Source organism: Stenotrophomonas sp. SRS1, from assembly GCF_026130205.1.
Lineage (GTDB): Bacteria > Pseudomonadota > Gammaproteobacteria > Xanthomonadales > Xanthomonadaceae > Stenotrophomonas > Stenotrophomonas rhizophila_B.
The window spans coordinates 1263920-1320982 of the sequence record NZ_JAINFD010000001.1 but is presented as its reverse complement, the minus strand read 5'-3'; the positions used below and the strand labels follow the sequence as shown (position 1 = coordinate 1320982).

The 57063-nt window shown below is 65.9% G+C and carries 45 protein-coding genes (1 of these 45 running past the window's edge); 25 read left to right on the top strand and 20 right to left on the bottom strand.

What is annotated here, in order from left to right:
- Window positions 1-863 (top strand): IS3 family transposase (locus K4043_RS05820; protein WP_265308507.1); only part of this gene is annotated, 863 nt, incomplete at its 5' end.
- A gap of 101 nt (window positions 864-964) precedes the next feature.
- Here K4043_RS05820 and K4043_RS05815 read toward each other — a convergent pair.
- The 3 genes from K4043_RS05815 to K4043_RS05805 all read right to left on the bottom strand — a co-directional run bounded on the left by K4043_RS05815 (window position 965) and on the right by K4043_RS05805 (window position 5578).
- Entirely contained in the window at window positions 965-3793 is a 2829-nt protein-coding gene (locus tag K4043_RS05815; protein WP_123730580.1) for a TonB-dependent receptor, read from the bottom strand.
- A 178-nt stretch (window positions 3794-3971) separates the two neighbouring features.
- Window positions 3972-4628, bottom strand: a complete 657-nt coding sequence (locus K4043_RS05810; protein ID WP_265308506.1) for an energy transducer TonB — start codon at window positions 4626-4628, stop codon at window positions 3972-3974.
- A gap of 212 nt (window positions 4629-4840) precedes the next feature.
- Window positions 4841-5578 (bottom strand): SIMPL domain-containing protein, encoded by a 738-nt coding sequence (locus K4043_RS05805; protein WP_265308505.1) that lies wholly within the window; start codon window positions 5576-5578, stop codon window positions 4841-4843.
- 130 nt (window positions 5579-5708) lie between these two features.
- Here K4043_RS05805 and K4043_RS05800 point away from each other — a divergent pair, with 130 nt between their 5' ends.
- Genes K4043_RS05800 through tldD form a run of 4 tightly spaced genes read left to right on the top strand, consistent with a single transcriptional unit; the run spans window position 5709 to window position 13161 of the window.
- Window positions 5709-6290 carry a Maf-like protein gene (locus K4043_RS05800; RefSeq protein WP_265308504.1) on the top strand — a complete coding sequence of 194 codons (582 nt, stop codon included), beginning with the start codon at window positions 5709-5711 and terminating at the stop codon, window positions 6288-6290.
- Complete coding sequence (gene rng / locus K4043_RS05795) at window positions 6283-7770, top strand: ribonuclease G (RefSeq protein ID WP_123730583.1); 1488 nt, start codon at window positions 6283-6285, stop codon at window positions 7768-7770. The genes K4043_RS05800 and rng overlap by 8 nt, the downstream gene beginning before the upstream one ends.
- A 30-nt stretch (window positions 7771-7800) precedes the next feature.
- Window positions 7801-11661 carry a YhdP family protein gene (locus tag K4043_RS05790; protein WP_265308503.1) on the top strand — a complete coding sequence of 1287 codons (3861 nt, stop codon included), beginning with the start codon at window positions 7801-7803 and terminating at the stop codon, window positions 11659-11661.
- A gap of 54 nt (window positions 11662-11715) precedes the next feature.
- Window positions 11716-13161 (top strand): metalloprotease TldD, encoded by a 1446-nt coding sequence (gene tldD, locus K4043_RS05785; RefSeq protein ID WP_123730585.1) that lies wholly within the window; start codon window positions 11716-11718, stop codon window positions 13159-13161.
- Window positions 13162-13239: 78 nt separating this feature from the next.
- Here the strand turns inward: tldD and yjgA are convergent, their stop codons facing one another.
- Entirely contained in the window at window positions 13240-13854 is a 615-nt protein-coding gene (yjgA, locus tag K4043_RS05780; RefSeq protein ID WP_123730586.1) for a ribosome biogenesis factor YjgA, read from the bottom strand.
- A gap of 68 nt (window positions 13855-13922) precedes the next feature.
- Here yjgA and pmbA point away from each other — a divergent pair, with 68 nt between their 5' ends.
- Both pmbA and K4043_RS05770 read left to right on the top strand, forming a co-directional pair.
- Window positions 13923-15290: a metalloprotease PmbA gene (gene pmbA, locus K4043_RS05775; RefSeq protein WP_123730587.1), complete on the top strand. Its 1368-nt coding sequence runs from the start codon at window positions 13923-13925 to the stop codon at window positions 15288-15290.
- 78 nt (window positions 15291-15368) lie between these two features.
- Window positions 15369-15746, top strand: a complete 378-nt coding sequence (locus K4043_RS05770; protein WP_088434456.1) for a DUF4870 domain-containing protein — start codon at window positions 15369-15371, stop codon at window positions 15744-15746.
- A 103-nt stretch (window positions 15747-15849) separates the two neighbouring features.
- Here the strand turns inward: K4043_RS05770 and K4043_RS05765 are convergent, their stop codons facing one another.
- The 5 genes from K4043_RS05765 to K4043_RS05745 all read right to left on the bottom strand — a co-directional run bounded on the left by K4043_RS05765 (window position 15850) and on the right by K4043_RS05745 (window position 20644).
- On the bottom strand, window positions 15850-16728 hold the full coding sequence (locus K4043_RS05765) for a farnesyl diphosphate synthase (RefSeq protein WP_265308501.1): 879 nt from the start codon (window positions 16726-16728) through the stop codon (window positions 15850-15852).
- Window positions 16725-16979: an exodeoxyribonuclease VII small subunit gene (locus tag K4043_RS05760; protein ID WP_123730589.1), complete on the bottom strand. Its 255-nt coding sequence runs from the start codon at window positions 16977-16979 to the stop codon at window positions 16725-16727. The genes K4043_RS05765 and K4043_RS05760 overlap by 4 nt, the downstream gene beginning before the upstream one ends.
- 36 nt (window positions 16980-17015) lie before the next feature.
- Complete coding sequence (tilS, locus tag K4043_RS05755; protein WP_123730885.1) at window positions 17016-18305, bottom strand: tRNA lysidine(34) synthetase TilS; 1290 nt, start codon at window positions 18303-18305, stop codon at window positions 17016-17018.
- Window positions 18306-18371: 66 nt separating this feature from the next.
- Window positions 18372-18932: a WG repeat-containing protein gene (locus tag K4043_RS05750; RefSeq protein ID WP_265308499.1), complete on the bottom strand. Its 561-nt coding sequence runs from the start codon at window positions 18930-18932 to the stop codon at window positions 18372-18374.
- Complete coding sequence (locus K4043_RS05745) at window positions 18932-20644, bottom strand: alkaline phosphatase (RefSeq protein ID WP_265308497.1); 1713 nt, start codon at window positions 20642-20644, stop codon at window positions 18932-18934. The genes K4043_RS05750 and K4043_RS05745 overlap by 1 nt, the downstream gene beginning before the upstream one ends.
- 149 nt (window positions 20645-20793) lie before the next feature.
- On the opposite strand from K4043_RS05745, the gene K4043_RS05740 reads away from it, so the two are divergent.
- The 7 genes from K4043_RS05740 (at window position 20794) to K4043_RS05710 (ending at window position 28306) form a co-directional block, all read left to right on the top strand.
- Window positions 20794-22122: a dicarboxylate/amino acid:cation symporter gene (locus K4043_RS05740; RefSeq protein ID WP_123730592.1), complete on the top strand. Its 1329-nt coding sequence runs from the start codon at window positions 20794-20796 to the stop codon at window positions 22120-22122.
- Between the two features lie 513 nt (window positions 22123-22635).
- Window positions 22636-23166 (top strand): hypothetical protein, encoded by a 531-nt coding sequence (locus K4043_RS05735; RefSeq protein WP_123730593.1) that lies wholly within the window; start codon window positions 22636-22638, stop codon window positions 23164-23166.
- Window positions 23163-23801: a hypothetical protein gene (locus K4043_RS05730; protein WP_265308496.1), complete on the top strand. Its 639-nt coding sequence runs from the start codon at window positions 23163-23165 to the stop codon at window positions 23799-23801. Before K4043_RS05735 ends, K4043_RS05730 begins: the two co-directional genes overlap by 4 nt.
- A 56-nt stretch (window positions 23802-23857) precedes the next feature.
- Window positions 23858-25324 carry an adhesin gene (locus K4043_RS05725; RefSeq protein ID WP_260232260.1) on the top strand — a complete coding sequence of 489 codons (1467 nt, stop codon included), beginning with the start codon at window positions 23858-23860 and terminating at the stop codon, window positions 25322-25324.
- 156 nt (window positions 25325-25480) lie between these two features.
- Window positions 25481-26167 carry a C39 family peptidase gene (locus K4043_RS05720; protein WP_260232283.1) on the top strand — a complete coding sequence of 229 codons (687 nt, stop codon included), beginning with the start codon at window positions 25481-25483 and terminating at the stop codon, window positions 26165-26167.
- Between the two features lie 9 nt (window positions 26168-26176).
- The gene (locus K4043_RS05715) at window positions 26177-26941 is read left to right on the top strand and encodes a hypothetical protein (protein ID WP_265308495.1); all 765 of its coding nucleotides are present in this window, start codon (window positions 26177-26179) and stop codon (window positions 26939-26941) included.
- A 48-nt stretch (window positions 26942-26989) separates the two neighbouring features.
- Window positions 26990-28306 carry a hypothetical protein gene (locus K4043_RS05710; protein WP_123730598.1) on the top strand — a complete coding sequence of 439 codons (1317 nt, stop codon included), beginning with the start codon at window positions 26990-26992 and terminating at the stop codon, window positions 28304-28306.
- 50 nt (window positions 28307-28356) lie between these two features.
- Here the strand turns inward: K4043_RS05710 and K4043_RS05705 are convergent, their stop codons facing one another.
- The 3 genes from K4043_RS05705 to K4043_RS05695 form a co-directional block, all read right to left on the bottom strand.
- Window positions 28357-29694, bottom strand: a complete 1338-nt coding sequence (locus K4043_RS05705) for a sigma-54 dependent transcriptional regulator (protein ID WP_265308494.1) — start codon at window positions 29692-29694, stop codon at window positions 28357-28359.
- A 248-nt stretch (window positions 29695-29942) separates the two neighbouring features.
- Window positions 29943-30704 (bottom strand): C40 family peptidase, encoded by a 762-nt coding sequence (locus tag K4043_RS05700; protein ID WP_260232284.1) that lies wholly within the window; start codon window positions 30702-30704, stop codon window positions 29943-29945.
- A 146-nt stretch (window positions 30705-30850) separates the two neighbouring features.
- Entirely contained in the window at window positions 30851-31390 is a 540-nt protein-coding gene (locus K4043_RS05695; RefSeq protein WP_265308493.1) for a C40 family peptidase, read from the bottom strand.
- 111 nt (window positions 31391-31501) lie between these two features.
- Here K4043_RS05695 and K4043_RS05690 point away from each other — a divergent pair, with 111 nt between their 5' ends.
- From K4043_RS05690 to K4043_RS05660, 7 genes are all read left to right on the top strand, one after another.
- Complete coding sequence (locus K4043_RS05690; protein WP_088433264.1) at window positions 31502-31981, top strand: peptidylprolyl isomerase; 480 nt, start codon at window positions 31502-31504, stop codon at window positions 31979-31981.
- 83 nt (window positions 31982-32064) lie between these two features.
- Complete coding sequence (locus K4043_RS05685) at window positions 32065-33312, top strand: DUF418 domain-containing protein (protein WP_265308491.1); 1248 nt, start codon at window positions 32065-32067, stop codon at window positions 33310-33312.
- 123 nt (window positions 33313-33435) lie between these two features.
- Window positions 33436-34791, top strand: coding sequence for a glutathione-disulfide reductase (gene gorA, locus K4043_RS05680; protein WP_265308490.1), 1356 nt, complete (start codon window positions 33436-33438; stop codon window positions 34789-34791).
- Between the two features lie 171 nt (window positions 34792-34962).
- Window positions 34963-35883 carry a DMT family transporter gene (locus K4043_RS05675; RefSeq protein WP_123730604.1) on the top strand — a complete coding sequence of 307 codons (921 nt, stop codon included), beginning with the start codon at window positions 34963-34965 and terminating at the stop codon, window positions 35881-35883.
- Window positions 35880-36242, top strand: a complete 363-nt coding sequence (locus K4043_RS05670; RefSeq protein ID WP_265308488.1) for an MGMT family protein — start codon at window positions 35880-35882, stop codon at window positions 36240-36242. The genes K4043_RS05675 and K4043_RS05670 overlap by 4 nt, the downstream gene beginning before the upstream one ends.
- An 89-nt stretch (window positions 36243-36331) precedes the next feature.
- Window positions 36332-37006, top strand: a complete 675-nt coding sequence (locus tag K4043_RS05665; RefSeq protein ID WP_265308487.1) for a rhomboid family intramembrane serine protease — start codon at window positions 36332-36334, stop codon at window positions 37004-37006.
- Window positions 37007-37389: 383 nt separating this feature from the next.
- Entirely contained in the window at window positions 37390-40431 is a 3042-nt protein-coding gene (locus K4043_RS05660; RefSeq protein ID WP_265308486.1) for a TonB-dependent receptor, read from the top strand.
- Between the two features lie 146 nt (window positions 40432-40577).
- Here K4043_RS05660 and K4043_RS05655 read toward each other — a convergent pair whose 3' ends face one another.
- The 4 genes from K4043_RS05655 to K4043_RS05640 form a co-directional block, all read right to left on the bottom strand.
- Entirely contained in the window at window positions 40578-42587 is a 2010-nt protein-coding gene (locus K4043_RS05655; RefSeq protein WP_265308485.1) for a M13 family metallopeptidase, read from the bottom strand.
- A 144-nt stretch (window positions 42588-42731) separates the two neighbouring features.
- Window positions 42732-44840, bottom strand: coding sequence for a M13-type metalloendopeptidase (locus tag K4043_RS05650; protein WP_184997309.1), 2109 nt, complete (start codon window positions 44838-44840; stop codon window positions 42732-42734).
- Window positions 44841-45060: 220 nt separating this feature from the next.
- Window positions 45061-47868 (bottom strand): TonB-dependent receptor, encoded by a 2808-nt coding sequence (locus K4043_RS05645; protein WP_265308483.1) that lies wholly within the window; start codon window positions 47866-47868, stop codon window positions 45061-45063.
- A 400-nt stretch (window positions 47869-48268) separates the two neighbouring features.
- The gene (locus tag K4043_RS05640; protein WP_265308482.1) at window positions 48269-51250 is read right to left on the bottom strand and encodes a TonB-dependent receptor; all 2982 of its coding nucleotides are present in this window, start codon (window positions 51248-51250) and stop codon (window positions 48269-48271) included.
- A gap of 370 nt (window positions 51251-51620) precedes the next feature.
- On the opposite strand from K4043_RS05640, the gene apbC reads away from it, so the two are divergent.
- Entirely contained in the window at window positions 51621-52478 is an 858-nt protein-coding gene (gene apbC, locus K4043_RS05635) for an iron-sulfur cluster carrier protein ApbC (protein WP_265308481.1), read from the top strand.
- 100 nt (window positions 52479-52578) lie between these two features.
- Window positions 52579-53151: a dCTP deaminase gene (dcd, locus tag K4043_RS05630; protein WP_265308480.1), complete on the top strand. Its 573-nt coding sequence runs from the start codon at window positions 52579-52581 to the stop codon at window positions 53149-53151.
- 146 nt (window positions 53152-53297) lie between these two features.
- On the opposite strand, the gene K4043_RS05625 is transcribed toward dcd, so the two are convergent.
- The 3 genes from K4043_RS05625 to K4043_RS05615 are packed head-to-tail and all read right to left on the bottom strand — an operon-like array spanning window position 53298 to window position 54577.
- Entirely contained in the window at window positions 53298-53465 is a 168-nt protein-coding gene (locus tag K4043_RS05625; RefSeq protein ID WP_019182647.1) for a DUF5668 domain-containing protein, read from the bottom strand.
- A gap of 15 nt (window positions 53466-53480) precedes the next feature.
- Window positions 53481-53903: an HIT family protein gene (locus tag K4043_RS05620; RefSeq protein ID WP_121038502.1), complete on the bottom strand. Its 423-nt coding sequence runs from the start codon at window positions 53901-53903 to the stop codon at window positions 53481-53483.
- Entirely contained in the window at window positions 53900-54577 is a 678-nt protein-coding gene (locus K4043_RS05615) for a dienelactone hydrolase family protein (RefSeq protein ID WP_265308479.1), read from the bottom strand. The genes K4043_RS05620 and K4043_RS05615 overlap by 4 nt, the downstream gene beginning before the upstream one ends.
- A gap of 204 nt (window positions 54578-54781) precedes the next feature.
- Between K4043_RS05615 and rimO the strand changes: the two genes are divergently transcribed.
- Together rimO and K4043_RS05605 are read left to right on the top strand one after the other, a co-directional pair.
- Window positions 54782-56146, top strand: coding sequence for a 30S ribosomal protein S12 methylthiotransferase RimO (gene rimO, locus K4043_RS05610; RefSeq protein ID WP_123730612.1), 1365 nt, complete (start codon window positions 54782-54784; stop codon window positions 56144-56146).
- A complete protein-coding gene (locus K4043_RS05605; protein WP_265308478.1) occupies window positions 56143-56976 on the top strand; it encodes a DUF3025 domain-containing protein in 834 nt (277 codons plus the stop codon). The genes rimO and K4043_RS05605 overlap by 4 nt, the downstream gene beginning before the upstream one ends.
- Window positions 56977-57000: 24 nt before the next feature.
- Here K4043_RS05605 and greB read toward each other — a convergent pair whose 3' ends face one another.
- A protein-coding gene (gene greB, locus K4043_RS05600; RefSeq protein WP_121038490.1) for a transcription elongation factor GreB crosses the window boundary here: on the bottom strand, window positions 57001-57063 show its end. It continues 441 nt past the right edge of the window; the window shows 63 of its 504 coding nt (coding positions 442-504); its start codon lies off the right edge, out of view — the gene reads right to left on this strand; the stop codon is at window positions 57001-57003.

The following is a 57063-nucleotide window of genomic DNA, read 5'->3' as shown; positions in this document are numbered from 1 at the left end:
TCCTCACGCAAGGGCGCCTCCAAGGCTTAAGCGTGGCAAGGGCTTGCCGACATTTCGGCATTAGTCGGCAGGCGTACTACAAAGCCGGCCATCGCCAGCAACAGCAGCTGGCCGAGGGCGCACGGGCGATCGCCTTGGTGGGTGGCTATCGGGCCCGTCAGCCACGCATCGGCACTCGCAAGCTCCACGGTCTGATCAGGCCGGCACTGCAGGCATCGGGGACAGCGATGGGACGGGACCGCCTGTTTGGAGTCCTTCGTGAGGCCCGGCTCCTGGTTCCCATGCGGCGGGCATATCACAAGACAACCGACAGCCATCACCGCTTCCGACGGCACCCCAACCTGCTCAAAGCTGGCGAGGGTCGCGTGGTACCTACCGGCTGCGAGCAGGTGTGGGTCGCCGACATCACCTACCTGCCAACGCAAGGGAAATTCGTCTATCTGAGCCTGATTACGGATGCTTGGTCACGCAAGATCGTTGGCTGGAGCGTGCACGACACCTTGCAGACAGAGCAGGTCGCCCAAGCCTTGCAAATGGCGTTGAAGGGGCGAAAAACGCGCCAACGTCTGGTCCATCACTCCGACCGTGGCATCCAATATTGCTCGGACTACTACCAAAAGATCCACGCCAAGCACGGCGTGACCTGCTCGATGACTGACGGCTACGACTGCTACCAGAATGCGCTGGCCGAACGGGTGAATGGGATCTTGAAAGGTGAGTTCCTGCTGTATCGGCCTCGAGACCTGGCGCAGGCGCGCCAGATGGTGGCCGAGGCGGTGGCGATCTATAACGCCGAACGCCCGCACCTGTCCCTTAAAATGCAGACGCCCGATGCAGTGCATCGGGCGTCCTTGGCCGCCTGACGGCGGCCGGTTCATCCACCACAGGTGTCAACCTATGGCAGGACGGGTCAACAAAAAGCCCGGGCACTGCCCGGGCTCCTTGTTCCCCAGGTGCGGCTACCTCATTCGAAGGTGTACTTGGCCCCCACGGTGAAGTAACGGCCGATCGCGCCGCTGAAGTGCAGCGGGTTGTAGTTCACGCCACCGTAGGTGGTCGGATCCAGCGGGGCGATGCGGTCGAACAGGTTCTGCACCGACGCGTTCAACTCGAAGGCCTCGGTGATGTTCCAGCGACCGGACAGGTCGAAGGTGGTGAACGAGGAGATCTTCTCGACGTCTGTACCGTCGGCGTAGGAGAACTGGTACGAGCCGTCCGGACCGCGGAAGTCGGTGTTGTCCATCTTGGAGATGTAGTTGGCCACGCCGCTGACGCTCCACGGGCCCTGCTTCCAGGTGGTGCCGAAGTTGATGCGGTCCTTCGGCGTGCCGATGCAGTTGGTGACGTCGCAGTTGCCGTGCGTGCCGGCGTAATCGACGGTCACATCCGAATCCGTGCGCTCGAACTTGAGCACGTGGCTCCACTGCAGGTCCATCTCCAGCTGGCCCGGGCCGATGTCGAAGGTCTGGCGGATGTCGGTATCGATACCGCGCACGCGGGTCGATGCGGCATTGATGTAATCCGTGTTGACCGCCAGGATCGTACCGGTGCCTGCGACGCCATTGATCAGATCGGTGTCACGCAGCACGTTGCCCGCCGCGATCGCATCGGCAGTGGCACCCTGTGCGATTTCGTTGGTGCGCTTGATCTGCCACGCATCGATCGTCATCGAGGTGCTGGAGGTCGGCTGCAGCACCAGACCCACCGAGTAGCTCTTGGACTCTTCCGGCTTCAGGTCCGGATTCGGTCGGGTGATGATGGCCACCGGGCGTGCACTGCAGTTGGTGCCCACATCCGCAATCGGGCTGGCTGCGCAGCGGACCGGATCGCGGGCGTTGGAGAAGGCGGCCAGGCCGCCGTCGCCGTTCTCGGCCGGGTTCGGCGCGCGGAAGCCTTCGGCATAGCTGCCGCGGACCGCGATCCAGTCGGACGGGGTCCACTTGATGCCAACCTTCGGGGTCGCCTTGCCTTCGCCGCTTTCATACTTGTCGTAGCGCACCGCACCGGACAGTTCCAGCTGCTCCAGCACTGGCGCGGACAGTTCGACGTAGCCGGCATATACGTTCTGGGTGCCGTCGTAGGCCGAGTAACCCAGGCCGATGATGTCGCCCTGGTCGGTGTAGGTCTGCGGGGTCAGGCTGTTGCTGGTCTTGCGCCATTCGGTACCCAGCGCCAGGCCCAGCGGCCCGCCCTTCAGGTCAGCCAGGCTGCGCGAGACGGTGAAATCGAACATGTCCAGGCTGGACTTGGCGCGGGCGCTGATGTCCGGCGAGATGTAGTCGTACAGGGCCTGCGAGTTCTGACCGGCGTTGTCGCCGATGCGCCACACGCCGCCCGGGCAGGCCGGGTTGCCGAGCGCGCATTGCACCGCGCTGTAACGCAGGAAGCCGGTGCGCTTGTTGGTCAGGTCCGTACCCGAATGCAGGTAGGCGGTATCGTAGCTCCACTCACCCCAGTTGCCCTTGACGCCCACCAGGAAGCGATTGAACTCATTGGTGTTGTTGGTGACACGCGGGCCCACATCCCATGCCGAATAGCGCAGGCGCGACGCCTGTCCCTGGATCGGATTGTCCGGATGGGTCGGGCTGAGCACGACGGCTCCGGGACCACTGCTGGCGTTGCGCGGGCCGTCCGGGAAGCCCCAGCTGCCCGACACGCCCGACGGGGTGTTGCTGAAGGTCGTCTCCTTCTTGGAGTAGCCGATCTCGGTGTAGATCTCGCCGCCTTCGCCGAAGGCAAAGCTGGCACGACCGAACACGTTGACGTACTTCTCCTCCGGGGTCAGATCACGGTACAGCTGTGCCGGGTCCCACAGGCACCCGTTCTGCGCGATCGACGCATCGGTCTGGTCCGGAATCGTCGTAAGACCCTGGCAGCCCGGCAGCGGAACGAGGAAGGCGGGGGTAGTGGCGGTCACGGCACGGTCGTCGAACACCGAGCCGTTGGGGCTGTTGCCGCCGCTGGTGCGGCCGTTGAGGAAGGCGCCGCCCAGGAACTGCGCATTGTTGCCATAGCCATACCGGCGGATGTCACCGGTGCCGATCCACTTGCGATCCTTGCGGTCGCTGATCTTGATCGCGTCGGTCTTGCCCACGTCCAGGCTGAAGAACGCATTCCAGCCATCGGTGGCCAGATCGCCGGTGCCGGCGGTCAGGGTGGCCTTCTTGGCATCGCCGTCGCTGTCGCCGGACAGGCCGTAGGAGGCGCGCAGGATGGCGCCGTTGAAGTCGCTGCGCAGGATGATGTTGACCACGCCGGCGATCGCGTCCGAACCGTAGATCGCAGAAGCGCCGTCCTTGAGGACTTCGATGCGCTCGACCGCATCCAGCGGAATGGTGCTCAGATCGGTGAACACCTTCTGGCCGTCATCGGCCAGGCCGTAGGTCGCCATGCGGCGGCCGTTCAACAGCACCAGCGTGGAGCCGGCGCCCAGGCCGCGCAGCGAGATGCCAGCGCCACCGCCGGCAAAGCCGTTGCCGAAGGTCTTGGGAATGGAGCCGGAGCCGTCCGCGGTCAGGGTCTGCAGGTACTCGGCGACGGTGGTCTTGCCGGTACGGTCGATCTCCTGGCGGGTGACCACCTGGACGGGGGAGGGGGTTTCGGTGTTGGTGCGGGGGATGTTCGACCCGGTGACGGTGATCCGGTCAAGGTTGGTCGCCTGCTCCTGCGCGAACGCGGAGGACGACGCCATGGCACCCACCAGCAGCAGCGCGCCGCCGGTAAGGATCGTGGAAATGGAGGTGGCCAGGCTGGTGCGGCGGCTGTCGTCGCGGCGTTGGATCGGGTGTTTCACAGCATCTCTCCTGACTGGGAAAACCTAGATGTCAATAAGTCGACACCAGGACGGTGGCAACGGCGCCAATCTAGGTTTACGTCCTGTGACGCAAGAGTGAAAAATTGCTTAATTGGGGAAAGATGCACTCCGTCCCATTTTGTGAATCGGGAGCCCCGTCGTGGGGCTCCCGGATCACTCAGCGTGGCAACGTAAAATCGATGGGCACCAGGCCATCGGCCGCAATGGCCTGTCCATCGACAATGGCCGGCACGAAGCGCCAGTGGCGCAGGACCTGCTGGCGGGCCGCCTGGTCAAGCACGCGCGAGCCGCTGCTCTTCTCGATGCTTACCGCCACCGGGTTGCCCTCGGCATCGACCCGGATGCGCAGCAGGACCGTGCCCTGCTGCCCGAGGCGGATCGCTGCGATCGGATACGGCGGTGGGGGGGCGCTGCGGTACTGGAGCTGGGCACCCCCGCCAGGTGCAGCCTCGGCGGGGGCCGGGTCCAGTGACGGTGCGGTCGCGTCGCTGGCCGGAAGCGGGGCCATCGCCCGCGCGTCATCAAGGGTGGCTGTGGGGGTGGGGAACGGGGCTGGCGCGCGTTGCGTGTTCACTGGCACGGCGCGGGGTGGAACCCGGTCCGGAGGATGGCGAGGGGAGAAATCCGGGAGTGGCGGCGGGGTAGGGACCCAGCCCGCCCGTACGCGCTCAAGCGGGGCCTTGATCAGGGGCTGGGTAGCGGGGATCAACAACAGCATCAAGGCCAGCGCGTGGACCGCGATGGCGGTGCTCCACCCGAGCACGCGGGAGACGTCGATCTGCAGCGGGACAACCGGGGACGGGGTACGGACCATGCTCCACTCTCCTTGCCAGACGTGCGGGAACATCAACGTGCCTGCGCGGCGCATGGGGTCAGGCGGGGGCCGCGCAATGACAGCAATACCCGAGCCCGGCGCGGGCCGGAAGTCAGGGGCAGGGTGGAGGTTTTGCTGGCAGTCAGAATCAGGCCGTGCACAGCATGACGGCGCCTTTCGGCGCCGTCATGGAGGGCTGACCGGGGCGCGGATCAGCGGCCCAGATCGAACACCACGTCCAGGTTGACCGAGACGGTCGATTCGCCCGGCGATACCGGGGTGGATTCGTCGGCGGACATCGGCGCGGCGGCCGCGCGCATCATCATCATCGGGCGGACGTTGCCGCCACCGCTCTCGGAAATACTGACGATGCGGCGCACGCGCAGACCCAGCGCCTTGGCGTAGGTCTCGGCGCGGGCCTGGGCCTTCTTCAACGCGGCCAGGCGCGCTTCGTCATAGACCGGCTCGGGCTGGTCGATCTCGAACTGCGGGCCGTTGATCTGGTTGGCGCCCTGCGCGGCCAGCACGTCGAGCACCTTGCCCAGCTTGGCGATGTCGCGCACCTTCAGGCTGACCGTGTTGCTGGCCTGGTAGCCGGTGATCTTCGGCGCTTCGTTGTCGGCGTAGCGGTACTGCGGGCTCAGGTTGACGCCGCTGGTCTGCACATCGCGCTCGGCGATACCGGCAGCCTTGATCGCGGCGAGCACCTTGGTCATCTGCGTGGCGTTCTCACGCATGGCGCTGTTGCCGTCCACGGCCTGGGTAACCACGCCGGCCGAAAGCGTGGCCACCTCCGGCACGCGCTTGGCGTCGGCATTGGCCGAGATGTTGAGCAGCGTGCCATCGGCCGGTGCGGCGATGGCGGGCAGCGACTGGGCGTGGGCGGTCATCGAAGCTCCCAGGGCAAGGGACAGGGCGAGCAGCAACGGGGACAGGGACGGGCGGCGCATGTACATCTCCTTGTGAAGACGTTGAGGTTGGTGTCGGGGCGATGAACGCGTCGTGAGGTTTGACGGGGTTGATCACGATTCGGCGGTGTTGCTCGCGATTCAGACAGTAGGCTCAGGTTATGCTTCCTCGATGCTTTATCTCGCCTCTCGATCCCCCCGACGAAATGAACTGCTGGCGCGCCTGGACCGACCGTTCCGGGCGCTCGACCTTCACGTGCCCGAAGTCCGTGCACCCCACGAGTCCGCCGCCGATTACGTGCAGCGGGTGGCCGCCGACAAAGCGCGCGCCGGCCTGGCCCTGGTCGCGGAGGATCCGGAGGCGGTCGTACTGGGTTCGGACACCGAAGTGGTGCTCGATGGCCGCGTGTTCGGCAAGCCGGTGGATGCCGCCGACGCCTGCGCGATGCTGCGCACTCTGGCCGGGCGCACCCACCAGGTGATGACCGCCGTGGCGCTGGTCGCTGCGGGCCGGGAGCAGGGCGTGCTGGTGGTCTCGGAGGTGACGTTCGCGGCGATTGATGAGGATCGGATCGCGGCCTACGTGGCCAGCGGCGAGCCGATGGACAAAGCCGGTGCCTATGCGATCCAAGGGGGCGCTGAACGATATATCCGCCATCTGGCGGGAAGCTATTCGGGTGTGATGGGTTTGCCCCTGCAACAGACCGAGCAGTTGCTGCAGACGTTTGAACTGAAGGGAGTCGCCCATGTCTGAAGAAATCCTGGTCAATGTCACCCCGCGGGAAACCCGCGTCGCCGTCATCGAAAACGGCATGCTGCAGGAACTGCACATCGAACGTGGCTGGCGCCGCGGCGTGGTCGGCAACATCTACAAGGGCAAGGTGCAGCGGGTCATGCCGGGCATGCAGGCGGCCTTTGTCGAGGTCGGGCTGGAGCGCGCGGCGTTCCTGCACGCCAACGATGTGATCCGCCCGGCGCCGGTGGCCAGCCCGGATACCGAAGGCACCACGTTGCCGCCGCCGTCGTCGGTGCCGATCGTCGAGCTGCTGCGCGACGGCCAGGACATCGTGGTGCAGGTGGTCAAGGACCCGATCGGGACCAAGGGCGCCCGCCTGACCACCCAGATCAGCATTCCCTCGCGCTACATGGTGCTGCTGCCGCAGTCCAAGGTGGTCGGCGTGTCGGCCCGGATCGAGGACGAGGCCGAGCGCGCCCGCCTGAAGACCCTGGTGACCGAACTGTCGGCCCAGCACGGGGGCTACGGCTACATCGTGCGCACCAATGCCGAAGGCCAGCCGGCCGAGGCGATCGCCGAAGACGTGGCCTACCTGTCGCGGGTCTGGAACGTGGTGGAGCGCCGTGGCCGCGATGCCGCCCCGCTCAGCGTGATCTATGAAGACCTCAGCCTGCCGCTGCGCTCGGTGCGCGATCTGATCCGCAAGGACGTGGACAAGGTCAAGGTCGATTCCAAGGAGACCTTCAACCAGTTGCAGGCGTTCGTGGCCAAGTACATGCCGGTGCTGGCCGAGAAGCTGGAGCTGTACAGCGGTGATCGCCCGATCTTCGACATGTTCGGGGTCGAGGACGAGATCGGCCGCGCGCTGGACAAGCAGGTCCCGCTGAAGTCCGGTGGCTATCTGGTGATCGACCAGACCGAGGCGATGACCACGATCGATGTGAACACCGGTTCGTTCCTGGGCCAGCGCAACCTCGAAGAGACCGTGTTCCGCACCAATCTGGAGGCCGCGCAGGCGGTGGCGCGCCAGCTGCGGCTGCGCAACCTGGGCGGCATCATCATCATCGACTTCATCGACATGGACGATGCCGAGCACCGCCGCCAGGTACTGCGCACGCTGGAGAAGGCGCTGGCCCGCGACCACGCCAAGACCACCGTCTACGACTTCTCGCCGCTGGGCCTGGTCGAGATGACCCGCAAGCGCACCGTGGAAAGCCTGGAGCGCCAGCTCTCCGAACCGTGCCCGGAGTGCAGCGGCCGCGGCTCGATCAAGACCGCCGAAACCGTCACCTACGAGATCTTCCGCGAGATCACCCGCGCGGTGCGCCAGTTCGATGCGGCGCGTCTGCTGGTGATCGCCTCGTCCAAGGTCGTGGCCCGCATCACCGACGAGGAATCCTCGGCGGTAGCCGAACTGGAGGAATTCCTCGGCAAGAGCATCCGCTTCCAGGCGGATGAGCAGTACCTGCAGGAGCAGTTCGATGTCGTACTGCTCTGATCGCGGCCGGTCCGGCATTCCCACGTTCCGATGAGCACACCGCTGCGCCTGCGCCTGCGCCGGATCCGCCGCCATGCTGTGTATGCGGTGGCGATCCTGCTCGTGGGCGTGGCCCTGCTGGTCGGCACTGCCAGTCAGCTGCTGCCGCTGGCTGAGCGTCACCCGGACAAAGTGGCAGCGTGGTTGAGCGCGCGCGCGGGCCAGCCGGTGCGTTTCGATGCGCTGGATACCGCCTGGACCCGGCGCGGCCCGTTGCTGCAGCTCAAAGGGCTGCGCATTGGTGAAGGTCAGGGCCTGCGCATCGGCGAGGCCGAAGTGCTGGTGTCCATGTATGCCGGCCTGCTGCCGGGCCACTCGCTGACCGAGCTGCGGTTGCGGGGTCTGGCATTGGTGCTGCAGCGGGCAGACGATGGCCGCTGGTCTGTCCAGGGCCTGCCGCAGCCCAGTGCGGGTGACCCGCTGGAAACACTGCGCCGCTTGGGCGAACTGCAGGTGATCGGTGGGCGCTTGAGCGTCGATGCCCCCTCGCTGGGCGTGAAGGCCGATCTGCCGCGGATCGACCTGCGCCTGCGCGTCAATGGCCAGCGCCTGCGCGTCGGTGCGCTGGCCTGGGCCGACCCGGCCGCACACCCCCTGACGGCGGTGCTGGAGTTCGAGCGCAAACGCGGTGATGGGCAGGCGTGGCTGTCGGCCGACCCGGCGGATTTCCGTGCGTGGTCCTCGCTGCTGCAGTTCGGCGGCATCGGGCTGCAAAAGGGCACCGGTGAGTTCAATGCCTGGGTGGACCTGCGCGATCACCGGGTGGTGATGGTCACCACCGATGCGGATCTCCAGGACGTCCAGGTGCGCGGCGTGAAACTCGCTGACGGCACCCACCCGCAGCTGGCGCTGGACACGCTGGAGCTGCGCGCGCGCTGGCGCTGGGTGCAGGGTGGCTGGCGCGCCGATGCGCCACGCCTGCGGATCGGCATGGAAGGCAGCACCCAGCAACTGGATGGGCTGCTGCTGGCCGGCGGGCAGCACTTCGCGCTGGCCGGCGACAACATCGATGCCACCGCGCTGCTGCGCGGCCTGGCGCTGACCGACCGGATCGATCCCGGCCTGCGCGAGTGGCTGCACGAGGCCGCACCGCAGGTGCGCATGACCCGCGTGCGCGTGGCCGGCGAGCAGGGCGGGCCGCTCTCGGTGGAAGGGGATCTGGAAGACATCCGCTTCGCCGCCGTCGGCCGTTCACCCGGGCTCAGCGGTGTGGGCGGGCGCTTCAACGGCGATGCCGATGGCTTCACCCTGGATATGCAGCCGCAGAAGGTGATGCATTTTGATTGGCCGAGCGGCTTTGGCGAGCGCCACGACGTGCGTCTGGCCGGCCAGCTGGTGGGCTGGCGCGACGAGGCCGGTGGCTGGCGGATCGGCACCCCGGCGCTGCGCGTGCAGGGCACCGATTACGCGGCCGATGTGCGCGGCGGCATCTGGTTCCAGAACAACGGCACGCGCCCGTGGCTGGAGCTGGCGGCCAAGATCGACGATGTGCCGATGACCGCCGCCAAGCGGTTCTGGATTCATTCCAGGATGAGCAAGGGGGCCACCGATTGGCTGGATGCTGCCCTGGTCTCCGGGCAGGTGCGCGGTGGCGTGGGCCTGGTGACCGGTGATCTGGAAGACTGGCCGTTTGACAAGAACAACGGTCGCTTCGAAGCGACCGGGCACATCGACAGCGGCAGCATCCGCTTCCAGCACGACTGGCCGGCGATGGACAAGGTCGATGCCGATATCGCCTTCATCGGCCCGGGCTTCGAACTGCATGGCAAGGGTGATCTGGCGGGCGTCGCGGTGGACCACTTCGACGCCGGCATTCCGGATTTCGGTGTGACCGCGCTGTACGTCAAGGCGACCAGCCGCAGCGATGCCGGTGCGCTGCTGGCCATGCTCAAGCAGAGCCCGCTGCAGGGCACCTACGGCGAGACGTTGGACAACCTCACCGCGAAAGGACCCGCAGCCGTCAGCTTCGATCTGCTGCAGCCGCTGCATCGCGACGAAGGCGGCGGTCACCTGCAGGGCACGGTCGACCTCAATGGCGCGACCCTCACCGAGAAGCGCTTCGACCTGGTCTTCGAGAACATGCGCGGCAAGGCCCGTTATGGCCATGGCGGCTTCGATGCGGAGAACCTGGCGGTCCGTCACCAGGGCCAGGACGGGCTGCTCAGCCTGCGCGCCGGTGAGTTCGTGCGCGATCCGCGGCAGGCCTTCGAATCCGAACTGACCGCCTCGCTGGAGGCGGGGGCCCTGCTGGACCGCGCCCCGGAATTGAACTGGCTCAAGCCTTACATCCAGGGCACCTCGCGCTGGACCATCGGGGTGACCCTGCCCAAGGTCGCCGCCGGCAGCAAGGTCGAACCGCCGACGGTGCTCAAGCTGCATTCGGATCTGGTCGGCACCACGTTGGAACTGCCGGCGCCGCTGGACAAGCCTGCCGCTACGCCGTTGGCGACGGACGTCACCGCACAGCTGCCGATGGGCAGCGGCCGTGTGGATGTCGCCTTCGGCCAGCGTCTGGCCTTGGCCGCGCGCACGCATGACAACCAGACCGGCGTACAGGTCACCCTCGGCAGCGACCGCGTGGATCGCGATCCGCCGCCCAGCGGGCTGGTGGTGAACGGTCGCAGCGGCTCGCTGGATGCGCTGGAGTGGATCGCGCTGGCCCGCTCGCCGGACGGCGGCGACGGCAAGGACCCGATGCCGCTGCGGCAGGTGGACGTGCAGGTCGGCCAGCTGCTGCTCGCCGGCGGTGTATTCCCGCAGACCCGGCTGCAGCTGCGACCGACCGGCAACAGTGTGGACGTACGCATGGACGGCCCCTCGCTGGCGGGCAGCCTGAGCGTGCCCAACGCCGACGGCGGCACCATCGTCGGCAAGCTCAGCCGCGTGCACTGGCAATCGCTGCCGACGCCGGTGAAGCCGCCCAGCGATGGCGCCCCGATCCTGCTGCCGCCGGACGTGGCCCTGCCGGCGCGGGTCCAGGCCAGTGCCAATGACACCAATCCAGCCAAGATCCCGCCGCTGGCGCTGGATATCGACGACCTGCAGTTCGGCAAGGCCAAGCTCGGCCAGGCGGTATTGCGCACGCGGCCGATGGCCAACGGCCTGAGCGTGGATCAGCTGCAGTTCCGCGCGCCCAAGCAGGCGATCGACGTCAATGGCCGCTGGATGGGCATGGGCGAGGCCGCGCGCAGCCAGTTCAACGTGCAGGTCAAGAGCGAGGACCTGGGCGGGCTGATGCAGAATCTGGACTATGGCGGCCAGCTGCGTGGCGGCCAGGGCCAGCTGACCATGACAGCCGGCTGGCAGGGCGGCCCATCCGACTTCCAGCTCGGTGCGCTGCAGGGCCAGCTCGACGTGCAGGCCCGCAATGGCCAGTTGCTGGAACTCGAACCCGGTGCCGGGCGCGTGCTCGGCCTGCTCAGCGTGACCCAGCTGCCGCGCCGGTTGATGTTCGATTTCCGCGACTTCTTCTCCAAAGGCTTTGCCTTCAACCAGGTCGAGGGCAGCGTGGCGTTCGGCGACGGCTTGGCCACCACCGACAAGGTGCTGATCGAAGGCCCGGCGGCGAACATCACCATCCGAGGCAAGACCGACCTGCGCCAGCAGCGTTTCGACCAGACCATCGACGTCAATCCGCGCGCGGGCAACCTGCTGACGGTGGTCGGCGCGGTGGCGGGCGGCCCGGTGGGGGCGGCGGTCGGCGCGGCCGCCAATGCGGTGCTGTCCAAGCCGCTGGGTGAGATCGGCGCCAAAACCTACCGCGTGACCGGCCCCTGGGCCGAACCCAAGGTCGATGTGATCGACCGCGACGCAGCGCCCAAGCCGGCCCCGGCCGCACCGCCGGCGCGCTGATCCCTTTCCCGCGCCCGGGTTGCGATTGCGCCCGGCGCCCACAGATCAAAGAGCATGAACAACAACGCACTTTCGCTGGCCACCGACCGTCTGCTGCTGCCCGCCGGGCTGGATGCGAACGGTCTGGAACGCACGTTCGGCACCCTGTTGGGCCCGGGCATCGATTTCGGGGATCTCTATTTCCAGCACGCGCGCCGCGAGAGCTGGAGCGTGGAGGACGGCATCGTCAAGGACGGGGCGCATTCGATCGAGCAGGGCGTGGGCGTACGCGCCATCGCCGGTGAGAAGACCGGCTTCGCCTACTCCGACGACATCCACAGCGACGCGCTGCTGGCCGCGGCCAACTCGGCCCGCGCCATTTCCCGCGAGGGTGGGGCGCAGTCGGCCCGCTCGCTGGTGCGTGGCAGTGGCCGCGCGCTGTACCCGGCACTGGACCCCATCGATGGCATGGGCAACGAGGCCAAGGTCGAGATGCTCAAGCGGCTGGACCGCTACCTGCGCGCCGCCGATCCGCGCGTGCAGCAGGTCATGGTCAGCCTGTCCGGGGGCGTGGACACGGTATTGATCGCGCGCAGCGATGGCGTGCTTGCGGCTGACATCCGCCCGCTGGTGCGCTTGAATGTGCAGGTGATCGTCGAGCAGCAGGGCCGGCGCGAGTCGGGTTACTCCGGCGGCGGCGGTCGCTACAGCTATGAAGACCTGTTCGCTGATGGACGCCCGGAAGGTTTCGCACGCGAGGCCCTGCGCCAGGCGCTGGTGAACCTGGAGGCGATTCCGGCCCCGGCCGGGGTGATGACCGTGGTGCTGGGCCCCGGCTGGCCCGGCGTGCTGCTGCACGAAGCAGTCGGCCATGGCCTGGAAGGTGACTTCAACCGCAAGGGCACCAGCGTTTACGCCGGCCGGATCGGCGAGCGCGTGGCCGCACCGGGCGTGACCATCGTCGACGACGGCACCCTGGACGGACGCCGCGGCTCGCTGAACATCGATGACGAAGGTCACCCCACCCAGTGCACCACCCTGATCGAGGACGGCATCCTGGTCGGCTACATGCAGGATTCGCTCAATGCGCGCCTGATGGGCGTTGCCCCGACCGGCAACGGCCGCCGTGAATCGTTCGCGCACATGACCATGCCGCGCATGACCAACACCTACATGCGCGCCGGCCAGCACGATCCGGAAGAGATGATCCGCTCGGTCAAGCGTGGCCTGTACGCCGTCAACTTCGGTGGCGGCCAGGTCGACATCACCAGCGGCAAGTACGTGTTCTCGGCCACCGAGGCCTACCTGATCGAAGACGGAAAAATCACCGCGCCGGTGAAGGGCGCCACCCTGATCGGCAACGGGCCGGAAACCATGCAGAAAGTGCGCATGATCGGCAACGATCTGGCCCTGGACGAGGGCGTGGGCATCTGCGGCAAGGATGGCCAGAGCGTGCCGGTGGGCGTGGGCCAGCCGTCCCTGCTGATCGATGGCATCACCGTGGGCGGCACCCAGGCCTGAGCCGGGATGCATTCGCCTGCGCTGCCTGATCACGCGGCCGCCAGCGGGGCGCTGGCGCCGCCGCGTGAGCGCCGGGACTCAGTCCTCGGCGTTCTCGTCGCTGTCGCTGTCCGTGTCGACCGCGTCGTCCAGCGCCTCTTCGGAGGCGGCGTTCACGCCTTCCAGGCCGAGCGCGGCCGGCAGCAGCAGCGCACGCAGCAGCTGGAAAATCTCGCGGTAGGCGCGCGGTGGCTTGTTCTTGGCCTTTTCGGCCTGGGCGTTGCGGACCAGCGTACGCAGCTGCTGGCGGTCGGCATGCGGGTACTCGTCCAGCAGCGCGCCCAGCGCCTTGTCACCGTCCTTGAGCAGGCGTTCGCGCCAGTCTTCCACGCGGTGCATGGTCGCCACTTCACGGCGCGAGGTCTCGCTGTTGGCATCCAGCGCATCGCGGATCGCATCCAGCACGGCGTCGTCTTCGCGGCGCATGTGCTTGGCCAGGAACGCCAGCTGGCGCTTGTGGGCGATATGCGCGGTGATGCGCTTGGCCTCGGCGATGTGCGGCAGCAGATCTTCGGGCACCGGCAGGCGCGCCAGCTGGGCCGGCGTCAGCGAGACCAGCTTCTCGCCCAGGGCCAGCACGTCCAGCGCAGCCCGGCGGTTCTGGCTGCGGCTGATATCAAGGAATTCACCGGTTTCTTCGTCGCGTCCGCGCATCGTCTTATTTCCACATCCGTAAACTGTGCCGGCGTCGCGCCGGGCACTCACCTGTACAGGATAAAGCATTGAACGTGATCTCCCCTGAAGTCTCCCCGGCCGACGACAGCCTGCAGCGCCTGGAGCAGCTGGCCGACATCTCCCAGCGCCTGCTGGAGCGGGCCAAGGCCCTGGGCGCCACCCAGGCCGAAGTCAGCTGCAGCGATGAGCGCGGCCTGGATGTGAACGTGCGCCTGGGCGAGGTCGAAACGGTCGAGTCCACCCGTGATCGCGGCATCGCCGTGACCGTCTACTTCGGCCAGCGCAAGGGCAGCGCCAGCACCGCCGACCTGCGCGAGAGCAGCCTGGAGTCGACCGTGGCCCAGGCCTGCGCGATCGCCCGCCACACCGAGGACGACGAAGCGGCCGGCCTGGCCGAGGCGGCGCTGATGGCCCATGAGTTCCCGGATCTGGACGGCTGGCACCCCTGGGAACTCAGTGCCGACGCGGCGCTGGATCTGGCGCTGGCCTGCGAAGCGGCCGGTCGTGAGGCCGATACCCGCATCAGCAATTCCGACGGGGCCTCGGCGGCGACCGCGCAGAGCCTGTCGGTGTATGCCAACTCGCATGGCTTCATCGGCCGCGAGCGCAGCAGCCACCACTCGATCGGCTGTGCGCTGATCGCCGGGCAGGGCGATGGCATGCAGCGCGACGGCTGGTACAGCAGCGCGCTGGCCCGCGAAGATCTGGACGATGCCGCGTCGATCGGCCGCCGTGCCGCCGAGCGCACCGTCGCCCGGCTGGACCCGCGCTCGATGACCACGGCGCAGATGCCGGTGCTGTATTCGCCGGAGGTGGCCCGCTCGCTGATCGGCCATCTGCTCGGTGCGGTGTCCGGCGGCGCGCTGTACCGTCGCGCCAGCTTCCTGCTCGACAGCGTCGGCACGCGTCTGTTCCCGGACTGGTTCGGCATCGAAGAGCTGCCGCTGCTGCGCCGCGGACTGCGCTCGGCCGCCTTCGATGGCGATGGCGTGGCCACCCGCAATTCAGCGCTGATCCGCGATGGCGTGCTGGAGCGCTACATCCTGGGCAGCTACTCGGCACGCAAGCTCGGCCTGCCGACCACCGCCAACGCCGGTGGCGTGCACAACCTCAAGGTCACCGCCAACGCAGGTGATCTGGTCTCCATTGCCCGGCAGATGGGCAATGGACTGCTGGTCACCGAACTGATGGGGCAGGGCGTCAACAGTGTCACCGGTGACTACTCGCGCGGCGCCGGCGGCTTCCGCGTGGAGAACGGCGAGATCAGTTACCCGGTCGATGGCATCACCATCGCCGGCAATCTCAAGGACATGTTCGCCAGCATCGAAGCGGTGGGCACCGACATCGACACGCGCTCGCACGTGCATACCGGTTCGATCCTTGTAGGACGAATGACCGTTGCCGGTAACGATTGACGTATTCTATGGGGGCTGCCCTGGCAGGCGGGGAGCCTGCCGCGTGCAATACCCATTACCTCGAACAAGGAGTTTCACGTGAGCGATTTCGATAACGTCACCACCCCGCCGCCGCCGGTGAGCGCACCGGCCCCGGCCGAACAGCGCACCATGGCCCTGGTGGCCCACCTGCTGGGTATCTTCACCTGGTTCCTCGGCCCGCTGATCATCTGGCTGATCAACAAGGACGACAGCAGCAAGAGCTTTGTCACCGATCAGGCCAAGGAAGCGCTGAACTTCCAGATCACGATCACCATCGCGATGCTGATCTGCATCGTGCTGACCATCGTCATCATCGGTGGCCTGCTGGCACCGATCGTCGGCCTGCTCAACGTGATCTTCTGCATCATTGCAGCGGTCAAGGCCAACAACGGCGAAGCCTACCGCTACCCGTTCGCACTGCGCCTGATCAAGTAATCGATCCGCAGCGCTGGAACGAAAAAACGCCCGGGATTCCCGGGCGTTTTTTTGTGTCCTGGCATTGTAGGGCCACGCCATGCGTGGCGGCCTGCGCGATCGCTCAGTGATCCCGCTCAACCGCCAGTCTGGCCAGCGCACGCAGTGCATCGGCCGCCTCGCCATAGCCGGCCAGACCGTCGAACATCTGCTCGCTCAGCGTGCGCAGATGTGCCTTGGCGCCGTCCATGCCCAGCAGCGCCGGGAAGGTCGACTTGGCCTGCGCCTCGTCCTTGCCCGCGGTCTTGCCGAGCTGTTCGGAACTGGCCTCGACATCGAGGATGTCATCACGCACCTGGAAGGCCAGGCCCAACGCCGAGGCAACCGTATCCAGCGTCGCCAGATCAGCCGCGGGCGCCTGCCCACACAGCGCGCCCATGCGCACCGCAGCGCGGATCAGCGCGCCGGTCTTGAGCGCATGCATGCGTTCCAGGTCCTGCAACGGCTGCTGATGGCCAGTGGCGTCGATATCCAATGCCTGGCCGCCGCACATGCCGGCCGCGCCGGAGGCGTGCGCCAGGGTCTGCAGGCAATCCACGCGCAGCTGCGCCGGCAGCGCCGCATCGGCCAGCAGGCTGAACGCACGCGTCTGCAGGGCATCACCGGCGAGAATCGCGGTGGCTTCATCGAAAGCGATATGGGTGGTCGGGCGGCCGCGACGCAGGGCGTCATCGTCCATCGCCGGCAGATCGTCGTGCACCAGCGAATACGCATGGATCAGTTCCACCGCCATCGCAGGCGCATCCAGCGCGCGCTCGTCAGCGGTGAAGATCCGGCCGCTGGCATACACCAGCAGCGGGCGCATCCGCTTGCCGCCCCCGAGCACCGCATATCGCATCGCCTGATGCAGACCACGCGGGGCGTCGGATGGAGAGGGCAGGCTGGTGTCGAGCTGGTGTTCGATCCGGTCGCGCCACCGCGCGAACATGGCCTCAACCGTCATGGCTGGGGCGGGTCGAAGGGTTCGGCGGTCTCGGGCTGGGCCGGATCGCTGAGCAGGCGCACGCGCAGTTCGGCCTGTTCCAGCGCCTGCTGGCACTGGCGGTACAGACCGACGCCACGTTCGTAGGCGCTGAGCGATTGTTCCAGGCTCATTTCGCCGGTTTCCATCTTCTCCACCAGTTGCTCCAGTTCTTCCAGCGACTGCTCGAAGTGGGCGACCGGGGAGGTTTCATTTGGGGACTTTTTTGCCATGCGACAAGTGTGGGCCGCTGGCCCGGCGGGGTCAATTCACGCCGCGCCCGGGGTCCACTGCAATTGCGCATGATGGGCCAGCAGCCACGGCTGCAGGGCCGCACCGATCACCCGGTCGCCCGCGGCCAGTAGCGTGTCTTCGTCGAACAGCAGCGGCAGCTGGCGGCGCTGCCACGGTGGCAGGCCCTGCTGCTGCAACAGATCCTTGAGTGCGTGGGAATGCGTGCGCCCCGGCAGCTGGATGCGCTCGCCGCCGCGACGCGCGCGGATCTGCACGGGCGTATCGAAACCGTCGGTGGTGCCGAGCAGCCGCAGCTCGCCGCCATCGGGCAGCGCCAGCGGCGCACGGCCATCCCAGTGCACGCTCCAGTCCGCCGGCAGCGCCAGGCTGGCCGAGAGCAGGTGCAGTTGCCCGCGCCAGCGGCGGATGCGGGCACCCTGCCAGGCAAACTGCGCGTCGGCATGGTGCGCGGCCGGGAGCAGTTCGCGTTCGACCGCCTCGACCCCGGCGGCAGGCAGTGGCGGCAGTCCACTGCCACGCACCCAATGACGCAGCAACCGCGCGCGCCGCTCGACCGGTTGGCGCATCAGGCGCGCGCAGTCGATCACGCCGGGGCCGACACTGCAGCGTTCCAGCGCGTCGCGATCGGCACTGTCGAGCAGATGCTGGGACTGCGCGGACAACGCTGCACTGCGTGCGAATGCAGCGTCGGCCTGGGGCCAGCGCTGGCGCAGTTGTGGCAGCACGTGCAGCCGCAGGAAATTACGGTCGGCGTCATCGCTCGCGTTGCTGGGGTCTTCGATCCACTCCAGACCTTCGGCCTGCGCGTGTGCACGCAGGGTGCTGCGCGGAACCTCCAGCAACGGCCGCCACACGGTGCCGGCGCCGAATGCGCTGGTGACCTGCATCGATGCCAGGCCATCCACGCCGGAGCCACGCAACGCCCGCAGCAGGAAGGTCTCGGCCTGGTCATCGCGGTGATGGGCCAGTGCCAGCCGCTCGCCAGGCAACAGCTGTGAAGCGAATGCGTCGCGCCGGGCATGCCGCGCGGCAGCTTCCAGCCCCTGGCCCTGGTGACGGGGCACCTGCACGCGGATCACCCGCAGCGGAATGTTCCAGCGTGCGCAGACCTGCGTGCAGTGGACGGTCCAGGCATCGGCCTGCTCCTGCAGGCCGTGATGGATGTGCACAGCGCGCAGGCCGGCGGTGCGCTGAGCCGCCGAGGTGGCCAGCCAATGCAGCAGGACGGTGGAATCGAGCCCGCCGCTGAAGCCCACCAGCACGGGGTGGACGACAGAGGGCGGTGGCGGCAGCAGGGACGTCATGGGCAGTGCGATCTCAGGCAGACCGGCAGTATCGGTGCTGCGTGGCGACGATGCCACGCGCGGGGATCACGGCGCGTCGGCATCCATCGCCGGACGCCCCTGCCGATCGATGCGATACCAGGTGCCACCGACCATCGCGGTGTGGCCGTCCTCGTCCGGTGTCCCTGGTCGGCAGCCTTGGCAGACGCGGGCCACGCCGTCTTCGAATGCCCAGCCAAAATCGAACGTGGCCGGGAATGCCTGGCGCAGCTGCGTATCGAAGTAGCCGATGCGCGCGCCCACGCGGCCGCGCACCAGCCCTTCCACCACGTAGTCCGGGCCGTTGTCGAAGGTGATCACCGGCAGCTGCCGACCGTCGGCACGGACATAGTGGAATCCGCCGCCGGCATAAACGGCGGCCAACCCGTCCTGGTCGTAGGGCAACGCCGCCAGCGCCGTGGCATCCAGCGCCAGACGCCCATCGCGCCACTGGCAACCGGCCAGCGGTTGCAGGCCATCTTCCTCGGTAAGCACGGTGCACGCGCTGCCGGTGCTCCACGCCATGGCGGAGGCCAGCAGGCCGGCTGCCAGCAGCAGGAGCCGCACGTAGCGGCCCCTGTTCGTCGTGTTGCAGGTCGGCAGACGCATTACTTGCTGGCGCCGGCCTGGCGCTCGAACGCGGTCGGCTTGGGCAGCTCGACCGGCACGCCATTGGCGTCGCAGGTGCCGGCGTCGCACAGGCGCTGACGCAGGCGCGGAGTGGCCTGCACGATCATGTGGTAGATCGCGTTCTGCTCCATCGTGCCGCGGACCGCCCTGCTGCCCGGGCCACGTGCCCAGATGCCGACGTCTTCGCCGCCATGCGATTCGCTCTTGGCGGGTACCAGCGCTTCCTGCATGTAATCAGGATGCTCGGTATCCACCGCGGTCAGGTCCGGCCGACCCGTGCTCGGATCGAAGCTGCTCGGGTTGTGCGGGTACCGCTTCGGGCCGACCGGCTGCTGGTTGGTGGCACCGGTGTAGCCCGGGCCGTTGGCGTAGGTCAGCGTGGTGTAGGGCAGGCCCAGGCCATCGCGGGCCAGGTCCAGCTTGCCGGCACCGTCTTCGCCGCCCTTGTCCTTGACCTTGCCCAGGATCGGATTGCCACGTGCCGGGTAACCGACGAAGTTCAGCGTGTGCGAATGATCAGCGGTGACGATGATCAGCGTGTCCTGGTCGGAGGTCGCCTCGACGGCCGCGCGGACCGCATCGGACATCGCCACCGTATCGGTCAGTGCGCGGTAGGCGTTGCCGCTGTGGTTGGCGTGATCGATGCGCGCGCCTTCCACCATCAGCACATACCCTTCCTGGTGGCGCGACAGGTTGGCGATCGCCGCCTGGGTCAGCTCGGCCAGGCTTGGCTCACCGGCCGGATCGTCCTTGCGCTCGGCCTCGTAACGCATGTGGTCCGGTTCGAACAGGCCCAGGATGGCCGGGGCCTTCGACGCGGCCTGCAACTGTTTGGCATTCCACACGTAGGCACCCTGCGGGTGCGCCTGCTGCCACTCGGTCACCAGACTGCGCCCGTCCAGGCGCTGGCCGACCTTGTCGTCATATTCCGGATCGCGTTCTTCGACCGTGGTGAATTCACCACGACCACCGCCGAGGGCGACCAGCGGGCCGCGCCCGAAGCGCGAGGTCGACAACAGCTGCTGGGCGATATCGCGGCAGCCGGCGGCCTTCGCCTCTTCCGGCACGTCAGTATCGTTTTCCCAGTTGCGCTCCGGCGAGTGCGCGTAGGTCGCCGCCGGGGTGGCATGGGTCAGGCGTGCGGTGGAGACCACGCCGGTCGCCATGCCGGCGCTGTCGGCCAACTGCAGCCAGGTCAGCAGCCCCTTGTTCAGGCTGTCGGCGCAGTCGTTGCGGGTGCCCGCGCTGACGCCGATCGCGCCCATGTGGGTCTTCACGCCCGTGGTGATCGCCGTCATCGTGCCGGCCGAATCCGGCGTCTGCGAATCGGTGTTGTAGGTCTTGCTGAACGCCGTGGCCGGGAAGCGCTCCCAGGACAACAGGTTCTCCTCACCCGGATGCCCGTTGCGCTGCCCCTCGAAGATGCGCGCCGCCGCCACCGTGGTCAGGCTCATGCCATCGCCCAGGAACAGGATGACGTTCTTGGCCTTGCCGTCCATCGCTCCCGTGCTGGCCGCGCGCGCCGCACCGCTGCGGTACCACCACTGCGGGGTCTCCCCGGCGGGGTGGGCAATGGCCGGCACATCGACCTGGACCGCGCCGGCAGCGGCGCTGGAGGAGGGAGTGGTACTGGCGCAGGCGCCGAGCAGCAGGGTGGTGACGGCGGCCACCAGAGGCGTGAAACGGGACATGGACGGGCAAATCTCGCGTGTGAAACGGGCGTTCATTATGCAGAACGCCGCAAGGCACGCCGATGACACGCTGATTTTCCGTGTACGCCTCGTTCCAGCGCCCCGCTTGGGCTAAGGTGCCTAGCTGTCAAATTACCTCTGGAACGCGCATGAAGCTGGTCTCTGCCTGGTTGCGGATCCCCTTCTGGCAACGGGTCCTCGGCGGCTTCGTCCTCGGCGCACTGGCCGGCTGGCTGCTCGGGCCGGCGGCGGAAACCTGGTTCGGCCCCCTCGGCGATCTCTACGTCACCCTGATCAAGATGATCGCGGTGCCGCTGGTGTTCTTCGCCGTGATCAACGCCATCTCCTCGCTGCACGGGCAGAAGTCCGTCGCCGCCCTGGGCGGGCGCACCTTCCTGTGGTTCATCATCACCGCCGCCCTGGCGGTCTGCGTGGGCCTTGCCGTCGGCACCGTCATGCAGCCCGGCAGCGGCGCGCTCAGCCTGAGCATGGACCACGGCTACACCCCCCGCGAAGTACCCAGCGTGATCAAGGTGCTGATGGATGTCGTGCCCTCCAACGTGTTCTACGCGTTGACCGGCATCGGCACCCGCATCAACAGCGCCGGTGAAACCGTCCTGGCCGCCGGGCGCGGCTCGATCCTGCCGGTGATCTTCTTCGCCGGCCTGCTCGGTTTTGCCATGGTCAAGCTCGGCGACAAGGTCAGCGAAGCACGCAAGCTGACCGGGCAGATGAGCGAGATCATGATCCAGGTGACCCGCTTCGTGCTGGAGATCACCCCGCTGGGCACCTTCGGCCTGATCGCCGGCCTGGTCGGCAGCTACGGCTTTGAAAAGCTGCTGCCGCTCGGCAACTTCGTGCTCGCCCTGTACATCGCCTGTGCCGTGCACATCGTCGTGGTCTACGGCAGCCTGCTGCTCATGCACGGCCTGAACCCGCTCAAGTTCTTCCGCGGCGCCGCCCCCGGCATGCAGGTCGCTTTCGTCAGCTCCTCCAGCTTCGCCGCCATGCCCGCCGCGATGCGCTCGATCACCCACAATCTCGGCGTCAACAAGGACTACGCCTCCTTCGCCGTCCCGCTCGGCGCCAGCATCAAGATGGACGGCTGCGGCGCGATCTATCCCGCCCTGTGCGCGGTCTTCATCGCCCAGTACACCGGCGTGCCGCTCACCCCCGAGCAGTACATCGTGGTCCTGATCGCCTCGGTCCTCGGCAGCTTCGGCACCGCCGGCGTCCCCGGCACCGCCGTCGTGATGGCCACCGTCGTCCTCAGCGCCGCCAACCTCCCGCTGGAAACCATCGGTTACCTCTACGCCATCGACCGCATCCTCGACATGATGCGCACGATGACCAACGTCACCGGCCAGATGCTGGTCCCGGTCATCGTCGCCAAGGAAACCGGCCTGCTCGACCGTGAGATCTACGACAACCCATCCACCAACCTGGGCGTGGATGAAGGCGAAGAACGAACGTCCTGATGCAGGCACGAACGCAGCACCCAAAGACCGGCGAGAGCCGGTCTTTTTTTTGTTTGGCGGAACTGCTTTCGCATCTTCGCTTCTTCCTGCCGCACAGGCAGATGTCTGGCGGGCTGGCGATGCCAAGCCTCGCCGGGACCGTGAGCGACATGGATGTCGCGACACGAGCCCCCATGGATGGGTTCACGGCGTGTCCCGGCGAGGCTTGGCATCGCCGGCCCTCACGATAAAGCGACTGGCTTAAGCTGTACAAACAAACCCGGAGCTAGCCTGAACCCGCACCGTAACCCCGTGTATCACCCGGTGTAACACCTGTGATACATCCGCACCACGCCTGCCTCTCGGCGCAACCCCATCCACCGGCCAACCTATTCATCCACCCAACCGCTAACGCCGCTGTAACAGCAATGTTGCGTGCGATTAACCCCAACCGCACGAAAGCCCAGCAAACACGGGCATCCGGAACTTGGCACGAATGCTGCTCCAACCCCTCGCATGTAATCGGAGGTCGCCATGGACAGCGTTGCCGCACACCGCACACGACACACCACACTCTGGCTGCTCGCCGTTGCACTCATCGTGCCGGCGGCCGCCAACGCCTCCGGCGCACGCCAGGGCGTCAAACCCCAGCCCGGCGAAATCGTCCTCCTGCGTGACGTCTCCGCCCGGCCGGCTTACCGTCCGGCACCGCCCGGCATGGCACTGATCGCCGACCCCTCACCGCGCCGCGAAATCGGCCAGGCCCTCGGTACCTCCACCGGCATGGACGAACTCAGCGACGATGACTACGCCTCGCTCGGTTCCAACACCGGCGCCGGCATCCCGCGCAGCGCCACCACCATCGAGCGCGTGACGGGCCACACGGTCAGCGGCACCCTCGGCAAGGTCACCGACAGCGGCATGCTCTCCAGCGGCCAGCTCAGCAACACCATTGGTGGCCCCATGGGCGCGGTCGGCAACGCCACCCGCGGCATCGGCGACCAGGTCCGCGGCGCACTCGCCCAGTTCCCGCTCGGCCAGCCCGCAGGCGGACCCGGCAAATGAACACTGCCCTGCGCAACGCATTGCTGACCGGCCTGCTGCTCGGACCACTGGGCGTGCACGCCCAGCAGGCCAACGACTACGCCGCGATGCTCTCCTACCTCAATCAGAGCCGCATCGATGGCCGCACCCTGGCCGGCGCCGACGGCGCCATGACCGTCAACATGGCTGCCGGTGATCTCAACCAACAGGCCAACCTGATGGGCATCGCCAACGGCCGCAACGCTCACATCAATGTGGATGCGCGCCAGCAGCAGTCCAACAACCTCAGCCTCAGCGATACCGCCATGGACGCCAGCGCCACGCTCGGCGGCCAGGCACTCAACGGCGCCCGAGGCGTGGCATCGATCAACCAGGCCAGCGGCAACGGCAACGCGACGCTCAACGTCGTCACCGCCACGCTGGCGCAACAGGGCATACGCGAAACGAACGACGAGGCTTTGGCTGCGTCGGGCGCACTCGCGTCAGCAGGGGGGCAGGGGGCCGTCAACAGCGGTCGGTCGGCCGGAACTCGCAGGGTGGCGGTCGAAGCCTCCGCACTGCAGGGATTCGACGGCGTCCTGCAACTCAATCAGATCGCGGGATCCGGCAACGCCACCGCAAACCAACTGAGCATTTCGGTGCAGTCCACCCCGTGAGTAGTCACATCCACCCGATTGTCTGTGATGAGAGAGAGGGCACCATGAACACCAACATGAAACGGACCGTACTGGCCATCGCCGTCGCCGCTGCATCCGCCTCCGCCGGCGCCAATGGCTGGGGCAATGACCGCGACAACCAGAACCAGAGCGCCAACATCAACCACCTGCACAACGTGGCTGAAACGCGCACCAACACCAATACCGATACCAACACCGAAACCAATACCACCACCAACACCGATACCGATTCGCGCACCTGGAACCGGACCTGGAACAACACCCGCAACAACAACAGCACCACCAACACCACCATCAACGACAACGTGACGAGCAACACCAACGTCACCAGCAACCGCGACGTGACCAGCAACCGCAACGTCACCGAGAACGTCAACAAGACCAGCAACATCCAGGCCGACGAGCGTCAGGAAAAGAACAACCACGGCGTCGACGTGAACATCGAGAAGGACCTGCGCCTGAGCTCGGACATCAGCTTCTCGGGTGATCCGGAAATCACCGGCTCGATCGATATCGACTCGGCCGCCATCGCCATCATCGACAACCGCCAGTCGGTCACCAACAATCTGGCCGGCAACACCCTGGTGACCAACAGCGCCTCGATCGCCGACGACGTCGGTGCCGATGCCTCCGGCAACCTGGGCTTCAACGTCGCCGCCGGTGACAACAACGCGCAGGACAACGCCGCGTCGCTGTCCGCGGCCGATGCGTCCTTCAGCTTCGGCATGGCCGATGCGGAAGTCTTCGTCAACCAGTACGGCGGTGGCAACACCACCCTCAACTCGGGCGTGACCAACGCTGCGGGCCTGGGTGGCAATGCCTTCAGTGGCGCGTCCGGCAACATCGGTGCCAACGTCGCCTCGGGCAACAACAACGAGCAGAAGAACGCGCTCGCCGCCTCGGTCGCCACCAGCGCCTATGCGACCTCGAGCATCAGCTCCAACCAGGTGTCCTCCGGCAACACCGTCAGCAACGCCGGCTACCTGCAGTCGATGACCGACACCGTGGACGTGAACCTGAGCGGTCGCGTTGCCGGTGCCACGTTGGCCGTCGGTGCGGGCCGTTACAGCGGCTCGGGAAGTGCCTACCAGAAAGACAACTACTACCTGGATACCTGGAGTGGCGCGCTGGATCACCCGAGCGGCAGCGAAACCGGTCATATCGACATGGATAGCGATATCCAGAATGCCACCGCCAACCCGAATCGTCCGGGCGTGGGCGGCATTGCGTTCGACACCGAAGAGCGCGGCACCAGCCAGTTCGTTGAACTGGGCGTGGCCGACCTCTACGCGAGCCTGAGCGGCACCGTCTCCACCACCCGTTGGGTGAACGTGGATGCCACCAACACCGCGGCATTGTCCGGCAGTGCGTTCTCCGGCGCCTCCGGCAACATCGGGGTGAACGTGGCCTCCGGTACCGGCAACCTGCAGGCCAACAGTCTGGCCCTGGCGGTTGCGCAGCCCTCCACCGGCGGCGGTGGTGGCGGCGGTCCGGAACAGTAAGTCTGTCCGTTTTCGCAAGCAGTACGCGTTGAGCGCAACAAACCCGGTCATCCGCCAATGACCGGGCTCCCCGGGAGCCCCTGTCCCTTCTCCCCCTTGGGGCAGGGGCTCCTTCCTGAGCTGGAGTACTGCATGTCCAGTCGTATGCGCACGTGGATGCTGGTGTGGACACTGTCGATGCTGATGATGCCGATGGGCAGCGTACGCGCCGGCGATGTCGGCTTCAGTGGCGTACTGCCCAACGGGGCGGTGCTCACCCAGCGTGTGGAAAGCATGCAGGAACGGCGCTTCCGCAATGTCGTACGGCAGCACACCGATTACAGCTGTGGCGCAGCTGCCCTGGCCACGATCCTGCGCTACGCCTACCACCTGGAGGCCGATGAGAGCACGGTGATCGAAGGGATGATGGGGGTCTCGGATCCACAACTGGTCCACCAGCGCGGTTTCTCGCTGCTGGACATCAAGCGTTACGTCGAATCGATGGGCATGCGTGGACGCGGCTACCGCGTCAACGAAGAGCGCCTGCGCTCACTGCGCGTGCCCGGGCTGGTGCTGATGGATGTGCGGGGCTTCCGCCATTTCGTGGTCCTCAAACAGGTCCGTGGCGATGTGGTGGATGTGGCCGACCCGATCCTGGGAAACCGCAGCATTCCCGTCAGCGAATTTCTTCAGGCGTGGCCGTCGCGCGCCGTGTTTGTCGTGATCGGCAGTGACTTCGATCGCAACACGGCACTGCTGCAGCCCGGCGAACGGCCGAGTGCCCGTTCGCTATATGCCAGGCAGGGACCGATCACCGATGCGGAACTGGTCGATTTCGGATTCACCCATGCCGATCTGTTTTAAGGAGGCACCATGAACATTGCAACCTGGACGCCCGGCATCGTGTTGCTCGCCCTGCTGGGCATCGCGCCGGCACACGCCGACGACAGCCGGCCCGGCAAGGGATTGAGTGAAATCCCCGACCCGGAATTGAATCTCATGCGGGGGCGTTACACCGTCGGTGGCAACACCGTGGCGTGGTTCGGCGTCACCATGGTCTCGCAATGGCAGACCGCCGGCGGGCAGTCCGCACAGAGCGCGCTGAAGCTGGGCATGGACTTCAGCCACGGCGGCAGCGCACCGAAGATCAGCTTCGCACCGAGCGTGAGCGTGACCGCCGCCGATGCGCCGCTGCCGGTGACCCCAGGGCGCAGCGTGGACTCCAGCGGGCTGCAGAACGTGGCCGGCCTCAGCCAGAGCATCCAGGTGGCCGGTGACGGCAACCTGGCCAGCAACGCTACCCAGTTGACCGTGCGCGATGGCGTGGCACCCACGCCCACCAGCGAAGGCGTGAACCTGGCGAGCGTGCAGCAGGGCGGCGTCAGTGCGCTGGCCCAGCTGGAAGGCAACACGGCCAAGGTGCAGTTGCAGATCGAGGGTGTCGGTGCGGTCCAGCAATGGATCCGCAACGGCAGCGTCGGCCAGAGCATCGCGCTGGGCAGTGATGGACAGTCGGTCACCAACCGGCTGCAGATCGACCTCGTGAGGCAGTCGCTGGCCAACAACGTTCCGCTCAATCAGAACGTGGCGCAGGCGATGACGCTGGTACGCGGCGTAGGCATGGGGCCGGGCCAGTGATCCATCGGCCCGGCAGGGGGAGCGTCAACACAACAGTGGGCCAAGGCAATGCACACGATGATCCGCGCAACACCGCTGGCGCTGGCGGCGCTGGCACTCATGGCGGCTGCGTCCGCCCAGGCACAGGCGCAACAGCCTGCGCCCAATGACGAGGCCGATGTCAGGGCACTGATGGCGCAGCTGGAAAGCCTCAAGGCCAACTATGCGCAGGAAGTGCGACGCCTGCGCGAGCTGGACATGCAGGTGCAGGCGATGCAGGCAAGGCTGACCGGCAAGACCGCGCCGGTCGCCGGTGCCGCACCTCCACCGCAACAGGCCTTGCCGGCTGGCACGCCTGCAGCACCGGCCAGCGCCGACGGTTACGCCAGCTCGGCGGCCGAAGCGCAGCAGGCCAAACAGGAATCGCGACGCAGCGTGGATGACGTCAAACAGCAGCAGGCCGCGCTGTTCAGCCGCCGCTTCACCATCGAAAACAGCCTGTCCTATGCGCGCTATGACCGCAAGCAGCTGAGCCTCAACGGCTTCCTCGCGCTGGACGCGATCTTCCTGGGCAACATCGCCATCGAGAATGTCGAGTCGGACACGCTCACCTACAACCTGGCCGCGCGCTGGGGCGTCAGCCCACGCCTGACCTTGAACCTGGATGTGCCCTACTTGGCGCGCAAGACGGTGTTCCAGAAGGGCGGTGCCGGCGGTTCTGCGGCCGCCATCGCGCAGGAGGAAACGACCGGCAATGGTATCGGCGATGTTGGCGTGAGCGCCAACTACCGGCTGTTCGCCGAGCGTGGGCGGCTGCCGGAAACCGTGCTGACCGTGGGCGCGACCGCGCCGACCGGGCGTGCGCCGTATGGGCTGGACTGGAAGGTGCTCGAACGAGATGACGATGACTTCATCCGTTTCGCCGTACCCGAACAGCAGCCCACCGGCAATGGCGTCTGGCAGGCCAACGTCGGCCTGTCGGCGGTAAAGACCGCCGACCCCGCGATCCTGTTCGCCAACATCGGTTACATCCATTCCTTCCCGCGCAGCTTCGATGACATCGATGCCAACCCGGACACCACCAACCCGGGGGACGTGAAGCTGGGCGGCTCGTACTACTTCGGTGCCGGCGTGGCGTTCGCCTTCAACGAGCGCACCAGCCTGAGCATCTCCTTCAGCGACAAGCTGAGCGCGCGCGCGTCCACGCGCTACAAGAATGGCCAGTGGCTCAAGGTAATCGGCAGCGATGCCAATGCCGCCACGCTCAACCTGGGCATCACCTATGCGCTGAACCAGAAGACCACGTTGGTGAGCCTGCTGGGTATCGGCCTGACCCCCGATGCACCGGACTTCACCCTGGCCTTCAAGGTGCCGTACAGCCTGTGAGCCAACGGTAGGGTCGCGCAGTCCACGGGTTTGATGCGACGGTTCGCGGCTCAGCGCAGTTCGGGTAGCGCCAGTTGGTGCTTGCGGCAGAGCCGGTAGACGGTCACCCGGGAGACCTGCATCTGGCGGGCGCAGGCGGTGATGTTGAAGTCCGCCTGGCGCAGGGCATGCAGCAGGGTCTCGCGTTCGGCCACCTGCTTTGCGCCTTGCAGGCCGCGCTCGGCGGTGGCCATCAGCGGTTGCGTCAATTCCAGGTCCGCTGCGGTGATCAGCTCGGCATCGCTGACGATCGCCGCACGCTGCACCCGGTTGAGCAGCTCGCGCACATTGCCCGGCCAGCCGAACCGCTCCAGTGCCTGCACCGCATCGGCGGTGAATCCGCGCGCACGGGTGACATGGCGGTGCCGGAAGCTGGCGAGGAAATGGTGGGCCAGCAACGCGATGTCGCTGCCGCGCTCGCGCAGCGGCGGCAGCGGCAGCCGCAGTACATTGAGGCGATAAAAGAGGTCGCGACGGAAGTGACCCTGCTCGACCGCTTTCTCCAGATCCACGTGGGTGGCCGCGAGCACGCGCACATCCACCTCCAGCGGCCGGTTGCTGCCGACGCGCTCCACCGTGCCTTCCTGCAGCACGCGCAGCAGATTGGTCTGTGCATCCAGCGGCAGATCGCCGATCTCGTCCAGGAAGACGGTGCCCCCACTCGCCGATTCGAACAGGCCCAGCCGACGGGTTGCTGCACCGGTGAAGGCGCCCCGCTCGTGGCCGAACAGCTCGGACTGGACCAGCGCCGCGGGGATCGCGCCGCAGTTCACTGCCAGAAACGGACGCGCATGACGTGCGGACAGCGCGTGCAGGGCCTGGGCGGCCAGTTCCTTGCCGGTACCGGTTTCGCCGGTGATCAGCACCGGCAGATCCACCGGCGCGTACTTGCGGATTGCCGCGCGGGTGACCTGCAGCACGGCGCTGTCGCCGATCAGGGACTGCGGACCGTGGGTGGCGGGCAGGGGCTCGGCACCGGCCAAATGCTGCAGGCGTTGGACGACGCGCGGCAGATCGATCGGCGCGGTGTAGGTATCCACGCAGGCGGCGAGCAGTGCATCCAGCACCGGCGAGGGACGCAGTGGGGCGGCCGGCAGCAAGGCCAGCAGGCTCATGTGACGGTGGTCCACCAGTAGCTGCTGCAGATGGGCCAGGTTGGCCGGGACCACGGTGCGCAGGTCCAGCAGGCCCACGACCTGGTCGCTGCCGCGCATGCCGATGCCCGCGCATTGTTCCGGGGCCACGCCCCGCACCTGCCAGCCGGCCGCAGCCAAGGTGGCCCGTTCAAGCGGGAGAGGTTGCCCAAACCAGATCACACACCGGGCAGGAAAATCGGGGACAGCCGCCATGCGTCACCTTGTCGACGAGAAGCTCGGGCGGTGTCTGCTGCCTGATCGGTTGCCGCGCACGTGCCGCCCCACGTCCGGGTCCGTCCCCCGCCGCAGCGCACAGGCGCCCGGCGTGTCGCCGGCCGGGAAATAGACGGTGACAGAGAAGGGAACGCGGATTGGGGGGGGCAGCGGCCATCGCCGGGCGGCCCAAAGAAAAAGGCCGCTGCAGGGCAGCGGCCTTCGATCTGTTGATTCAGCAGGGCGCCTCAGAGGTCGACGCGGCGGGCCTGCATGAACTTGCCGCCCCAGTACCCGCTGACCAGGCTGTCGACGCGGACGTCCTTGCCGGTACTCGGGGCATGCAGGAAGCGACCTTCGCCGACATAGATGCCGACATGGTCGACCCGGCCCTTGCGGCCGAAGAACACCAGGTCGCCAGCTGCCAGGGCGTTGCGGTCATTGATCAGTTCGGCCGCGCCGTCATGGGCCATTTCGCGCGACACGCGCGGCAGCTCCACGCCCAGCGCCGTACGGAACACATAGCCGACCAGGCCGCTGCAGTCGAAACCACTGTCCGGCGAGGTGCCACCCCAGCGGTACGGGGTGCCGAGCAGGGTCATCGCACGGCGCAGCAGGGACTGGACCTTGCCGTTTTCGGCGGCGTCGCCGGCCACGGTAATGGCGCCGGTGCTGGCGTCGTAGTTGGCGAGCAGGCGGCTCAGATCACCGGCGAACATCGCCGAGCGGTCCATGAGCGGGATGGTGTCGTTGGCCGCCAGGTGCGGAAGCAGGGCGGCGAGGGTGGCGCTGGCAGCGGCATCGGCCTTGCTGCGGGCCGGCGCTTCAGCCTTGGACTTGGCCGGCGCGGGGGAATCAGGTGCAACAGTGACGGGGGTTGCAGCGACCTCGGAGCCGATCGTCGGCGCGGACTGGGCCCATGCCGGAAGGCTGGCCAGGCAGAGCGCTGCGGCGATGAAGGCGGGTCGGGCGCGACGCCGAAGGGCGGCTGTCTGGCCTTTGCAACTCAGGTCGTCTGTCGTCACGCGGCGGTCACTGAATAAAAACGATGGGGGATGATGCCGTGTAAGCGCAGTGATTAGGTACAAATTCCGTTAATTTTTCGTTTACAACCATGTGATCTATGTCACAAATTTAGCCCTTACCCCTGTTCAGCTTAGTTAAGGACGCGTTTCGCCCCGGTGTAGTGGTCCTTCCAGTAAGGCCCGCCCAGCGAATCCAGCCGGACCGTGCCACCGGTGCTGGGGGCGTGCACGAAGCGGCCTTCACCCACATAGATGCCGACATGGAAGACGTTGCCCTTGTTGCCGAAAAACACCAGGTCGCCGGGTGCCAGGCGCTTGGGCTCGATCTTCGGTCCCTGCACGGCGGCCAGATCACGCGAGGTGCGGGGCAGGCGCAGATCCAGCATCTCGCGGTACACGTAGGCGACCAAGCCGCTGCAGTCGAAGCCGGATTCCGGGGTGTTGCCGCCGTAACGGTACGGCGTGCCCACCAGTCCGATCGCGCGCATCAGCACCGCGTTGGCCGCCTGCGGGTCGTTCGGGGCCACGCTGGGCCAGACCTGGGTGGAGGCGGGCGGTGGGGCCGGGCGGGTGGTCTTGCCGCCGCCACAGGCACTCAGCAGGGCGATGATCGCCAGCAGGGCCAGGTGGCCGGGCAGGCGGGTCAGGCGCGAAACTGGCGTCATGTGCATGTTGTCCGGATAATGCGCGACCTTAGAAGGCCGTCATGATGGCGGCGTATCCGGCAGGCCACAACCCGCCTCACCCGTCTGCCCTCGGCAGTCTCCAGACCAGAGTTGCGCATGAAGATCGAAAAAGACCGCGTCGTCCGTTTCCATTACACCGTCGCCGAGCAGGGCCAGGAGCCGATCGAGAGCTCCAAGGACCGTGATCCGCTGGCGATCCTGATCGGCCACGGCAACATCATCCCGGGCCTGGAAAACGCCATGATGGACAAGGAAGCCGGCGCCACCTTCGAAGTGGACGTCAAGGCGACCGATGCCTACGGCGAGCGCCGCGAAGGCCTGACCCAGCGCGTGCCCAAGAAGCACTTCGGTACCAGCAAGCTGGTTCCGGGCCAGCAGGTCGTGCTGCAGACCAACTTCGGCCCGCGCGCGGTCACCGTGGAGAAGGTCGGCATGAGCGTGGTCGATGTTGACCTGAACCACCCGATGGCTGGCAAGGACCTGCACTTCAACGTCGAGATCGTCGACGTGCGCGAAGCCAGCAAGGAAGAAATCGAGCACGGCCACGTGCACGGCGACGGCGGCCACCAGCACTGAGTGCTGCACCCCCTCGTTGATCCAACGGCCCGCTTCGGCGGGCCGTTTTCGTTTGTGCGGCAGGCTTCCACGCGCACGGCATAATGGCGGACCTGGTCAGCGGATTGCCTGTGAACGCAGCTTCTTCTCCTTTGCAGCCGGTGGGCGCCAACGAGCGCATCGCCGTCATCGACATCCTGCGCGGGTTCGCGCTGCTGGGCATCCTGCTGATGAACATGGAGGCGTTCAGCGGTCCGCTGGACCTGTCCTTCACCGGCATCGATCCGCATTGGCAGGGCGCGGACTACTGGGCCGATGCAGCCATCTACGTGCTGGTCCAAGGCAAGTTCTTCACCCTGTTCTCGCTGTTGTTCGGCGCGGGGTTCTCGGTCATGGCGCAGCGCGCTGCGGCGGCCGGCCGCGCATTCGCGCCGTTCTATCTGCGCCGCAGTGCTGCGCTGCTGCTGATCGGCCTGTGCCATGCGCTGCTGGTATGGTCCGGCGACATCCTGGTGATCTATGCAGTGATCTCACTGCCGTTGCTCGCCTGTCGCGAGGCGCCGCGCAGTTGGCTGCCTGCGATGGGGGTGATCAGCTATCTGGGCGCAGCCGCCCTGGTGATGCTGCTGGGCGCGTTGATGAGCTGGATGGCCACCATGGACCACGCGCAGGACCCGCTGCGCGAGGCCATCGCGCAGGCCCAGCGGACGATCGAACTGCAGCGCCAGGCATACGCGCATGGCAGCTGGGGGCAGGCGGTCGGACAGCGGCTGCGCGATCTCGGTGCGATGTTGTCGGGCATCTTCGTGATCGGTCCGGAAGTGCTGGGCATGTTCCTGATCGGTAGCTGGTTCGCCCGCAGTGGCGCGCTGGCCGAACCCGAGCGGTTTGCACGGCTGTATGCACGGCTGCGCTGGATCGCCTTGCCGGTGGGCCTGGTGCTGATGCTGGGCAGTGCGATCTGGCATCCCTATCAAGCGCCCGGCACGCTGGATCTGCGCGGCGGCGTGGCGTATGCGACCAGTGCGCTGGCCGGGCTGCTGATGTGTCTGGGCTACCTGGCCTGGATCGTGCACTGGCGCGCACGCCTGCAGGTGTTGGCACCGATGGGGCGGATGGCGCTGACCCATTACATCGGCCAGTCGCTGGTCTGTACCTGGGTGTTCTATGGCTATGGACTGGGCGCGTTCGAAACGCTGCCGCGCCTGTGGCAGATTCCGTTCGCGCTGGCCCTGTTCGCGCTGCAGGTGGCGATCAGCCATGCGTGGCTGCGGTACTTCCGGTTCGGACCGCTGGAGTGGATCTGGCGCGCGATGACCTATCTGCAGTGGCCGCCGCTGCGCCGGGCCTGAACCGGGGGCCGCCGCGGGGCACGCTCACGTCTGGATCGCGGTGGCGCATGGCATGCTGGAAAGGAGCATGCGGGCCGTGCAACGGCGGCCGATCCTGCCCCCTTACCGAGTTGAGCGATACCAATGACGACGCAATACGACTATGACCTGATCGTGCTGGGCGGTGGTTCCGGCGGCCTCGCCGCGGCCTTCCGCGCGGCGCAGCACGGCCAGCGCGTGGCGATGCTGGAGCCGGGCGAACTTGGCGGCACCTGCGTCAATGTCGGCTGCGTGCCGAAGAAAGCGATGTGGCTGGCGGCCGATCTCTCCGGCCGTATTGGTCTGGCCGCCGCAATGGGCTTCGATGTACCCGTGCGCCCTTCGCTGGACTGGAAAGAACTGGTGGTGCATCGGCAGGCCTACATCGCCAACATCCATGCCAGCTATCTCAAGCGACTCAATGAGAACAAGGTGGTGCGTGTACCGCGCCGTGGTCGGCTGGTGGATGCGCACACCGTGGAGTGCAGCGATGGCGTCCGCATCAGTGCCGCTCACGTCCTCATCGCCACCGGTGCGTATCCGCAGCGTCCGGAGATTCCCGGTGCGGAACTGGGTCTGGTATCCGATGATTTCTTCAACCTGTGCGGCGCGCCCGAGCGGGTCGCGATCGTGGGCGGTGGCTACATCGCGGTGGAGCTGGCCGGGCTGCTGCAGGCGCTCGGTAGCCGCGTGACGCTGCTGGTACGTGGCGAGCGGCTGCTGGAGCGCTTCGATGCAGAACTGACCGCACAGCTCGCCGAGAACCTGCGCCACCAAGGCGTGCAGATCCATTTCGGTTACCGCCTGCGCGAGCTGCAGCGTGACGGCGATGCCGTGGTCGCGCTCGGCCACGATGGCCCGGCCGACGGTTATTTCGATGCGGTGTTCTTTGCCACCGGGCGACGCGGCAACAGTGCCGATCTGGGGTTGGAAGCGCTCGGCGTGGTGATCGGTGACAAGGGCGAGGTCGAGGTCGACGCGTGGCAGACCACCGCCGTACCCAGCGTGCACGCAGTGGGCGACATCGCCGGCAAGGTTGGCCTGACCCCGGTGGCGATCGCCGCGGCGCGCAAGCTGATGGACCGCCTGTTCGGTGGCCAGCCCCAGGCGAAGATGGACTATGAAAACGTGGCCAGTGTGGTGTTCTCGCATCCGGCCTTGGGCGCGGTGGGGCTGAGCGAAGAAGAGGCCTGTGCGAGATATGGTGATGTGCGCGTGTATCGCAGCAACTTCCGCCCGATGCTGCAGGCCTTGGCCGATGGCACCCAGCGCAGCCTGTTCAAGCTGGTCTGCGTGGGCGAGGACGAGCGCGTGGTCGGCGTGCACCTGCTGGGCGAGTCTGCCGATGAAATCCTGCAGGGGTTCGCGCTGGCGGTGAAGATGGGCGTGACCAAGGCCCAGTTCGACGACACCGTGGCGATCCATCCGACCTCGGCAGAAGAAGTGGTACTGATGCGCTGAAAGCGCATCAGCGGCGTGCACCTGCCGCAGCCGCAGCAGGGATCCGGTAGTGCCACGCCATGCGTGGCAACCGCGCACCGCGCCTGCCAATCAAAGGCCCCGCCGCACCGCATGCGACAATGGCCGCCCCCCACCTGACCAGCCGCACCCGTGCGGCTGTCCGTCGTCCTGATGACTTCACCCGCCTCCTCGCTGCCCACGTCCTCCAGCCGCATCGCCGCCGGCGGCATCGCACTGGCGGCGATTGGCGCGATCGCGGCCTCGGGCAAGGCGGTCATTGTCAAACTCGCGTATCGGCATGGCGTGGATGCCACCACACTGCTGGCGTTGCGGATGCTGATGGCGTTTCCGCTGTTCGCGGTGCTGGCGGTATGGTCGGCGCGGCGCGCGCCGGCATTGTCATGGGGCGACCGGGGGCGCGTGGTGTGGCTGGGCTTCACCGGCTACTACCTGTCCAGCCTGCTCGACTTCCAGGGCCTGCAGTACATCAGCGTCACCCTGGAACGCCTGATCCTGTACTTGAACCCGACCCTGGTGCTGCTGATCAGCCTGGTCCTGCTGAAGAAGCGCCCTGGTCGCTGGCAGGTGGCGGCATTGGTGCTCAGTTATCTGGGCGTACTGCTGGCCTTCGGCCATGACCTGCAGCTGGAAGGCGGGCGCATCGTGCTGGGCAGTGCACTGGTGTTCGCCAGTGCGCTGAGCTACGCGCTGTATCTGTTCGGCAGTGGCCAGGTGGTGGCGCGGATCGGTGCGATCCGCCTGACCGCCTATGCCAGCTGCGTGGCCTGCGTGCTATGCGTGCTGCACTTCGCGGTGCTCCACCCGATGTCCGCGCTGGGCCAGGCGCCCACGCCGGTGTACTGGCTGTCGCTGATCAATGCGACGGTCTGCACGGTGCTGCCGGTAATGGCGATCATGCTGGCGGTGAAGCGGATCGGTTCGTCGCTGGCCGCCCAGGTGGGTATGCTCGGTCCGGTCTCCACCATCGTGATGAGTCTATGGCTGCTCGACGAACCCATGGGGCCGTGGCAGATCCTCGGCACGGCCCTGGTCCTGCTCGGCGTGCTGCTGGTCAGCCGGGTGCGCGCGTGAATGCGGCCGCCGTGGGCGATGACCCGGCGGCGCTGGCGCGTGCACGGATTCTGGCGGTGATCCATGCGATCCCGCGCGGGCAGGTGATGGGCTACGGTCAGGTCGCCGCCCAGGCGGGGCTGCCGGGCAGGGCGCGGCTGACCGCGCGCGTGCTCGGAATGAATGACGACCCGGACCTGCCGTGGCACCGCGTGCTGCGTTCGGACGGGCGCATTGCAATGCCCGAAGGCTCGGCAGGGTGGAAGGAACAGAGCCAGCGGCTGCGCGCCGAGGGCGTGATGATCGAACGGGGGCGGGTGAAGGGCATGCCGGTAACCGGCGCCAACGATCTGGATGCCGCCCTGTGGGGACCGGGCTGACGCTGCCTGCCGGTTGAACGCGGGCGCCGCCGCGCAGATGGCGGCCGGGCGCTGCGGCTATGATGGGCGCAGTTCCAAAGGATGCCCCCATGTTTCCGCGACTGCCTACTGTCACCAAAGCGTTGTTGATCGCCAACGCCGTGCTGTTCCTGCTGCAGCAGCCGTTCCTGCTCGGCAATGCCACCTTCGAGCCCTTCATGCTGCAGCCTCTGGGGGGCGGCTTCGATCCGTTCTCGCCGGGCGGCAACTTCCAGCCCTGGCAGCTGCTGACCTATGGCTTCCTGCATGGCAGCTTCGGCCATCTGTTCTTCAACATGCTCGCGCTCTTCATGTTCGGCGCGCCGTTGGAGCAGACCTGGGGCGAGAAACGTTTCCTCATCTATTACCTGGTGTGCGTCGCCGGTGCCGGGCTGTGCCAGCTGCTGGTCGGCATGATGCTGGCCGATCCGGCCACGGTGCTGGGTGCGTCGGGTGGCGTGTTTGGTCTGCTGCTCGCCTACGGCATGCTGTTCCCGAACCAGCGGGTGATGCTGCTGTTCCCGCCGATCCCGATGAAGGCCCGTACCTTCGTGATCGTGTTCGGCGCGATGGAACTGATGCTGGGCGCCACCGGCTGGCAGCCGGGCGTGGCCCACTTCGCGCATCTGGGCGGCATGCTGTTTGGCTGGCTGCTGATCCGCTACTGGCGCGGCCAACCGCCGTTCAACAACCGACGGCCGCCGGGCCCGCCCAAGCGCCCCAATCACCTGCGCAGCATCAAGTGAGGCGTTGATAGCGTGCAATGCACCTTGCGCCGTGACTGGCGTGAGGGTGCTTTGCCGTGGGTGCGATTCCCGTCATCCATGCTGCATCGTCACTGCGAGGGGCGGATTCGCAATCAAGAGATTGAAAGTGTGAGGGGTGTCCCATAATACGATAAATAAGTGAGACGCATTATCTCGATATGCCTCGGATAATGGTCGTAAATCCCCTGTTTACATTAAGTTTATTTACAAAATGCCTTTTGATTCAGTAGCTTGTGATGTGACTCAGATCGGATTGCATCTGGCGAAATAGTGAAATTAAGATCGGGTTCAGTTGCGGAAGGCGTCATCCGGCCGCAACGCTGTTGACATCTCTGTATGCAACCCCGACTCAAGGACACTCCATGACACGCAGCATCCCGGCCAACCGGCTGAAGCGCACGGCACTGGCCGTTCTCCTGACCTCTTTCATCGGTGCCGCCGCCGCGCAGAGCACCACCGGCTCCGTCTACGGCACGGTGCCGTCCGCCTCGGGCACCACGGTTGTCGTGCAGAGTGACACCGGCCTGCGCCGCTCCGCCACGGTCGATGCCAACGGCCGTTACACCTTGGGTTCGCTGCCGGTGGGTCGCTACACAGTGACCCTGCAGCGCGACGGCCAGGTCGTGGAGAAGCGCGACAACGTGCAGCTGATCGTCGGTGCCGGTACCGAAGTGTCCTTCGGGAGGAGCGGTGGCCGCGCCGGCGGCGAGGCGACCAACCTCGGTACCGTCAATGTGACGGCATCCAACGTGCCCAAGATTGACGTGAGCAACACGGTGTCCCGTTCGGTGATCACCTCCGAGCAGCTGGATGTACTGCCGCTGGGCCGGAGTGCGGAGGCCATCGCGCTGCTGGCGCCGGGCGTGGTCGGGGGCAGTGGTGCCTTCGCCAACGGCTCGCGCTCGGTACTTTCCTTCGGCGGCTCCAGCGTCAGCGAGAACGCGTATTACCTCAATGGCTTCAACGCGACCAACCCGCTGAACAACCTGGGGGGTGTCAGTCTGCCCTACGGTTCGATCGATCAGCAGGAGACGTTCACCGGCGGCTACGGCGCAAGCTACGGCCGCTCCACCGGCGGTGTGATCAACCAGCTCGGCAAGCGCGGCACCAACGAATGGCATTTCGGCGTCCAGACCACCTGGCAGCCGGATTCGCTGGCTGAATCGCCCCGCGACATTCTGTATCCGGATCGCGCGCTGCAGGAAGGGTATGAGTTCCAGGATGCCTCGCTGCCCGGAACGCTGTACCGCTCGCGCCGTGGCGACAAGGCGACCCGTACTACCTACAGCGGCTATGTCAGTGGCCCGCTCATCGAAGACCGGCTCTTCATTCACCTGGCGGCCGAGCAGGACACGTCCGACGGCGTGTCCACCGCATCCATCGAGTCGGCGCAGCAGTCGCGCAGCCACTACACCATCGATACACCGAAGTTCTACGGCAAGATCGACTGGAACATCAATGACAGCAACACGCTGGAATACACGCGTCTCCAGAACACGGACCGTTACGACGCCTATTACCGGGACTACGATTACGAGACCCGCAGCGAGGGCGAGCGCACGGGTACGTTTGCCAATACGACGAAGCTGAAAGATACCTACGACATCTTCAAGTTCACCAGCTACCTCACCGACGACCTGACGCTCAGCGCATTGTGGGGGCGCAGCAAGCAGGACAACCTGGACTCCAATCCGCTGAGCTCGGGCAACCCGTTCATCAGCGGCGCCAACAGCCAGGATCCGTCGATCACCGGTGGTACGCCGATCCGCAACGATCAGCCGGCGATCAATGACAAGGCCGACAACGCGGGCAGCATTTCGCGTGGGCTGCGCGTGGATCTGCAGTACCGCATCGGCGATCACGAGATCACCGGTGGTATCGACAACATGACCTTCCAGGGGAACAACGAAGGTGAGGCGATGACCGGCCCTGGCTACGCCTGGATCTACTCGCGCATCGCTCCGGGCTCCTCGCCGTCGCCTGGCTTCGATATCACCCCGCCCGGTGGCGAGGGTTACTTCGTGCAGAAGTACATCTACTCCACCACGACCAGCATGTCGCTGAAGCAGAAGGCGTACTACCTCGAGGACCGCTGGCAGGTAACGCCGAACTGGCTGCTGACTCTCGGCGTGCGCAATGACAAGTTCACCAACTACAACAGCGCGGCCGTGGCGTATGTCGAAAGCGGCGACCAGTGGGCCCCCCGCGTGGGCGCGGCATGGGACGTGTTCGGTGATTCCTCGCTGAAGGTGTTCGCCAATCTGGGCCGCTACTATCTGGCGCTGCCCAACAGCGTGGCTGTGCGCGGCGCCTCGGCGTCGACCTATACCCGCGAGTACTTCACCTACACAGGTATCGACGCCAATGGGAATCCGACCGGTCTTGGCGCACTGGGGCCGGGTCCGGTCTCGGCCAACAACGAGTATGGGCAGACGCCGGATCCGCGCAGCGTGGCGCCGAGCGATCTGAAATCGCAGTACCAGGACGAGTTCATCCTCGGCTTCGAGAAGACACTCGGCGCATCGTGGAACAGTGGCGCCAAGGTCACCTACCGACGCCTGCAGACCGCGATCGACGATACCTGCGATTCGGACCGCATCTACGACAAGCTCGATGCCATGGGGGTGGACTCCAGCAATCTGGAGGTGCCTGGCTGCGTGATCTTCAACCCGGGCAAGACCAACACGTTCCTGGTCAAAAAAACCGACGGCTCCGGTTACGTGCCGGTGAGCATGAGCGCGGCGGACTGGGGGCTGGGCAGCAACAAAGCCAAGCGTGATTACGTGGCCGTCGACCTGTTCGTCGAACACCCGATGACCAACAACTGGTATGGCCGTCTCGACTACACCTGGTCGCGCAGTTTTGGCAACACCGAGGGGCCGGTCAAGTCGGATATCGGGCAGGACGATGTTGCCAAGACCCAGGACTGGGACTCCTCGTACCTGATGGAATACGCCGGCGGCTATCTGGCCAACGACCGACGTCACCAGTTGAAGGGCTATGGTGCCTACCAGATCACGCCGGAGTGGACGGCGTCGGCCACGCTGCGCGTGATGTCGGGCGCACCGAAGAGCTGCCTGGGTTACTACGGCACGGACCAGAGTGATCCCATCGCCTACGGCTCGTCGTACCACTACTGCAATGGCAGTCCCTCGCGTCCGGGTGATGCCGGCCGCCAGCCGTGGACGACCCGCGTGGACCTGGGCGTGATGTATCGCCCCGCATTTGCCGAGCAGCGTCTTGGCTTCGGGCTGGATGTCTTCAACGTGCTGAACCAGCGTCGCCAGCTGCAATCCGACGTGACCTACCAGGAAGGCCCCGACACTGTCTCCAACCTCTACGGCATCGGAACCTATTTCACCGCGCCGCGTTCGGTTCGGCTGACGGCGTCCTACGACTTCTAACGTACCGCGTTACTCTCCAAGGCTTGTCTTCGACCCCGGCGCTTGCCGGGGTCTTTTTTGCCTGATCACGCGGTGCTTGGACACAGAAAAGGCGCCCCGCAGGGCGCCTTTCTGGTCAAACGCTTCAGCTCAGTGCAGGTCGGGGCTCAGCGCCAGACCTTGATCTGGTCGTTGTCCACGCGCTGCATCGGCTGGCCGGGCTTGCAGGTAAAGGTGGCACCGAAGGCCGGCAGGTTGGACAGCGGGCCGTTGGTGCGCCAGCGGCCCGGGGCCAGGATGTCCGAGCTCAGGCGCTGGGCGGCGACGTTCGGCGACAACTGCTGCGGCCACAGGCTCGCCCAGCCACGGAAGAAGCCCTGCTGGGCAGCCGGCTTGGCGGCCGGTTCGACCGCCTTGTAAGCCTCCCACGCCAGTTCGAGGCCAGCCAGGTCGGCCAGATTCTCTTCGCGGGTAAGTTCACCGTTGACCTTGGCACCCTTCACGCCCGGGTAGTCGTAGCCGCTGTACTGCGCGGCCACGCGGTTGCCGAACAGGGTCCAGGCGGTCTTGTCAGCCGGGGTCCACCAGCTGCGCAGTTCGCCCTTGGCATCGACCAGCGCGCCCTTGGCATCGATTGCACGGGTCAGCTCATGGGCGACCAGCGCACCGTAGCTGCCAAACAGCTCGGCGGTATCGCCCTTGGCGTTGAACACCGGGCTCTGCAGCACGGCGGCGGTGACGATCAGGCGGTTCTGCGCGATGTCATACGCCAGTGCCGGCTGCTGCGGCAGCACGTCCCAACGACGGTCGGCGTTGCCCTTGCCGATGCGCTTCATTTCTTCGCGGTGGCGCCAGGTCGAGGCGATCAGCATGTTGCCGCCGAAGCTGCCGCGGCCCATCGGCTGCACGGTGTAGTCCAGATCGCGCAACGGGGTGCCGATCTCGATCTTCAGCGCGGCCAGCTTGGCCTGTGCTTCGGTCTTGGCCTCATCGCTCATCCAGGTGCTGCGCTTGACCGCATCGATCTGCACTTCGCGGATCTTGTCGACCACCAGCGCCGCCTTGCGACGGTCATCGGCCGACAGGTGCTTGGCCGCGTACTCACGGCCCACCATCGGGCCGGCAGCGACGTTGATCGCGTCCAGCACCTGCTCCCAGCGTGCAGGCGGCAGGGTCTGGCCACGGATCACACGGCCGCGGAATTCGAATTCGGCATCGCGGTAGGCCTTGGACAGGTACGGGGCCATCGCATCACCCACGCGCCAGCGCAGGTAGACCTTCCACTGCTCCGGCTTGAGCCGGGTGACCATGCCGTCGAGCTGCTTGAACAGCGCCGGATCGGACAGCGAGACCAGGTCATCGTTGACGCCCTGTGCCTTCAGGAAGGCCTCCAGCTGCAGGTTGCGGTAGCGGCTGTTGAGCTCCTTGGTGGAGATCGGCGCGTAGTTGTTGAACGGGTTGTTGATGCCCGCAAGCGACTGCGCATTGCGCGCCAGTTCGGTTTCCAGGGCGATCACCGACTGCGACTCCGCATCGAGCTTGTCGGCCGGAGTGCCGGTCAGCGCCAGCACCTGCTTGACGTAGTTGCGGTAGCGACCCATCAGCGCGACGGTGTCGGCATCGGTCCGGGTGTAGAACGCCGGGTCCGGCAGACCCATGCCGCCCTGCATGAAGTAGCCGATGTGGCGGTCCAGCGCCTTCAGGTCCACGTCCGGGGCGAAGTTGAAGGCCACCGGGATGCCGACCTGGTGCAGCGCGGCGATCGACGCCGGCACATCCTTGGCCTTCTTGATCGCATTGATGCGGGTCAGCAGGGGGGCGATCGGGTTGGACCCGTCGGCTTCCACCGCAGCCTCGTCCAGGCCGCTGGCCCAGAAGTCGCCCAGCAGCTTCTGCACGTTGCCCTGCGGCGCGGTCATCGCGCCATCCAGCAGTGCGCGCTGCTGCTGGCGGGTGCGGTCGGCCAGCTGGCCCAGCGCGGTGGTGGCGCCGGTCTGCGGCACCGGATTGGCCTTCAACCAGGTGGCGTTGGTGGCTTCGTAGAAGTCGCTGCACTGGGCGCTGACCGCCGGCGCGCGGGCGGCGGCCTTCTTCGGCGCGGCGTGCGCATCGGGAGCAGCGACCAGGGTGAGCAGGCTGATGCCCAGGGCGATGGCAAGCGGACGGAGGTTGGACATGTAAAGCGAATCCAGCGGAATTGGGATCGCGCGAGTGTACCAAGCAAAGCGAAACGAGCGTGATGGGCAGCATGCGCCCCAAAAGCAAAGGCCCGGGAGATCCCGGGCCTTTGCATGCATCACCTCACGCGTGGGCGCGATGGCTTACCAGATCACGACCTGCTGGTCGCCGGCGCGCACCATCGGCGAACCGGCCTTGCACTGGAACGCAGCGGCGAAGGTCGGCAGGTTCGACGGGGCACCCATCGCACGGAACTGCGCCGGGGCATGCGGGTCGGTCGCCAGACGGACCTTCATGTTCTCCGGGGTGTACTTGGTGCGCCACACGGTGGCCCAGTTGAAGAAGAAGCGCTGGTCGCGGGTGAAGCCGTCGACCTTCGGGTCTTCCTTGCCGGCCGAGGCCTTCTGCAGGGCGTCGTAGGCGGTGGCCAGGCCACCCAGGTCGGCGATGTTCTCGCCCAGGGTCAGCTTGCCGTTGACCGGCTGGCCGTCCACCTTGTAGCCATCGAACTGCTTGATCAGCTTGCCGGTCAGGCCGCTGAAGTTCTTGGTGTCCGCCTCGGTCCACCAGTTCTCGAAGTTGCCGGTCGGCCCGAAACGGCTGCCCTGGTCGTCGTAACCGTGGGTCATTTCGTGGCCGATCACTGCACCGATGCCGCCGTAGTTCAGCGCGTCATCGGCCTTCGGGTCGAAGAACGGCGGCTGCAGGATGGCGGCCGGGAACACGATCTCGTTCTGCAGCGGGTTGTAGTAGGCATTGACCGTCTGCGGGGTCATGCCCCACTCGGTCTTGTCCACCGGCTGGCCGATCTTGGACAGCGCGAACTTGTAATTGAATGCGTTCGCCGCGCGGACGTTGCCCAGGTAGCTGTCGCGACCGGTGGTCAGGCCACTCCAGTCACGCCACTTGTCCGGGTAGCCGATCTTCGGGGTGAAGGTCTCCCACTTGGCGATCGCCTTGGCCTTGGTCTCGTCGCTCATCCAGGTCAGGCCCTGGATGCGCTCCTTGAGCGAGGCGGCCAGGTTCTTGACCAGTTCTTCCATCTTGGCCTTGGCTTCCGGCGAGAAAGCGACCTTGACGTACAGCTGGCCGAACGCATCACCGGCATCGTTTTCGATGGTGCCCAGCACGCGCTTCCAACGCGGCTTCTGCTCCTTCTGACCGTTCAGGGTCTTGCCGTAGAAGTTGTAGTTCTCGTTGACGAAGGCATCGGCCAGGTACGGCGAGGCGCCGTCCACGGTGTGGAAGCGCAGGTAGGCACGCCACACCGACGGATCGGTGTCGCCCAGCGCCTTGCTCACTTCCTGGTGGAAGCTCGGCATGGCCAGCGAGAACTTCTCCGGGGCGGCGATGCCCTGGGCCTTGAAGAACTCGGTCCAGCTGAAGTTCGGGGTCAGCTTGTCCGCATCGGCCACGGTGACCGGGTTGTAGAACAGCGAGACATCGCGCGAGAGCTCGACGCTGGACTTGGAGGCCTTGGCCAGGCGCGTTTCGAACTTGACCACATCGGCGGCCTGCTTCTCGGCATCGGCGGTCGCCACGCCGGCCAGTTCCAGCACCTTGGCCACATGGGCCTGGTAGGCCTTGAGCTTGTCGGCGTTCTTGGCGTCGGTGTAATAGGTGGTGTCCGGCAGGCCCAGGCCGCCCTGGCTGGCGTACGCCAGGTTCATGCTGGAATTCTTGAAGTCCGCTTCCGGACCGAAGCCGAACAGCACGTTCTCGCCCTTGGCCGCGCTGGTGCGCAGGTAGTTGGCGATCGCGTCCTTGTCCTGCAGGCCGTCGATGGCAGTCAGGTCGGCCTTGATCGGCTCGATGCCCTGGGCATTGATCTTGGCCTCGTCCATGCCGGTGGCCCAGAAGTCGCCAACGATCTTTTCGATGCCGACCGGGTTCTTGACCGCCGCGACCTGCTCGGCGAGCTGGTGCTGCACGGCGACCGATCGCTCGTCCAAGATGGTGAAGGCGCCCCAGCTGGTGCGGTCGGCCGGGATCTCATTGGCGGCCAGCCACTTGCTGTTGACGTAGTCACCGAACGCACCGCAGGCGTCCATGCTGGTGTCCAGATCGGACGGGTGGAAGGCGTTGTAGGCCGGCAGCTTGCTCTCGTCGAGCTTGTACTCGGTGGCGGCGGGGGCCGCCGGCGCGGCGGTGGAGGCTGCGCTGTCCGTGGCCGGGGTTTCGTTCTTGCCGCAGCCGACCAGCGCGGCCGAAACGGCCAGGGTCAGCAGTACCAGTTTGGGTGTACGAGCGATCACGTGATTGGCCTCCAGGCCGGAAAGTCATGCAGGAATGGCCCGGAAGGGCCTGTGGGCCAGACGATACGCCGCTGGCCCGGCCTGCAAGGGTGTCGAAGGTCATGGCCGATGGCAAGAGGCCTGATCCGGTCAACCCTGGCGACCGGGCTTCCGGGGGAGCGGGCACGTAAAAGCCCCGCCTTTCGGCGGGGCTTCGTTGTCACCTCATCGCGCTGTATTACTTCGCGCCAAACTCATACTTGGCCTGCACATACACGGCGCGGCCGTAGATGTTGTAGAAGTAATTGTTGTAAGGCGTACCCGAGGTGCCCGGGTAGTTGCTTGCCTGGTTGTCGGGCATTTTGTTGAACACGTTGTTGACCATCACCGAGAAGGTCATGTTCTCGGCAGCACGGTAGTTCACGCTCAGGTTGTAGGTGGTGTAGGAGCCCCACTTGCCCGCCTTGGCGCCCGAGGAATGCACGTAGTCATAGCCGTTGCCGGCGTAGGCCAGGTAGTTCGGGGTTTTGCCGACATAGTTGAAGTACAGCGTGGTGGTCCACTTGTCCAACGCCCAGCCCACCGAGCCATCCGCACGCACCTTGGCGTAGGAATCGTAGATCCACATGTTGTACGGATCGCGCAGCAGATCCAGATACTCATCGCCCGGCTGCGGCTGCAGTTCGCGCTTGATCATGTTGGTGTAGTTGGTGGAGAACTGCATTGCACCGAAGCGACCCAGCTCCTGCACGTACTTGGCGCTGGCGGTGATGGCCTGCAGGTTCTGGCTGGCCACGTTCATCTTCGGCGTGTAGATCTCATCCAGAACGCCGGAGGCATCGCGGGTGATCCACTCGTTGACGTTGTCGCAGCTGGCCGAGGTGTTGTTGACCTGGCCGTTGCGGCAGTAGTACTCGGCCAGCAGCAGCTGATCCGAGCTCAGCGTGTCCACTTCGTTCTTGATCTTCCAGTTGTAGTAGTCGACCGAGAAGGACAGGTTGTTCAGCGGTGCCCAGACCACGCCGGCATTCCACACATCGGCGGTGATCGGCTCCAGGTCCGGGTTGCCGGCACGCTGGCCGAACACCGAGACACTGTCATACGCACAGCCGGTGGTGTCGGTCGGTGCGTAGCCCAGCTGGCCGCAGCGGTAGTAGTCGGTGGCGCCGTTGGCGTAGTAACCGCTCAGGCCCTGGAAAGCATCGGACAGGCTCGGCGCGCGGAATGCGGTGCCGTACTTGCCGCGGAACAGCAGGCTTTCGATCGGGCGGAACTCGACGCCCACGCTGTAGGTCGCCTTGTCCACGGTGCTGTTGCCGATCTTGAAGGCGTCATAACGGCCCGAGCCGGTCACAGTGAGCGAGTCGAGCAGCGGCAGGCGCAGCTCGGAGGTCACCGCGTAATTGCTGCGATGGCCAGCACCGGCTACGGCGGTGGTGCCCCACACGCTGCCATCCATCAGACGCTCGTCCGGGGTGTAATCCCAGCCTTCGCTGCCGGCTTCAGCGACCACGGCGAAACCAGCATCACCGCCGGGCAGTGAGAACAGCGTGCCATTGGTGATCTGGAAGCGGCCCAGGTTCTGCCAGGTACGGCTCTGGCTCTCGGTGTAACCGGTGAAGGTAGCGAAATCGCCGGCCGGGATCGGTGCGTAGAAGGCGTCCCAGTTCGGCGAGAACACGGCATAGCCGTTACGCGTGCCCAACTGCGGGCCCAGCACGTTCTCTTCGAAATAGTTGTTGATCGGATCGGCCCAGCGCACGAAATTGCGCTCAGTCAGCTTGTACTCGCCGCGCGTGAAGCTGGCGCTGTAATCCCAGTTGCCCAGCGTGCCGCGGCCACCGAGGGTGACCTGGTAGGCCTTGTTGCGGTCGGTGTTGAGAATGTCCTTGTAGCCGTTGGCGCTGATGTCCTCCGGCGCGAACGCGCGCTGCAGGTTCATCCACTGGCCGCTGGTCTGATCCCAGAAGCGACCGTAGCCGGAAGCAGTGCCCCACCAGGTGTAGTTCGAGCCGGTGGCGTACTTCACGTCTTCATAGCTGTAGAGCACATCGCCGAACAGTTGCAGGCTGTCGTTGGCGTCGAAGGTGAACGAGCTGTAGATCTGTGCGCTGTCCTTGCCATTCTTGACGGTCTTGTAGCCCGGGCCGTAGATCGAGCCGCAGGACTGGCCGGCCGCACGGGTGCCAAGCACCGTGGTGCCGCCGAACTGACCGGCGACGTTGGCGCACAGGTTCGGGTCCATCATCAAGTAGGCATTGCCTGCCGCCGGATTGACCACCAGGAAGTCATTGGTCGGCACCTGGGCGGTGTAGCCGTTGCCGTTGGTGGTCCTGGTGACGTCGCGCTGGTAACCCCAGATCGGGTTGCTCGACTCGAACTGGGCATTGACCAGCACGTTGAGGCGGTCATCGGCACTGTTGAAACCCGTCGCTCCGCTGATGCGGAAGGTGCTGCCGCCGCCCTCGGTGTAGGTGCCGCCGCGCACGTTGAGCACGCTGCCGTCCATACGCTCTTTCAGGATGATGTTGACCACGCCGGCGATCGCGTCCGAGCCGTACAGGGAGGACTGGCCACCCGGCAGGATCTCGATGCGCTCGACGATGTCGATCGGGATGCCGCTGATGTTGTTGAACGTATCGCCGCCGTTGTACAGCGCGGGGTAGGACAGCATCGGCCGGCCGTTGATCAGGTACTTGGTGTAGCTCGGGCTCAGGCCGAACATGCCGGCTGCTTCAGCACCCTGGGTGAACGAGGCCGACGTCTGGCCGCCCTGCAGGCCGCCGGTGGTCAACGAGGACTGCTGCAGGACATCGGCCACGCTGGTGAATCCGCGGGTCTGGATGTCCTCGGCGGTGATGGTCACCACCGGCGTATGGGTTTCGATCTCGGTCTGCGGAATCAGCGAACCGGTAACGGTGACCTTGTCCAGGTTGGTGGTGCCGCTGTCCTGGGCGAAGGCAGTGACGGCGCTGGTCAGCAGCATGCCGGTCAGAACGGCAGCGGTCAGCGGGTGGCGAGACAGGGTGGAGCGATAGCGAGACATGGGCATCCCCGAGTGCAGTGTCGACGTGGGTGGGGGCCATCCGTGGGAACGTTTACATTCAATGGTGAAGCTTTCCTTGCTTCGTCATCGAACGTAACACAGCCTTAACAGTGCTTACACCGATCAGTCACATTGCGATCAGAAATGAGGCCTGGAATATCTGGAAAAATGCTTTTAAATCAAATGTGTATGTTTTTGTATCGATTTGTAACACCGGAAACAATGAGCTGGCGCTGAATAATTGCATGTGAAACCGATTGCTGTTTTCGGGTTTTTGGCATGCAGTTCAGGGCTGCTTGCGAGCAGGGTCAGGCCCGGGTCGGGGAGGACGTGGCGCAGGCCTGAAACGAAACAAGCCCGGCGTGAGCCGGGCTTGTTGGGAGTTGCCGTTCTGGATGGATCAGAACTTGTAGGACGCGCCCATGTAGAAGTAGCGGCCGACGTTGTCGTACATCGAGTGCCCGACATCGGCACCGAAGTAGTTGCGCGGCGGATCCTTGTCGAAGGCGTTGTCGATGCCCAGGTACACGTCGATCTTGTCACCCGGGAACTGATAGCCCAGCTGGAAGTTGTGGTACGTGTACGAGCCATTGCGGATCGGGCTGGCCGAACCGGGGTTGCTAGCGTAGCTGCTCGGGGTCACGCGCAGGTTGCCGTCGATGTAGTTCAGGTCCCACGAAGCACGCCACTGGCCCAGCGAGTACTTGCTCTGCAGGGTCGCGCGCCAGCGCGGATCGGTCACGTAGGTGACGTACTCGTTGTACTCGTCCGGGAACTCCTGGAAGGCCCATTCGCGCGACTGGATCAGACGGCTGCCGACGAACCGGACCACGGCATCGCCGCCGGCCATGTTCCAGCGATAGTCCATTTCCACGTCAACGCCGATGCGACGCGAGCGTGCCAGGTTCTCGTTCAGTGCGCTCCAGCGAACGATCGAGTACTCGGGGAAGAAGCGGCCCTGTGCGTCAGTGAAGCCACCGACCGGTGCACGTACGACCTGGCCGCAGAACGAGTTTCCCACACCGCCGGGGGAATCCACGCAGCGGCTGGCGTTGGTCTGTGCGGACACGGCGCCGATGGCGTCTTCCAGGTTGATGTTCCAGTAGTCCACCGACATGCCGAAGCCTGGCAGGAAATCAGGCTGCCACACGAAACCGTAGGTGAAGCTGCGGGCACGTTCCGGCTTCAGATCCGGATTGCCGCCGCTGACGCCCGGGCGATTGGCACTGTAGGTGTCGATCCAGCCCACCGGCACGCCCAGCGCGGAGCAGTTGGCCTGGCGCAGCGTCGGGTCCTTCGCGGTCGACGGACGATTGGTGTTGGTCGGCAGGTAGTTGCAGGGATCGGCGATGGTGGCGAAGTTCTCGCTCTGCGGGTTGTACAGCTCGCCGATGCTCGGCGCGCGGACGGCCTGCGACAGCGTGCCGCGCACACGCAGCGACGGGATCACGGTCCAGTCCAGACCCACCTTCCAGGTGGTGGTCTCGCCGATGCTGCTGTAGTCCGAGTAACGGCCTGCGGCGTCCATGGTCAGTGAGTAAATGCCCGGGATGTCGGCCAGCAGCGGGACGCTGGTTTCGACGAAGACTTCCTTGACGTTGTACTGACCCATCCGGTTCGGGATGGCGTTGAGGAAGGTCAGGCCCTGGGCGGCCAGCGGATCGGTGATTTCGCGGCTCTTTTCCTTGCGGTATTCCACGCCGCCAGCGACGCCGACGTCGCCAGCCGGAAGGCTGAACAGCGACGGATTCGCCACGGAGGCGCTGAACACGGACTGCTGGATGCGCGAGAAATTGAACGAATCCACGTTCATCCAGTCCTGCGCGGCCTGCGTCACGCCGCCATTGCCGAGCACGCTGAACGGTACGCAGCCTTCGCGCGCGAAGCCGGAGTACACGCGGCCGGTGTGCGGATTGACCGCGTTCGGGTTGAGCGTGGTGCGGCAGGCGACATTGCCGGTGGCCGGGTCGATGACCGCGTCCAGGCCCGCCTGCCAGCGTTCGTTGATGCGGTTGTTCAGATTCCAGCGCTTGACCTCGGTCTGGCCCCAGTTGCCGTAGGCATCATAGGTCCAGTTCTCGCTCAGGTTGCCTTCAATGCCGAACACGAAGCGCTGGGTGGTGCGCTCGACGTGCTCGCCACGCTGGCCGGCGTCGACGTTGAAGCGGTTCAGCGTCAGCTGGGACACGCCGTTGGCCGCCATCAGGGCACGCAGCTCCGGGGTGACGAAGGCATTGTCGCGCTGGACGCGGATGGTGGTATCGAACGACGGCTGACCCAGGAAGTCGGACACCGTTTCGGTGTACTTGCCTTCGAAGTACAGGCGGTGATTGTCATTGAGGTCGAAGTTGACGACCGTATTGACGCTCTTGCGGTCGAAGCCCGGCTGCAGGTCGGCGACCGAGTTCAGGTCGGCGAAGTCGCAGTTGGTGCACGAGGTGTTGCTGACCATGACGCCGTCATAGCGCTGCTTGCGGTACGAGCCATCCGGATTGAACTGGTAGCGGTTGCCCCAGGTCGACGGAGTGCGGAAGTCGAAGGCGCCCAGCGTGAAGGTACCGCCGAAGGAGATCGAGTGATTGCCGCCCGGACCGCTCAGGATGGTCTCCGGATTGCGCTCGCTCGATGGCTGGCTCGGATCGTACGCGGGGTTCCGGATCGGAACGAGGAATTCGTTGCCGATCGCGCGATCGCTGCGGCGGAAACGGTCCTGCTTGCTGTACTCCAGCGCGATGGCGGCGTTACCGCGACCATCAGCGAAGTCGGTGCCGGTGGAGAAGCTGACGAACGAACGGTTGAAGCCGCCTTCGTCGGACATGCCGGTCTGGGCGCGCAGCTCTGCGCCGTCGAACGACTTCTTCATGATGAAGTTGACCACGCCGGCGACCGCGTCGGCACCGTACACAGCGGATGCGCCGCCGGTGATGACTTCAACGCGCTCGATCCATTCAACCGGAATGGTGTTCACGTCAACCGAGGTGGAGCCGGAGGTGGCGCCAACGTGGCGGCGGCCATTGACCAGCACCAGGGTGCGCGAGGTGCCCATGCCACGCAGGTCCATCAGGCCAACGCCTGCGGTACCGATGAAGCGCGTGGAGTTGCCCAGCGTGTAGGTCGGGGACAGGGCCGGCAGGCGCGACATCAGATCGCCGATATTGGTCGCGCCGGTGGCGCGGATCTCTTCGGCGGTGATGGCGGTGGTGGGCGACGGGGTGACGAAGCCGGTACGCGCGATGCGCGAGCCGGTAACGGTGACTTTATCCAGCTCGGTCGTGGCGCTGCCTGCTTCCTGTGCCATGACAGGAGCGGCGCCGACGGCCATCAGGCCAGCCATCAAGGCGCAGGTGAGCGGATGCCGCGAAGGCGCAAAACGTTGATTCATCTTTTGGATCCCCACTGAATAATGTACATGTCCCTCTTCCCTGAGTCCGTTACGGTGACGTTCATGAGCATTCCGTGCTCTCACTCGAACGTAACACAACGTTAACGATATTCACATGTTTTCGTCACACATCCGGCGGAACTGAGACATGTTGCCGTGCAACATCTCATTGATTACAGTCACTTACCAAGCGACAGCTTTGCTGAATTTGGTCGTATGAGCTGTAACTGAATGGGTGGGTTCAGCGGGAATGCGTGAGATCCGGTACGAGTGAGTGCTGGCGGGACTATCTGATGCATGCACCGAAGGATGGCTTGTTCGTACCTTGTATAGTGACCGGTTCCCAGAACCTCTTTCCGGAGCCCCTGCAGTGAGTGCCAGCCAGTCGCGTCGTCCCCACGCCAGCCAAGTGCAGAAGGGGTTGTCGCCGCATCCGCGCGTCCGCAACGTGATTGCCGTGGGTTCGGGCAAAGGCGGCGTCGGCAAGTCCACTACCGCGGTCAATCTGGCGGTCGCGCTGGCCAGGCTCGGCGCACGGGTGGGTCTGTTGGATGCTGATATCTATGGCCCCAGCGTGCCGGCCATGCTCGGCCTGAGTGGCCGTCCGGAAAGCCCGGACAACAAGTCGATCGAGCCGATGCGTGCGTTCGGGGTGGAGACCATGTCGATCGGTTACCTGATCGAGGACGAGACGCCGATGATCTGGCGCGGTCCGATGGCGACCTCGGCGATGACGCAGTTCTTCAACGACACCCTGTGGGACGACCTGGACTACCTGCTGATCGATCTGCCGCCGGGCACCGGCGACATCCAGCTGACGCTGACCCAGAAGATTCCGCTGGCCGGCGCGGTGATCGTCACCACGCCGCAGGACATCGCCACGCTGGATGCGAAGAAGGCGCTGAAGATGTTCGAGAAGGTCGAGGTGCCGGTGCTGGGCATCGTGGAGAACATGGCGGTGCACACCTGCAGCAACTGCGGCCAGGTCGAGCATCTGTTCGGCGAGGGCGGCGGCGAGCGTATGGCCGCGCAGTACGGCGTGCCGCTGCTGGGGTCGTTGCCGCTGGAAATCGGCATCCGCGAGCAGGGCGATGCCGGTACGCCGATCACCGCCGCCGCGCCCGAATCGCCGGCGGCCCAGGCCTATCTGCGCGCTGCAGAGCGCCTGATCGAGGAAGTGGCCAAGCGCCCGCGCGCCAGCATTCCGATCCTGTCCTCGCTGATCTGAGCCGGGGCGGCCGCCGCAGCGGCCCCACCTACGCGTGCCGGGGCAGGGGGGCTGCGGCATAATGGCGGGCCCGAACCGGCGCAGCCCAGGACCCCCTTACATGAGCATCAAGAGTGACCGCTGGATCCGTCAGATGGCCGAGCAGCAGGGCATGATCGAGCCGTTCGAAGCCGGCCAGGTCAAGCAGGCCAACGGCCAGCGCATCGTCAGCTATGGCACCTCCAGCTACGGCTACGACGTGCGTTGCTCGCGCGAGTTCAAGGTGTTCACCAACATCAACTCCACCATCGTGGACCCCAAGCACTTCGATCCGGGCAGCTTCGTGGATATCGTCGGTGATGAGTGCATCATCCCGCCCAACAGTTTCGCACTGGCGCGCACCGTGGAGTACTTCCGCATCCCGCGCGACACCCTGGTGGTGTGCCTGGGCAAGAGCACCTACGCGCGCTGCGGCATCATCGTCAACGTGACCCCGCTGGAGCCGGAGTGGGAAGGCCACGTCACCCTGGAATTCAGCAATACCACGCCGCTGCCGGCACGTATCTACGCCAACGAAGGCGTGGCACAGATGTTGTTCTTGCAGGCCGACAAGGACGATATCTGCGAGACCTCGTACAAGGATCGCGGCGGCAAGTACCAGGGCCAGACCGGCGTCACCCTGCCGCGCACCTGAGCCCACGTCCCGGCGGTGCCGGCAAACCTACCGGTAGTGCCAGCCTACCTGCCGGTAGTGCCGGCCGCTGGCCGGCACCAGACTGCACACAAGAAAAAAGCGCGGATCGCTCCGCGCTTTTTTCGTTTCCGTCTTCCCGGCTGGCGTTATTTGCCGCGGCCGAACAGCAACCCGATGCCAACGGCCACCAGCACAACCGGCCACCAGGTGAGGATCAGCTTCCCCATGTTCATGTTGGTCCAGCCCAGGTTGCTGGCCAGCAGGAACAGGCCGACGAGGATCAGGACGATGGCGGCGACAAGGTTGGAACGCATCAGGGGCAGGGTCCGCTAGGGCTGGGGCGAATATCCTAGCCGTTCCTTCCAGTGCGCGACACGCTCGGCCAGCACCTGTGGATCAAAACGGTGCGCCTGCCCCTGGCCCCAGACCGGGCCCGGCCATGCCGGATCGCCGACATGGCGCCCGATCACGTGGAAATGCAGCTGGCGCACGATGTTGCCCAGCGAGCCGATGTTGATCTTCTCGACCCCATCGGTGCCTTTGAGCGCCTTGCACGCCCGGTTCAATTCGGTGCGCAGCTTGTCCTGCTGCTCGCCGTCCAGATCGATCCACTCGGTCACGCCACTCAGGCGCGGGACCAGGATCAACCAGGGGTACCTTTCATCGTTCATCAATCGCACTTGCGATAACGGCCCTTCTGCTACCAGTACGCTGTCGGTGGCCAGGCGTGAATCCAGTTCGAACTCGCTCATCCAAGATGCTCCGCAAAGAAGTCCAGGGTGCGTTCCAGCGCCAGGTGGGCGCTGTCTGGATCATACGCATGTCCGACGCTGCGGTTGAAGGCGTGATCGGCCGGATAGACGAAGGTGGCCATCTGCGGCAGCTTCTCGCGGTGGGCCTTGATCGCCTCCGGCGGGATGCTCTTGTCCTGCGCGCCGAAGTGGAACATGACCGGCGCCTTGGGCGTCTCGTCCAGATAGTTCACGTTGCGGGCGCCGTAATAGCTGACCGAGGGCAGACCCAGGCGCAGCGCGGAGAGCAGGGCGATGCTGCCGCCCCAGCAATAGCCGACGGTGCCGACCTTGCCGGCCGGGGCCAGCCGCGACGCAGCGGCCCGCACGATCTCCAGCGCCTTTTCGACCCCGAGCTCGTCGACCATGGCCAGGCCGGCGGCCACGCCATCACTGTCGTAAGACAGTTCCGGCGGTTCGGTGCTGTCCGGGGCCGAGTCGGCCAGATCGAAGAACGACGGGGCCAGCACCGCATAGCCCTTGGCGGCGTAATCGTCGGCCACCGCGCGGATGTGCGGGTTGGCGCCGAAGATCTCCTGGATCACCACCAGGCCCCCGCGCGGCTTGCCTTCCGGCGTCGCCTGCCAGGCGCGGACCGGTCCGTAATGCGTATCGAGTGTGATCCACTCACCCATGGTGCGAGACTCCCGTTGGTTCAGGCATTCATTATCGGCCCCGCGCGGGTTAGCGCGATGTCAGCGGGGATGCCGGATCTGGCGGGATCAACCCGATCCGGTTCAGGGGCGCGGACTGAACGCCGGTATACTTGCCGCCGTTTCCGGCCCCAGGTCCCCACGCCATTCCGGCATGGGCCCAGGCCCCCAGAGTCCTTGCGATCCATGTCCCAGCTGAACCCCAAAGTCGGCTTCGTCAGCCTTGGCTGCCCGAAGGCCCTTGTCGATTCCGAGCGCATCCTCACCCAGCTGCGGTCCGAGGGCTACGACATCGTTCCCTCCTACGATTCGGCAGACGTGGTGGTGGTCAACACCTGCGGCTTCATCGATTCGGCCGTGACCGAGTCGCTGGATGCGATCGGCGAGGCGATGAACGCCAACGGCAAGGTGATCGTCACCGGCTGCCTGGGCAAGCGCCCGGAGCAGATCCGCGAGGCCTACCCGAACGTGTTGGCGGTGTCGGGCCCGCAGGACTACATGAGCGTGATGGAGGCCGTGCACGCCGCGCTGCCGCCCAAGCACGATCCCTTCGTGGATCTGGTGCCCGACTACGGCATCAAGCTGACCCCGCGCCATTACGCCTATCTGAAGATTTCCGAAGGCTGCAACCACACGTGCAGCTTCTGCATCATTCCCTCGATGCGCGGCAAGCTGGTCTCGCGCCCGGTCGATGAGGTGCTGCGCGAAGCCGAGCGGCTGGTGCGTGGTGGCGTCAAGGAACTGCTGGTGGTCTCCCAGGACACCTCGGCCTATGGCGTGGATGTGAAGTACGCCGAGCGCATGTGGCGCGACAAGGCCTACCAGACCCGGTTGAAGGCGCTGTGCGAAGGTCTGTCCGAGCTCGATGCCTGGACCCGCATGCACTACGTGTACCCGTACCCGCACGTGGACGAGATCGTGCCGCTGATGGCCGAAAACCGGATCCTGCCGTACCTGGATATCCCGTTCCAGCACGCCAGCCCGCGCATCCTCAAGCTGATGAAGCGCCCGGGCGCTGTCGACAAGACCCTGGAACGCGTGCAGCGCTGGCGCCAGCTCTGCCCGGACATCACCGTGCGCTCGACCTTCATCGTCGGCTTCCCGGGCGAGACCGATGCCGAGTTCGAGGAGCTGCTCAGCTTCCTGGACGAGGCGCAATTGGATCGCGTCGGTGCGTTTGCCTACTCGCCGGTCACTGGCGCGACCGCCAACGATCTGCCCGGTGCGGTGCCCGAAGAAGTGAAGCAGGAGCGTCTGGCCCGCTTCATGGCACGTCAGGCGGAGATCTCCGCCGCGCGCCTGGAGGCCAAGATCGGCACCGTGCAGCAGTGCCTGGTCGATGCCATCGAAGACGGTATCGCCGTGGCGCGTTCGAAGGCCGATGCGCCGGAGATCGACGGCCTGGTGCATATCCAGAACGCCGATGACGCCAAGCTGCGTGTCGGTCAGTTCGTCGATGTCGAGATCACCGAGAGCGACGATCACGACCTGTTTGGCGACGCGATCATCGCCGCCGAGGCGCGCAAGCCGTTCGATCTGCAGGTGCTGTGATCGCAGTGGCGACGGCTGCCGATATCGGCGGTCGTCGCCGTTTCATCGCACCGCCGCGCGAAGCCGTGGATGCGGCCTGCTTCGCACAGCCGATCTACGCCGGGCTGAGCGACGTGCACGACCTGCTGATGGCCCCGAGCTGGCCCACCATTGCATCGCTCGATGCACGCCTCGCGCTGCCGGACGCGCATCTGGCCGAGCAGGATGAGACGCTGCTGGCCGACGGCCTGCACTATGAAACCCGCATTGCCGAGCGCGGCCAGATCGCCACGCGTGCGGACAACTGGCACGACCTGTTCAACGCCCTGATCTGGGCGCGTTACCCCCACATCAAGCGCGCGCTCAACCGGCAGCAGTGCCGGCACATCGCGGCGATGGCGCCAGGGCAGCGCAACCGCGCGCAGGCTGCGTTGACCCAATTCGACGAGAGCGGCGTGATCGTGCGCGTGCGCGAACCGGCGCTGCTGCGCGCGTGGGATCAGCACGATTGGAGTGCATTGTTGGTGAACGGGGCAGGGCAGTGGCGACGTGGCGACATCGCCGTCGCGGCGGTGATCGGGCATGCGCTGCTGGAGCAGGCCTTGGTGCCCGAGCGCCTGCTGGTCGGCAAGTGCGTGGTGGTGCAGGGCGATGACGATGCCACCGCGATTGCGGCGGTGGCGCAGGCAATCGCGGACGGTGTGCTGCTCAATGATCCCCTGGAACTGCGGCCATTGCCCTTGGCGGGGATTCCCGGGTGGCACGCGCGGCAGGACGCGGGCTTCCATGCGCGGGCCGACTACTTCCGCCCGTTGCGCGAGGGCCGTGCGTATCCCGCAGCGCTGGGGTGATTCCATGCGTGGATGTACTTCCTGTCAGCCGGGGTACGCCACCGACAGGATCGCGAACCCATGGCGACCGCTGGGCAGCTCCACCTC

Bases quoted from the DNA above. Each gene is read 5' to 3' on its own strand.
- K4043_RS05810 (WP_265308506.1), bottom strand. From the start codon at position 4,628: ATGGTCCGTACCCCGTCCCCGGTTGTCCCGCTGCAGATCGACGTCTCC.
- K4043_RS05805 (WP_265308505.1), bottom strand. From the start codon at position 5,578: ATGCGCCGCCCGTCCCTGTCCCCGTTGCTGCTCGCCCTGTCCCTTGCC.
- K4043_RS05800 (WP_265308504.1), top strand. From the start codon at position 5,709: ATGCTTTATCTCGCCTCTCGATCCCCCCGACGAAATGAACTGCTGGCG.
- rng (WP_123730583.1), top strand. From the start codon at position 6,283: ATGTCTGAAGAAATCCTGGTCAATGTCACCCCGCGGGAAACCCGCGTC.
- K4043_RS05790 (WP_265308503.1), top strand. From the start codon at position 7,801: ATGAGCACACCGCTGCGCCTGCGCCTGCGCCGGATCCGCCGCCATGCT.
- tldD (WP_123730585.1), top strand. From the start codon at position 11,716: ATGAACAACAACGCACTTTCGCTGGCCACCGACCGTCTGCTGCTGCCC.
- yjgA (WP_123730586.1), bottom strand. From the start codon at position 13,854: ATGCGCGGACGCGACGAAGAAACCGGTGAATTCCTTGATATCAGCCGC.
- K4043_RS05765 (WP_265308501.1), bottom strand. From the start codon at position 16,728: ATGACGGTTGAGGCCATGTTCGCGCGGTGGCGCGACCGGATCGAACAC.
- K4043_RS05760 (WP_123730589.1), bottom strand. From the start codon at position 16,979: ATGGCAAAAAAGTCCCCAAATGAAACCTCCCCGGTCGCCCACTTCGAG.
- tilS (WP_123730885.1), bottom strand. From the start codon at position 18,305: ATGACGTCCCTGCTGCCGCCACCGCCCTCTGTCGTCCACCCCGTGCTG.
- K4043_RS05750 (WP_265308499.1), bottom strand. From the start codon at position 18,932: ATGCGTCTGCCGACCTGCAACACGACGAACAGGGGCCGCTACGTGCGG.
- K4043_RS05745 (WP_265308497.1), bottom strand. From the start codon at position 20,644: ATGTCCCGTTTCACGCCTCTGGTGGCCGCCGTCACCACCCTGCTGCTC.
- K4043_RS05740 (WP_123730592.1), top strand. From the start codon at position 20,794: ATGAAGCTGGTCTCTGCCTGGTTGCGGATCCCCTTCTGGCAACGGGTC.
- K4043_RS05735 (WP_123730593.1), top strand. From the start codon at position 22,636: ATGGACAGCGTTGCCGCACACCGCACACGACACACCACACTCTGGCTG.
- K4043_RS05730 (WP_265308496.1), top strand. From the start codon at position 23,163: ATGAACACTGCCCTGCGCAACGCATTGCTGACCGGCCTGCTGCTCGGA.
- K4043_RS05725 (WP_260232260.1), top strand. From the start codon at position 23,858: ATGAAACGGACCGTACTGGCCATCGCCGTCGCCGCTGCATCCGCCTCC.
- K4043_RS05720 (WP_260232283.1), top strand. From the start codon at position 25,481: ATGCTGGTGTGGACACTGTCGATGCTGATGATGCCGATGGGCAGCGTA.
- K4043_RS05715 (WP_265308495.1), top strand. From the start codon at position 26,177: ATGAACATTGCAACCTGGACGCCCGGCATCGTGTTGCTCGCCCTGCTG.
- K4043_RS05710 (WP_123730598.1), top strand. From the start codon at position 26,990: ATGCACACGATGATCCGCGCAACACCGCTGGCGCTGGCGGCGCTGGCA.
- K4043_RS05705 (WP_265308494.1), bottom strand. From the start codon at position 29,694: ATGGCGGCTGTCCCCGATTTTCCTGCCCGGTGTGTGATCTGGTTTGGG.
- K4043_RS05695 (WP_265308493.1), bottom strand. From the start codon at position 31,390: ATGCACATGACGCCAGTTTCGCGCCTGACCCGCCTGCCCGGCCACCTG.
- K4043_RS05690 (WP_088433264.1), top strand. From the start codon at position 31,502: ATGAAGATCGAAAAAGACCGCGTCGTCCGTTTCCATTACACCGTCGCC.
- K4043_RS05685 (WP_265308491.1), top strand. From the start codon at position 32,065: ATGGCGGACCTGGTCAGCGGATTGCCTGTGAACGCAGCTTCTTCTCCT.
- gorA (WP_265308490.1), top strand. From the start codon at position 33,436: ATGACGACGCAATACGACTATGACCTGATCGTGCTGGGCGGTGGTTCC.
- K4043_RS05675 (WP_123730604.1), top strand. From the start codon at position 34,963: ATGACTTCACCCGCCTCCTCGCTGCCCACGTCCTCCAGCCGCATCGCC.
- K4043_RS05665 (WP_265308487.1), top strand. From the start codon at position 36,332: ATGTTTCCGCGACTGCCTACTGTCACCAAAGCGTTGTTGATCGCCAAC.
- K4043_RS05660 (WP_265308486.1), top strand. From the start codon at position 37,390: ATGACACGCAGCATCCCGGCCAACCGGCTGAAGCGCACGGCACTGGCC.
- K4043_RS05655 (WP_265308485.1), bottom strand. From the start codon at position 42,587: ATGTCCAACCTCCGTCCGCTTGCCATCGCCCTGGGCATCAGCCTGCTC.
- K4043_RS05645 (WP_265308483.1), bottom strand. From the start codon at position 47,868: ATGTCTCGCTATCGCTCCACCCTGTCTCGCCACCCGCTGACCGCTGCC.
- K4043_RS05640 (WP_265308482.1), bottom strand. From the start codon at position 51,250: ATGAATCAACGTTTTGCGCCTTCGCGGCATCCGCTCACCTGCGCCTTG.
- dcd (WP_265308480.1), top strand. From the start codon at position 52,579: ATGAGCATCAAGAGTGACCGCTGGATCCGTCAGATGGCCGAGCAGCAG.
- K4043_RS05625 (WP_019182647.1), bottom strand. From the start codon at position 53,465: ATGCGTTCCAACCTTGTCGCCGCCATCGTCCTGATCCTCGTCGGCCTG.
- K4043_RS05620 (WP_121038502.1), bottom strand. From the start codon at position 53,903: ATGAGCGAGTTCGAACTGGATTCACGCCTGGCCACCGACAGCGTACTG.
- K4043_RS05615 (WP_265308479.1), bottom strand. From the start codon at position 54,577: ATGGGTGAGTGGATCACACTCGATACGCATTACGGACCGGTCCGCGCC.
- rimO (WP_123730612.1), top strand. From the start codon at position 54,782: ATGTCCCAGCTGAACCCCAAAGTCGGCTTCGTCAGCCTTGGCTGCCCG.